Origin of the sequence: Odoribacter sp. AF15-53, assembly GCF_003479425.1 — a bacterium.
Classification (GTDB): domain Bacteria; phylum Bacteroidota; class Bacteroidia; order Bacteroidales; family Marinifilaceae; genus Butyricimonas.
The window spans coordinates 1-57,671 of sequence record NZ_QUHC01000014.1; the positions used below are offsets into that span (position 1 = coordinate 1).

Sequence of the window (57,671 nt, forward strand, 5' to 3'; positions counted from 1 at the left end):
TTTCAACTTTCAATTTTCAATTGTTTTGTTTTATATTTGTGCAATGGCAGATAACGTGTGTGAAATAGAAGTTGATAAAAGAATATTTACGGCAGTTGTACAAGGAGACCAGGATGCTTTTGGTGATTTGTTCCAGAAGTATTATCAGGTATTGTGTAATTACGCCTTGACTTATTTGGATGATGTGAGTGAGGTTGAGGATGCCGTGCAGGATGTATTCGTATACGTATGGAATAATCGAGATGCGATTGTTGTAGATACTTCTGTGAGGTCTTATTTGTTTACTTCTGTAAAACATAGGGCTTTGAATATTTTGAAACATAGAGCGGTGGAACGTAGTCATGGCCGTTTGTTGGTTGAATTTTTAGAAGATTTGTCCCAAGAAGAATATTCGGAGGAGGAAGCTGTTCAGTTGGAAAAAATTCGTCAGGCTCTCAAAATTTTACCGTTACAATGTCGTACCGTATTTATGATGAGCAGTTTAGATGGAAAGAAATATAAGGAAATAGCGGAGGAACTTCATATATCTATTAATACAGTCAAATCGCATGTATTAAAGGCTTATCGTACTATTCGAGAGTATGTAGGGGTTACTACATCTCCTTCTTTTTTATTTTTTGTGGCCTATAAAGTCTATTCTCTGGAGAGTAATCAAGATGCTAGAGAATAAATTTTATAAAAAAAATTATTTTTGACTCACCCTTTTTTGATTTCCGGTTGCCTTTAGAGAAAATTTAAAGTAATACGGAGATGAAGTTTCGATTTTCAGAGGATATATGGGAGAAGATTTCTTTATTATGGGATAAGGAAAGACGACAGGAAACAGAAGAGCCTGATTATTCCGACGAGCAGGTGAAAGAGTTGATGAAAACGTTGTTTCTGGTTAGGAGAGCTTGTAAACCGGGAAAAAAACAAACGTATGATATGAGACAGGCCTGGTCGAATGTTGTATCCAGAACAAAGCAACGAAATACCCGGAAGTTGGTAACTTGGGTGTTCAAATATGCGGCGGTGTTGACTGTGGTAATATGTTGTGCTGTGTTGTGGATGAATCAAGGGGGTAAGAATGATTATTCTGTAATAGCCGAGACAGATTCTATTGCGTCGGGAACCCGGAAAGCAGAATTAATATTGGCTAACGGGAAGAGTGTGATTCTGGATTCGGACATGAATGTACATGAAGTGGAAATTTCCGGAATGAAGTTCGTGAATGATGATAAAAATGGAGAATTAAGATATGACGGATCCTTTGTTGCGGAGGATTCGAGTAAAATGTCTTATAATACTTTGTATATTCCCAAAGGTGGTGAGTACTCGTTGCAATTGCCTGATGGTTCCAGGGTGTGGTTGAATTCGGAGACATCAATACGTTTCCCGGTTTGTTTTATGAAAGACAGGAGGGACGTTTACCTGAGTGGAGAGGCTTATTTTGAAGTGGCGAAGGATGTTTTAGCCCCATTTCATGTACACGTGGAAGGAGGAGAGGTTACCGTGTTGGGGACGAGTTTTAACGTTTCAGCTTACAAGGAAGATATTACTTGGCAAACTACTTTAGTTAGTGGACGAGTGCAAGTGGTGGCTGATGACAGTAAGGTTGTTATGAAGCCGGCAGAGCTGTATTCGGTGGACCGGCAAACGGGAAAAGGCGTGTTGAGGGAGGTTGATACAGAATTGTATACTTCGTGGGTAGATGGAAAATTCTATTTTAGTGCTTATACTTTCGAGGAGATTGTCAGGAAATTGGAGCGTTGGTATGATTTCACGATGAATTATCAGGACGAGGAGATCAAACAGATGCGTTTTTCCGGAACAATTAATAAACATCGGCCTTTGAACGAGGTTTTACAATTCTTGGAGAAAACGACAGATATTCATTTTGAAATTTCTGGAAAGAATATAACTGTGAGTAAAATAAAAAAGGGATAAGAGGTTGCGACTCCTATCCCGATTGATTGATAACGTCTTTAACTATTCATGGGTATGGCAGTTAAAGACAATTACAAACTTCAATGATCAAATGTATGAAAAAAAATGATTACAAGAAATTTTTTTGCCCGTTGGGTAAAATAAAAAAATGGTTGTTTCTTATGAAATTGATTACTTTTTTTCTTTTTCTGGGCCTGTTCCAGGTTAGTGCCGTGACTTTCGGACAACGGGAAACGGTAATGTTTTCACGTGATGCAATGACTTTGGAAGAGGTCTTTGCAACGATTAGAAAACAATTACAGTATGATATTTTTTATAGTAACGAGGAATTGGATACGCAGCAGAAGATTCATTTGTCTTCTAAAAAAATGGATGTTGAAGGAGTGTTAAAAGAGATTCTTAAAGGGAAGTATTCCTATGAATTTATCGAGAAGACTATTGTGATTCGTCCTTTAAAAAAGATAGGAGTAGAACAAGAGCAGGAGAATGTAATTAAAGGGAAAGTTGTGGATATTCATGGGAAACCGCTTCCTGGTGTGACGATTCGAGTGGATAGTACGAGTTTTGGCTGTTCTTCTAATGTGGATGGTGAGTTTGAATTAATCTTGAAATTGGATAAAGGTCATTTGGTTTTTAGTTTTATCGGGTTTAAAACCAAACGGGTGGCTTTTACACGAGGAAAATTTCTTTCGGTGACATTGGAAGAGGAAGTGACGGAGATGGATGAAGTAATTGTGAATGGAATGTTTACCCAAAATAGAAATAGTTATACCGGATCGGTGACAACGATGAAAGGGGAAGATATATTGGCCGTGTCCAATACAAATTTATTGAAGGCAATTTCTGTGCTTTCTCCCGGTTTGCGACTTGTAGAAAATAATGAAATGGGATCGAATCCGAATTATATTCCGGAAATTATTATTCGAGGTACGACCTCTATTGCTAGTCAGGGAGAATACGGGTTGAATACTCCATTAATTATTCTGGATGGTGTGGAAATTTCTATTACGCAGTTGTACGATTTGGACATTTATGAGATTGAGCGGGTGGATGTTTTGAAAGATGCTTCAGCTACTTCAATATATGGAGAAAAGGCAGCTAATGGGGTTATTGTTATAGAGCGGAAAAAAGTTACGGATAAAAACATTCGGGTTCGTTATAATTTTGTTCCCGGTTTTGAGTTTCCAGATGTTGATTCTTATGATTATTGTAATGCGATTCAAAAGTTGGAATTGGAGCGTTTGGCAGGTTTATATAACACGGCTGATGGTAGTCTGGATGAAAGTTATAATGAAAAATTTAAGCGTATAAAAAAAGGAGCTGATACGGATTGGATGGCAAAGCCTTTGAGAAACTCGACTTCTTTTAGCCATTCGTTGAGTATGACAGGACGAGGTGCGGGAATGGATTATGGGGTAACGGCTAATTTTTCAGATAAACGAGGAGTAATGAAAGGGGATTACCGGAATAATTATGGTTTGTCTTTTTATTTTTCTTACCGATTGGTGGATCGCCTTACGATTACCTATCGTGCTGATATTAACAAGACTGATACGAAAGCTTCGCCTTATGGCAGTTTTTCAGAATTTGTGAAAATTAATCCTTATGATACTCCATTTAATGCTTATGGAGAGTGGAATAAGATTCTTTCTTATGATTTCAGGAATCCGTTATATGATGCCACGACAAGTAGTTTTGATAAATCGGAGAGTAAGACGATCACGAATAATCTGACATTACGTTGGGATATCTGGAAAGGTTTTTATTTGACAGGAGCTTTCAGTTACTCGTTATCAGATTCGCAATCAGATAAATTCGTGTCACCCGATCATAGTTCCTTCGAGACGGAAACAGATCCGGGTAAACGGGGAAGTTATTATATCTCCAACATGAGAGGGAAAAGCTGGCAGGCACGTGTTGGGTTAACATACAGTAAAAATTTGAGTGATAACGGTTCTATATTGACATTGAATGTGGGTGCTAATGCTAATAGGAGTAATAGTAGTAATAATAGTTTTTCCGGGATTGGTTTTTTGAAAGGAAATTTGACAGATATGGCTTTTGCCAATAGTTACCCGACCAATGGGCATCCGAGTGGGAGTGAATCCTTGAGTTCTTCTGTTGGTGTATATGGTAATTTAAATATAATTTTCCTGAATCGTTATTTTGTAGATGGAGCTTACCGTGTTTCCGGTTCTTCGAAATTTGGAAAAGATCGAAGATTTGCTCCTTTTTGGTCTGTTGGGATAGGGTGGAATGCACACAATGAATCGTTTTTGTCTGACTTGGGGTGGTTTAATATTTTTAGGATTCGAGGTAGTGTGGGATATACCGGTAGTGTGAATTTTTCCGATTACCAGGCGATCACGACTTATCGGTATAAACAGGATAATAATTATCTAATTAGTATGGGAGCTTTACCGATTGCCATGGGGAATGATCGTTTGAAATGGCAGACAACGGTAAAATATAATGTAGGGGCAACATTGGAAATGTGGGAGGGACGGTTAAGTGCTAATTTTGATATTTACAAAGAGGACACGAAGGATTTGTTGCTTTCGATTTCAACGCCTCCTTCTATGGGAGTGACAAACGTGATGGATAATTTGGGTGAGACAGGAAACTGGGGATATGAGTGGTCATTATCGGGTTTATTGATAAAATCTAATCAATTATATTGGCGTATGGGACTTTCCGGGCATCATACAGAGAATAAATTGAAAAAAATCAGTAATTCTATGAAACGTCAGAATGACAGTGCAATGCAGGAGACTGGGGTTGCCGCGCCTAAAGTGCAGTTGGAGGAGGGTGAATCATCAACGGCAATTTATGCCGTGCCTTCATTGGGAATAGATCCCGCGACAGGGCAGGAGATTTTTATTAAAAAGGATGGTTCATACACGTTCTCCTATGACGTAAAGGATAAAGTGGCTTTGGGAAATACTGTTCCTTCTCTGGAGGGAGCTTTAACCACGTCATTAGGATATAAGGGATTTAGTATTTCGGCGGCAATGACGTTTACCTTCGGTGGAGATATTTATAATACAACCCGGGCTAGTAAAGTGGAGCGGATTAATCCTCAGGAAAATGTGGATGTACGTGCTTTTACCGAGAGATGGAAAAATCCGGGTGATGTTGTTCATTATACCGCACTTACGGATGCAAAGAGTTACGTTCATTCTGAACGATTTATAGAACGGAAAAATGAGGTCTTTCTTTCTTCGTTGAATTTCTCGTATGAATTTAAACGGGAATGGGTGAAGAAAATTGGGTTGAATAAATTAAGTATCGGGGTTGGATTTTCGGATGTGCTAAGAATATCAACCGTGAAGTATGAGCGAGGTACGGCTTATCCTTATAGTAAAGGGTACAATTTTACGATTAGTCCAACTTTTTAATCATCATTTATCATGAGAAAATATTGTATATTATTTTTATTCCTGTGCTTTTTGGCGGCTTGTGATGACTTTTTGAGTGTCAAGCCAAAGGCTGAGATCGTGGAACACGTGTATTTTGATACTCCGGAAGGATTTGAAGATGCATTGTACGGGGCGTATTCGACCTTAAGTGCTTCTGCACTGTATGGTGAATATTTAAGTTGGGGGTTATTGGATGTTTTTGCCCAGTATTATAAGAAAAGTTCGATCAATGATAATGTGAAGTCGATGTTGATCTTAGAGCATGAGAAGTTGAGGAGTTATTATAATTCAATATGGAATAAGGGATACGAGTCTATCGGTTATGTGAATAATGTATTGCGTAATTTGGAACGAAAGAGTGAAAATTCGATGCACTATTATAAACTTTATAAAGGGGAAGCGTTAGGTTTGCGGGCTAATTTGCACTTTGATCTATTGCGTCTGTTTGCTCCTCATGTGGGGTCAAAGCCCAATGCACAAGGGATTCCTTACGTGACGATTTACGAGGTTGCGGTGTCTCCTTTCAGAACCGTATCAGAAGTTTATGATTTGGTAATAAAGGATTTAAAGGAGGCAGAATTATTATTGCAAGAGGATGAGACATTGCTTGTTTACCCCAGAAAATTTGTGCTAAATGACGGCTTCGCCACCTGTCGGGAGATTCATTTTAATTTGTATGCCGCACAGGCTCTTTTGGCAAGAGTTTATTGGATGAAAGGTGATTTGGAAAATGCTTTAATATATGCCAGAAAGGTGATTGATTCAGGTAAATTTCCATTGGAGGATAAATTGAATATACGGAGTTTTGTGGCCGGGACGATAACGGAAAAGGAGGCTATTTGGGGTGTTTATACAACTCAGATATTGGATAATATAAAAAAGAATTTTTACACGTATGATATGACATTCACTTGGTTACCGGCTGATGATAATACGGCTCTTTATTCTGTGGCCCAAGAGGATGGGAATGATATGCGTGGGAATGATTGGTTTCGTATTTTGATCGGGGAAGATGAGTCGGACAGGATTGTGCGGTGTATGAAAATTGTGAATGAGACGAAAATAAGTGATCCGGGCGCATATACTTCCAAAAGGATTGAAGGGATTAATATGATTCGGATTCCTGAAATGTATTTAATTGCAGCAGAGGCATTATTGGAGAGTGATCCGGACGAGGCTCAAAAATATTTTGATACTTTTATCGTGTCTCGGGGATTATTTAAATACAAGGATCGACCGGGATCTCCCCAAGTGACACTTGAAGATATCGTAAAAGAACGTCGTAAAGAGTTTGTACAGGAAGGTCAGTATTTTTACACGTTGAAGCGGGATAATATGAATATTTACGTGGATGCATTGAAAACGACTTTACAAGGGACGGATGAGTTGTACACGTTTATTATTCCTGATGAAGAATTTGAGTATAGGTATACGGAAGCCGATGAACAATAAAAATGAAAGCGATGAAAGTATTAGCACAGAATTATATAAAGTTTGTGATTGTGTTGATGTGCATGACGGGATTATATTCATGTAGCACAGACTATATGGCTTATGATGTAGAGTTAAAGGATGGTATTTATTTTACATCAGATTCTTTGAATTATCAATTTGGTATGCAAAAGGGAGAAGATTTTGTTTATGATATAACGGTGAGAGTATTGGGAACTCCTAAGGACCATGACCGAGTATTTGAGGTAGAGTTGGTTGCTGATGAGACAACGGCAAAAGAAGGATTACATTACGAGTTATCCAAAAGTTTTGTAATCCCGGCAGAGGGGGTTGTCGGTAAAATTTCTTTTGTATTGCATCGTTATCTTGATCCGGAAATAACACAGCGACCTTTTGTGATTAAAATGAGGTTGGTTGAGAATGATGATTTTCGATTAGTAATGGAGAGTGAATGTAAGCTTGAGTTTTCTGATACGGAATTGCCGCGTCCGAGATGGTGGAGTGAAAGACATTTTGGTCCATATTCCCAGATGTTGATGATGGATGTTTATAATTATTACTGGGATTTAGAAACGACTCACCCTTTGTTGTTTGAACGGATTGTGGAGGAATACGGGCGTAATTTGGAAAAGGCATATAGTTTTCCCTATCAACAGGAAATAGCGTTTATTAAATACGTGATTACGCCGGCTTATGAATATTATCAAGCCTATCCGCATCCGAAAGTTGATATTCCTGATCCGTCAACTTTGCTTTAATTGCAGTTGGTAAAACAATTAATATGAATGATTATGATGAAAAATATATGGTTTATTAGTTTGTGTGCGGTCATCTTATTTCATGCATGTATTGATGACGATTCTACATTACCGGTTAAGTCAATATCGGAGATTTCTATTCACGCTCCCTCAGACACGATTAATCTTGATTTTGGTTTTGAATTGGTTTACGAGCCAGAGATTGAGCAGACGATGGAAGATATGGAGTTGAGTTACGAATGGAGCTATCACGGTTACACGAAAACTTCAATAGGCGGGATAGTCAAAGATTCATTGAAGTTCTTGTCTAATGAGCGGATATTGAGACATTCATTTAAAAAGTTGGGAGAATACCAGTTACGACTGAAAGTAACGAATGAGCATGGTAGTACATTTAAATATTTTGCATTGTTTGTTAAAGCGGCTTTTGATCAGGGAATTTTTGTGTTGAGTTCCGATGAAAATAAAAAAGGACGTGTGTCTTTTATGCGTCCTTTAAGTCGGGAAGAGGTTGAAGCTGGTAAGGAAGAATCTTTTTATACTTCTGCATTTGTTTCTGTTAATCCGGAGTATGCATTAAATGATCCGACTGATGCAGAGAAAATAGGACCGGATATATTTATTGCTTCGAGGGGAGACAAGTTAGTTTACCGGATGAATGCACAGACTTTTGAGTTATATAACGTGACGGATTTTAAGACGGATTTCCCGTGGGTGAAGCCGATCGGTATTTGCAGTAAGGACCGTTCGATTACGAATTATGTCGTGTTGTCGGAGGATGGGGGATTTGCAACAGTGAATTATAAATCGGATATTGCTTTTTACGAAGGAGAGTTCTTTGAAGGGAATCCTAAGATGGATAAAATGTACGTGAAAATAACAGGAGCCCCAATTCCTCCGTCAACGAGTGTGTCAAAAATGAGAAGTTATCACTTTTTCTTGAATTACGAGAGATCGACACTTTATTATTTTTATGATTTGTATTCATATTATGCGAGTCAGCAAGAGTTTCCCGAAGAAGAATTGATTAATGTCGTGATGGATAAGGATATGATGTCATGTTTGGTAAGTCGCTCTAAAAGTAATCCGAAGGAGATTATTATTACCCGGGGATATGCAAGTAACAGGGGGCCGTTGGTGAGTTCCTGGCAGTATACTTATTTGGCAGATGAAATAACACTTACCCGAGAATCTTTGATGCAGAGTAATGATACTTATAATTCGATATTTTACACGAACGGGAATAAATTGTATCGTTGGTATAATTGGAATGCGGAACCGAAGTTACCCAAGACTCCCGTAGTTACGACGGGGAGTAATTGCGAAATTACTTGTTTTGATTTTTCTCAGAATGGGAAAGAATTATATGTAGGTGTTTATGACCCGGGGTTAAGTGGATTAAAAGGCTGCGTGTATGTTTATGATGCGGATGCACTTGATCCGGTTACCAATGAGTTGAAATTGTTGAAAAAGTATGAAGGGATTGCAGATCGGCCGATAAAAGTTTTTTGGAAAAATAATAGAAAATGAGAGCATACAAATATTTACTGGCGTTTTTTTCATTTATATTCTTGACGGTGAATGTACAGGCTATGATGAAGCGAGATTCGATCCAACGCGTGAAGGATATGAGTCTGTATGTATTCCGGGATACATTGGATAGAGAGTGGAAATTCGGAGATTTGAAAGGGAATTATATCTTTTTGGAAATATGGTCTATGAGTTGTGTCCCTTGTTTGCGGCAAATGCCTTATTTTGAAGAATTGTCCCGGGAATATAAGGATCGGCCAATACGTTTTATCTCTATTTGTGTTGAGAATAATGTCCTGTTATGGAAGAATTTTCTGAAACAGAAGAAGATGAACGGAATTCATTGGGTAACTCCTATTTTATCGCCTTTTTTGAGAGAAAATGGTTTTATGGCAGTACCTCGATTTGTTCTTTTGGATAAAAAAGGGCAAATTTTGTGGAGTAAAGCGAAACAACCTTCAGATCCGGAATTAAAGAAAGATTTGGATCAATTGTTTGACTAAAGAAAAATCCCCCGAAAGTATCTTTCGGGGGATTTTCGTGAACTCGGCGGGAGTCGAACCCACAACCTCTTGGGCCGTAACCAAGTGCTCTATCCATTAAGCTACGAGTCCTTCTTGATTTGCGTTGCAAAGATAGGGAATGTTCTCTTTTTCTGCAAGAGTTCGTGATATTTTTTCAAATACTTTTTTTTATGTTTGAAAAATAACAAAATGGAGCGTGTATAGTTTTTATTACTACATTTGTGAGTATGAACAGAAAATAAGTGTAAAAACGCTTATTTCCTGTTCTGTTATAGGTTGTGTCTTTGACACTTCAGCTTACGAGTTTATGAATATTCTAAAGTGTTGATTAATTTGTATGTTTAAATATATTGCCGAAGAATTGAAAAAAAGCCATATAAAGGGTATGGCGGTGAAGGATGAGCGGATTTTGGCGTTCCATAATTTAGAGACGGCAAAGAAATGTTTGTTATTCTGGGTTGCGGATGATGTTCCGGTGTCTTCCGTGAGCAAGATTCGTGAAGCGTTGTCTAAATATATGGAGGTAAGTCTGCTTGCTTTTATCCGGCGACCGAAATTGAATCCGGAGCGAATTCCAGAAGCACTTTATCTGGAAAGTTCGGGTATTTCTTACAAGGGGAAATTTAATGATCTGAAAGTGCAGGAGATGTTGGATAAAAAGGACGATTTATTTATAGACTTGTCGTTGAAGCCGGATGTTTTAGGTGATTATATCGTGAAGAATGCTAAATCTGCTTGTAAAATTGGTTTTAATCGGTACGGTGCGGAACATGATGTTGATTTTGAACCGATCCGGGATGTCGATGATTTTATCAGGTGTTTGTTGAAATTATTAACTAAGATAAATACGTATTGAAATGAAAAAGTTTTCGGGAGTAGGGGTTGCTCTGGTGACTCCGTTTGACGAAACGGGACGTATAGACGAGAATTCTCTACGAAATTTGGTGAATTACGTGATTGATGGGGGTGTCGATTACTTGGTGGCTTTGGGAACGACTTCCGAAGCCGCGACAATGACAGCAGAGGAGAGGGCTTTTGTCGTGAACGTGATTGCCGAAGAGAATGCCGGACGTTTACCGATCGTGTTAGGGGTTGGTGGAAATAATACGGCTCAAGTGATTGAAGATCTTGCCACCTTATCTTATTTGCGGCAGGGAGATGCGATATTGAGTGTAACCCCGTATTATAACAAGCCTTCCCAGCAAGGGTTGTATAATCATTTTAGGGCGATAGCGGAGCGTACGCCACTTCCCGTAATTTTGTATAACGTGCCGGGACGTACCTCCGTGAATATGACGGCAGCAATTACATTGAAGCTGGCCCGTGATTTTGAGAATATTATCGCTATTAAGGAGGCTTCCGGAAATTTCGAGCAGGCAACTGCTATCATTGCCGGGATGCCAGAGAATTTTATTTTCTTGTCAGGGGATGATGGAATCGCCTTGCCGTTGGTTTCAATTGGTAGTAGTGGTGTCATTTCCGTGATTGCTAACGTGATGCCGAATGAATTTTCGACCATGGTACATTTAGCCTTGGAAGGCGAGTACGGGGAAGCCAGACGAATTCATTTGCAGTTGGGAGAGATGTTTAAAGCATTGTTTGAAGAGGGAAATCCTGCCGGAGTAAAAGCTGCATTGCACGCTAAAGGAGTTATTGCCAGCCAGAAGTTAAGATCACCTTTGTGTGAAGTCAGTGAATCTTTGTATCAGAAAATAAAACGATTAGGTGAATAAATTCACCTAATCGATGCAACCTGGTTGAGAACGTCTCAACCTTTTCATCTTGTACTGCCGGTACTGATACAAACCAATCAATAGGACCAACAATATGGGCAAGAAGAAGTTCGAGTATTTTAAAAATCTTCGGTACGAGTCGCTCACAACCTCTAGGGTCTGATTGACAATATATTTATTTCTGAGTTTTATCAATCCGGAATCATCTGCGAGCCATTCGATAGAATTTACGGCAAAATTGGTATTGCTCAGGAAGAACGAATCAAATGATCTGTCTTCCATGAAATCGGCGTCCGTGATGACCACGATAGCGCTGTTATTATCCTCGTTACTAAGCAAGGCGGCTACCGTGTTGTTCGGGCGATTGAAATCGTGTTTAGGTGTCCACGTCTTGTTTATATTGAAGAATACGGGCACGTTTTGGATTCCCGAAACCGACGATGATTTAGCTAGTGGCGTGTACGTGTAAGCAGATGTCGTTTTCACGTTCGTGATACTGCTGGCAAATTGTAATGAAATTGCATTTAATCCTTTGGTAATCACGTGTGAACTAAAATTTCGAATAATCGGGATATACGGAAAAGGGATATCTGTTTGGAATTGAACGAATCCTTGATCTTGTGTTACCCGGATACGTCCGCAATCACTGTCCACGACAAAGTCGTAATTGATTTTCAACCCGAAATCCTCCAGCATGTCTTCTATTCCGACCCGGTTGATAAAACCGTTATTCTGGTTGAAGCTCATTTGTCCGACGGCATGGTTAAGTGCGATATAAAGTCTTCCGCCTTGTTCCAGGTATTGATTCAAACGGATGATTTCCTCTTGGCTGAATGGTTCTTTCGGTCCAACGAGGCAAATAACTTTATACTCGTTCAGATCGGTAAACTGGTCGATGTACAGCGATTCTATGTTGGCACTATGAGATAACTCGCCTGTAATTTGTTGCATCTTTTTGCGGGATATTTCATGATGTCCTAGTAGGAAACCGATGGTTGGTTTCGTGGTGTCACATGCTTCTTTTAACCGGCGGGTAACTTCGTATTCCAATGCCGTGTTGGGAAATATGTTGATCGCTTCCTTTTTATTATCAATTTGGATGACTGCCCCGAAGTACACGTTTTGGATTTTTACGATATTTCTTTCAGTAAATTCTTGTGCGATCGGGTTTATCCCGTATTGTATTGCAAGTGCTTCTTTCTCTTCATTGTTTGGAATGACTGTATTAATCGAGAATGACTTACTGCTGAGTGTTTTATATTCTTTCAACAGGTGTTTGAATTCTCGTCCTAATTTCACTTTATCAGGGGCAAGGCCCTCGGACATGAATAGGGTGACCGAAATGTCTTTGTCGATTTTTTTAATGATGGTTTTACTCACGGGACTTAATGAATATTTTTTGTTGCCCGTGAGGTCAATCCTGATAAAAAGAAAACAGGAGATAATATTTACCGCTATCAGTGATAAGATCAAGTAAGTCGGGTTATATGTGAATTTCTTTTTCATCACTCAGGTATTGTATTAAAACCGGTTTTTACTGATATAATGTCTTGTTAACGATAAGAATATAGTTGTCAAAGTAATGAAATATACCAAATCTTTCGTGTCAATAATTCCCCTGGAGATAGCATCAAAATGTTCACCCATGGATAGATATGTAAATAAAGCTGCCATAAAACCCGCACCCCAGAGTTCGGCGATGAATTCAAACAAGAATTGGAACCAGATCAGGAGGGCAAACGTAACGAAAAAGGCAACGATCGTGTTGGACGTAAGGGAAGAAGCGAACATCCCGATGCTGATATAACACCCGCTGACTAGAAGTAATCCCAGGTAACCGCAGAATCCGACAGCGTGGTCCACGTGTCCTAGTGACGCTATCGTGATGTAATAGGGGAATGTTAATGCCAGGCATATTGCAATTTGTATAAGAATTGCGAAGTATTTTCCCGCGATAAGTTGCCACGTTTTTATCGGTTTTGAGAATAGAAGTTCGAAGATACCATCTTTCCGTTCTTCCGAGATACTTTTCATCGTGAGGGCTGGGATCAGGAAGAAAAGGGTCCAGTAAAACACGCTAAACAAGTAACTTAAAGAGGCTTGCCCGCTATAAAATACATTTTTCCCGGAAAACCAGCAAGTAAATCCTGTTACGCAAAAAAAGGCTACATAAGCGATATATATCAATAATGAATTGAATGTAACCTTTAACTCCTTTTCTATAATAACTTTTACTACATCCATGAGTTAATTATTTTGTGTAACTTTACGAAATATGTCTTCTAGTCTGGTTTGAACGGGGGTTAACTCGCTGATATACCAGTCATGTTCCTTGCAAAGATTAAAAATGGATTTTTCAATCTCCACGCCTGGATTATATTGCAATTCGAAATCCTGTTTGTGCATGATTTCGATATGCAGGATATCGGGTAAGGTGCACAAGGCTTCGTAAATCACGGGCGTCTCGTCTCCTTTGATCGCGACTTTCAGGCAAAATTCGGCATCCGATTTCCGCCGGAGTTCTGATGTCGTGCCGTTGGCAACGATTCTTCCATTGCTCATGATCATTACCTGATCACAAGTCGTTTCAATTTCCGAGAGAATGTGAGAACTTAAAATAACCGTTTTTTCTTGCCCGATTTCCTTGATAATTTTGCGAATTCCGAAGATTTGGTTCGGGTCGAGTCCGGTCGTGGGTTCATCCAGAATCACGACTTCGGGATCGTGGATGAGTGCCTGGGCTATTCCAACACGTTGGCGATAACCTTTGGACAACTCGCCAATAGCTTTGTGTTTTTCGTTATCCAGTCCGCACAAACGAATCATGTCGAGTACCCGTGAAGTGACCTTGTATTTGGGAATATTTTGGAGTTTTGAAATAAAAAATAAGAAATCAATGACATTCATTTCATTGTACAAGGGATTGTGTTCTGGCAGGTAGCCGATAAATCTTTTGATTTTACTGGACTGTTTCCATAAAGAATAATCGTCGAATGTAATGTTTCCGAAATCAGGAGACAGAAGCCCTGCCATAATTTTCATCGTGGTTGTTTTACCCGCACCGTTCGGTCCCAAGAAGCCTAGAATCTCACCTCTTTTAGCTTTAAAAGAAATGGAATCCACGGCTTTTTGATTCTCGAAAGATTTCGTCAGATTTTCCACAATTACATCCATGGGCACTGTTATTAGTTTTTACAAAAATAGTTATTCAAACTATTGATTTTTGGCTTTAATAATCTTTAACCGAGTAATTAACAAGGTTTTAATCTATAATGTTAAGATTTTATCAATTATGTTAGCAATTCTCGTATTTATGATGTTTATCCGAGGATTCCCGGATGATCAATTCGCAATTAATGATTTCTTTTTTTATCTGGGCGTGCTTGCTGTTCGTGATTTGTTCAAACAGAAGTTCGGCGGCCGCTTTCCCGATTTTTTCAGGGAACTGGTTGATAGAACTAACCGTGGGATTCATGTAACGGGAACGCTTCGTGTTGGAGAAACCTACCACGGCAATTTCTTCGGGTATATTGAGTCCTTTTTCTTTAATGGCCTCGATTGCCCCGATCGCCAAGTCATCCGTGAGGCCGAATATGGCATCCGGTCTCTCACCGAGAGAAAGTAAACGAAGGGTTGCTTCTTTTCCCGCGTTTACCGTGAAATCGGTACAATGGTAAATAGAATTGGAATTTACCGGAAGGTGATTGGCTTCCATGGCTTTTTTATAACCTTCCATGCGATTGCCCCCGATCGCGATGTTTTCAGGCCCGCACAATAAGGTTATCTTCTTGCATCCTTCGGACACGAGATGCTGAACGGCTTGAAAAGCGGCGGTTACCCCGTCTGTTACAACTCTCGAAGCGTTGACTTCATTGGTGGTACGGTCAAACAATACTACCGGGATTCCTGAGTCCTGGATCATTTTAATGTGATCGTAATTTTTTGTCTCGTGTGATAACGCGAGAATAATGCCATCTGCCCGGTTTGCCATAAGTACATCAACGCTTTTCTGTTCTTTCTGGAAACTTTCATTAGATGAAATGACCAAAACGTTGTAACCGTAGTTGTCAGCGACTTCCTCAATCGTTTTCACAACCGTGGCGAAAAAAGTACTCACGATCTGTGGAACAATAACCCCGATCGAGTGGCTCTTGTGTGTTTTTAAGGCCACGGCTATGGGATTCGGTTTGTAGCCGAGTTGTTTCGCGAGGTCTTGTACGGTTTTGCGGGTTTGTGCACTAATCTCATGGTTGTCTTTCAACGCGCGGGAAACTGTTGACACGGATATATTTAGTTTCTCTGCAATGTCCTTGATTGTTACTGGTCGTTGTGTCATGTTTAGGTATATTGAAGTTTATGACTTGGTTTGTAATTTCGGGTACGCGATGCGGGCATGGTACACGTTTATCAACATTTCCGAGAACACGCGTTTCACCGTGGAAATATCTTTGAACGTTAAATCCGCGTTGGCGAATCTTCCTTCGTTGAGGAGTCCGTTAATCAAGTCGTTCACGAGTTTTGTCAAATTTTCCTCATCTTTGATTTCCAAGGCTCTGGAAGCGGCCTCTACCCCGTCAGCCATCATGACTACGGCGCATTCCTTTCTTACCGGATCGGGACCGGGATAGGTAAATAAAGCTTCATTAATTTCTTTATCCGGGTATTTATTTTTGAACGAGTAGTAAAAATATTTCACTTTACTCTTTCCGTGATGTGTGCGGATAAAATCTTTAAGAGCTTCTGGTAGTTTGTATTTATTGGCTAACTCTAATCCTTGGGTTACATGCCCGATGATGATTTGTGCGCTTTCATCGAAATCCAGTGAGCTATGCGGGTTTAACCCTCCTGTTTGATTTTCGATAAACATGATCGGGTTGTATGATTTGCCGATATCGTGGTATAATGCTCCCGTGCGCGCAAGAAGAGGACTTCCCCCGATATGGTAAATGGCTTCTTCGGCCAAGTTGGCCACCATAAGCGAATGTTGGAAAGTGCCCGGGGCTTTTTTAGTCAGGTTGCGTAATGCCGGGTGATTTGGGTTAGAATATTCCAGCAAGCTGATCTCCGACGTGTACCCGAAGAGACGTTCCACTAGGTAGAGGGCCGGGTAAATCAGGCTTAAAAGTACGGTGTTTATCATGAGGAGCAAGATGGCCAGAAGATGTTTGGGCTCGAAAGTCCCTTCTTGTATCAGCGTGAATGCCCCGTATACCAGTATGTAGGTCAAGAATACCAATCCGAGTGCGATGAAAAGCTGTGATCTGCGTTGCAAGTGTGACAGGCTGAACATGGCAACGATTCCGGCGGATATCTGCATGAAAAAATACATGTAATTGTTGGGGGCGTAATAGGATATCAACATGGTCGTGCCCAGTAAAAGATAGAGTGCCGGCCTTGTCCCGAATAGAATATTCACGATAATCGGGAAAAACAAGACGGGGATCGTCAGGATGTTGATATGCTGGAAGTAACTGATGCTACCCAGGGCAATTGTCAGTAAAAACATGCTGTACAAGAAAAAGAAGTCCTTGTTGTTGTAGAATAACCTTTTTCTTGAAACATAAAGAAATATGGAAAAACTCATAATTGCGATCAGGGTCAACACGGTTTGTGCAACCGTGATTCTGATCCGGTCAATGGTTGATCCCAGACTCTGTTCATGTTCGATACGAAAAGATTCGAGGACCTTGTATTTTTCAGGTGTTACCAGATCATTTTTAGATATGATGATATCTCCCCGGTTGACCATTCCTTGCGTTGGGGTGATACTTTTTATGTTGGTTTCGATAGCGAGCCCGGTTTTGACGGCATCATATTCCAGGTTTGGGTTGATATAATTGTTTAATCCCATGCTGAGAATCCCTTCTTCGGTGGCCTTGGGAAGCTGTAAATCCTTGATGTATTTTACCAGTGTCTCGTACGCCTGTTTTAAGGTAAACACGTTTGAAAATTTCTCGTCAATAGCGATATTATCTTTCACTACCAGGATATTTTTGACCTTGTTGACGTCGAGCTTTTCTGGCATCAAAAGGATCCCTTTGGAATAAATTTCTCGTAGTTTATTCACGATACGATCCATTTCCCGCTCGTTAGAATGAGTGCGATAGGGATTAAGTTTCTCTGAAAATTTACTTATCTGTCCTTCAATATTTGTTTCTTTGAAGTTAAAAATGGGAGCTTGTTCATCCCTGATTTTCTCGATGTCAGCGGTTATTTCTTCCGAACTTTTATGCAAGGGAAAATCCAGCGGGGCGATTAAGGTTTCGTATTTCCATGGCATGCCTTTCTGGTAGGAATATTTAAACCCTTCAATTTTAGGGAGTAATAATACGATAAGGCCGCAGATAATGATGATCGTACTGATTTTAAACACGTATTGAATCGTACGGTGCTTTTTATTTTTGTTGTTTGGCATATCCCGATTTTATCTTGAATTATCTTTGTTCAAAGATATAATAAAATTTTAAAGCCTCCTATTGGGAGGCTTTAAAATTGTTACAAGTTACAGGTTGAACCTTCGGTCCTGCAGGTTACAAGTTAATTAACACGAGAAAATAAGCTTGTAACCTGCAAATTTGTAACGTTTGTCAAAGGTAAATACTATTGCAATCCGGTGGTTTCAACTTCCGTGCTTACTTTTTTAATTAAGCCTTGAAGTACGCTTCCGGGACCGATTTCCAGGAAAGAAGAAGCACCGTCGGACAGCATGTTTTGTACGGTTTGAGTCCAACGTACGGAAGCTGTCAACTGATCAATAAGATTCTTTTTGATTTCTTCCGGATCAGATACCGGTTGAGCGTTCACGTTCTGGTAAACCGGGCAGGATGGTTTGGAAAAATGAGTGTTCATGATCGCATCAGCCAATTCCTTACGGGCGGGTTCCATGAGCGGGGAGTGGAATGCACCTCCAACTTTTAACGGGAGAGCACGTTTGGCTCCAGCAGCTTTTAGTTTTTCGCAAGCGGTAGCGATACCCTGCATTGTTCCGGAAATAACAATTTGTCCCGGGCAATTATAGTTTGCGGTAACAACAACGTCGTTGATGTCAGCTAGAATATTTTCAACCGTTTCATCGGGTAATCCTAGGATCGCTGCCATGGTTGAGGGATTTGCCTCACATGCTTTTTGCATGGCGAGAGCTCTGGCGTGAACTAAACGTAAGCCGTCCTCGAAAGAAAGCGTCCCGTTGGCAACCAATGCTGAAAATTCACCTAAAGAGTGTCCGGCAACCATGTCCGGCTTCTCGTTTAACGATTTGGCAAGAATTACCGAGTGAAGGAATATCGCCGGTTGGGTAACCTTTGTTTGTTTTAAATCTTCGTCAGTACCTTCGAACATCAGGTCTGTGATACGGAATCCCAGAATCTCATTTGCTTTTTCAAACAGTTCTTTTGCTTCGGGGGAATTCTCGTACAAATCCTTACCCATGCCTACGAATTGGGCTCCTTGGCCCGGGAAAACAAATGCTTTTTTCATACTCGTCATGTTTATTTCTTAATGAAATTTGTTACTAATTAGTCGGATAAACTCTTCACGAGTAGCGAGTTTTTCGAATGCCCCGCTAAAATCGGAAGTCGTTGTTACCGAATTTTGTTTTTGCACGCCCCGCATCATCATGCACATGTGCTGAGCTTCAATAACCACGGCTACACCGAGGGGATTGAGCGTATTTTGTATACAATTCTTTATGTCGTTTGTCAGTCTCTCCTGCACTTGGAGTCTCCTGGCGAAAGCCTCGACCACGCGGGCGATCTTGCTAAGCCCGGTGATGTATCCGTTCGGGATATAAGCCACGTGAGCCCGTCCGATAAACGGGAGCATGTGGTGCTCGCACAATGAATATATTTCAATATCCTTGACGATAACCATCTGGCGATAGTCTTCTTTGAACAGGGCGGAGCGTAGTATTTCTTCGGGGTTCTCCGAGTAACCGTTTGTCATAAACTGCATGGCTTTGGCAACGCGGTAAGGAGTTTTCAACAGTCCTTCTCTCTCCGGGTCTTCTCCCAGTAACTTGAGAATTTCTTTATAATGATAGCTTAATTTTTCAGTTCTTGCCTTGTTATAATATTCTATCTTGCGGTAGAATTCTTCATTATCATCCAATTCAGTGTATTTCATGCGTCCTCTCTTTTATATACTTAACTCATTGCCGACATGGGTAATGAAAAATTGGATACAAAGTAAAAGATAATAATTGAGAATTGAAAATCGAATGTTGAAAATTAGGATAAAGGTGATGGATTCTAAATTTTGTACTGTAATTATACTGTTTTAAATAAAAAAATGTACCTTTAGCAAATAAAAAATGTTGTATATGGAGTGGCTTGTTTTGATCATGCTGATATTAATAGGTTTTACACTGTTAATTCTTGAATTTCTTGTTTTCCCGGGAGTTAATGTTGCCGGAATCTTAGGTTTTGCTTGTGTGGGAGGTGCCATTTATATCGCTTACTCGACGATGGGGACCACCGTAGGGCATTTTACCTTGTTGGGTACGGCTGTCAGTGGTTTCGGGGTGACTTATTACGCGTTGCGATCGAAAACGTGGAAGCGTATGCAATTGAATAGCCAGATTGATAGTACGGTGGAAGGTGTTGACGAGTCCATTCGGGAAGGTGATATCGGGATGACGCAAGGGCGTTTGGCTCCGATGGGAAAAGTCCGGGTGGGAGATCATGTTGCGGAGGCGGAGTCTCGTTCGGGATTCATCGACGAGAACCGGGAAGTAATTGTATTGAAGGTGTTTAAAAATAAGATAATTGTTAAATTAAAAACAGAATAGAAGATGGATAGTAGTTTAGTTTTCTTGGTAGCGGTAATTGCAGGAGGTCTCTTCTTGCTATGGATAATCCTCTACTTTATTCCGATCGGCTTGTGGTTTCAGGCATTGGTGTCTGATGTGAAAGTATCGTTATTGCAATTAGTTTTAATGCGCTGGAGAAAAGTACCTCCTACTATCATCGTGCGTGCTATGATCGAGGGGAAGAAAGCGGGGTTGGAATTGTATCGTGATTTGTTGGAAGCACATTACTTGGCCGGAGGGCACGTTGCCCAAGTGGTGCATGCGTTGGTATCGGCTTCCAAGGCGAATATTGATCTGACGTTTCAAATTGCTACTGCCGTAGATTTGGCAGGACGTGATGTATTCGAGGCTGTTCAGATGAGCGTGAACCCTAAAGTGATTAACACGCCTCCCGTTGCTGCCGTGGCAAAGGATGGTATCCAGTTGATAGCAAAAGCTCGTGTTACAGTGCGAGCTAATATCCGTCAACTAGTGGGAGGCGCCGGGGAGGAAACAATTCTGGCTCGTGTAGGTGAAGGTATCGTGTCTTCTATTGGCTCGGCCGGTTCTCACAAGGAGGTTTTGGAGAATCCGGATTCTATTTCGAAGGTAGTGTTGAACAAGGGATTGGATTCCGGTACCGCTTTTGAGATTCTATCTATTGATATCGCGGATATTGACATCGGTAAGAACATCGGGGCCGAATTGCAAACCGACCAAGCCGAGGCTGATCTGAAGATTGCGCAGGCCAAGGCGGAAGAACGGCGTGCTATGGCAGTTGCAACCGAACATGAGATGAAAGCTCTTGCCCAAGAGATGCGTGCTAAAGTGATCGAGGCGGAAGCAGATGTTCCTCGTGCTATGGCAGAGGCTTTCCGGAACGGTAATTTGGGAATCATGGATTACTATAAAATGAAGAATATAGAAGCGGATACCAATATGCGCGAATCTATTGCCAAACCGGGAGATAAAAAGAATCCACAGAAATAATTTTAAAAAGTGTGAACAACTTGCGGTAGCATCAAAATCTTGTGGTAAAATGAAATCGTATTTGGGATGATTGCAGGTTGAATTCGTGGATTAAAGACGAGACAAAGACGAGACAAAGCCGAGTCACGAACGAGTTGACCTGGCTTTGTCTTTTTTTTATATTCGGGATGTTTATTCAAAAGTGCCTGAACACGGCCTTATCTTATCCTGATCACGGGTGGAAATCTAGCACGGCTACTCTTTATATATTTTTGTGGGAGTGGAAGTGAGTTTGTGATTTTTTTTATCTATCTGTTTATGAGATTATTGAAGGGGAGTCGTTGTTTGAACTACCCCTTCTGTCCCTCCTTACACGGGCGGGGAAACCGTTTGGTAATTAGCTCTCCCCCTGTGTAGGGGGGAGCCGGGGGGGTAGTTGTTTCTCATAAAACCGATTCCGAGAAATAGTTGCCCGGAAGATTGCGGAGATTGTATTGTGAAGCCATGACTTCCCCGTAAGCACCACAGGAGCGGATGGCTATCAGGTCTCCCCGGTTGGTTGCTGGTAACTCACGGTCTTTGCCGAAGCAATCGGATGATTCACAGATCGGTCCCACGATGTCATATTTTTCATGTGTACCCACGGAGGTTAGGTTCTCTATCCGGTGGAATGCCTGATAGAGAGCCGGGCGCAACAAGTCGTTCATGCCTGCGTCCAGGATCACGAATTTCTTGTGCTTTCCTTCCTTCACGTATAATACCCTGGAGATTAGGGAACCGCATTGGCCGACAAGTGATCGACCCAGTTCGAAATGTAATTGTTGCCCCGGCAGGACTTCGAATAAATCCTCGAAGATTTGGAAATAGGAGGCGAAGTCGGGTATTAATCCGCAAGTCGGACAGTCGTAATTAATCCCCAGCCCCCCGCCGAAGTTGATGTGAGGAAGAATAACACCGTGTTCTTTCAGGCGAGTTTGAATCTCGTTAACCCTCAGGCAGAGGCCGCGGAAAACGGTCAAATCGGTAATCTGGGAACCGATATGGAAATGTAGCCCGATCAGTTGGATGTGTTCCAGTTCTTTGCAGGCCGCGATAGCTCGATCGAGGTCATAGAGATAAAAACCGAATTTGTTTTCCTCGATGCCCGTGGTGATGTAATGATGCGTGTGTGCATCCACGTTCGGGTTGATACGCAGGGCGATAGCGGCCTTTTTGCCGAGTGATCCGGCGATCGTGTTGATCACTTCGATTTCTGGTAATGATTCACAGTTGAAGCAAAAAATCTCTTTTTCAAGAGCGATTCGAATCTCTTCGTCACTTTTTCCGACTCCGGCGTAAACAATTCGGTCTGCCGGAAAACCGCATGTCGAGGCACGGGCAACTTCATTGCCACTCACGCAATCGGCCCCGATCCCGTAACTCTGGATAATGTCGAGAATTTTTGGATTGGCGTTTGCCTTGATTGCGTAATGTAAATGAAATCCATGCTGTCCTGCGGCTTGGGAGGCTGCTTGGAGGGTTGCTCGTAAGAGAGTCGTATCGTAGTAATAGAAGGGGGTCTTTAAGGATTGAAATATTTTAATTGTATCTATGTTCATAGTCCGTTTGTAAAGTTTGTAAAGTTTATAATGTTTGTAAAGTTTGTAAGGTTTATAAGGTGTTCGTGTGTAAATCATACTTTATGAACTTTATAAACCTTATGAACCTTATAAACTCATTTCAGTAACTTCTCGCTAAGTGCTTCCAGGGCTTTTTGCTTGTCGGTTTGTTTCACGAGCAAGGAAATGCTATGTTCGCTGGCTCCATACGAGATCATGTGTAACGGTACATCTTGTAGGGCCGTGAGCGCTTGGGCCGCGAGTCCGTGATTATTGATAGAACAATCCCCGACAATACAAATAATGGAAAGAGATTCTTCAACTTCGATCGTGCCGTATTTGGTAAGATCTTTTTTGATGTCTTCCAGGTGACACGTGTTGTCGATCGTGAGGGATATGGCAACTTCGGAAGTAGCGATCATGTCGATCGGGGTTTTCCACGATTCAAAAATTTCGAATACTTTGCGCACGAAACCGTATGCCAGTAGCATGTTGCTGGATTTGACTTTTATCGCCGTGATCCCGTCTTTGGCGGCAACCGCTTTGAAGTTTTGAACCGGGCTTTCTTTGGTGATTAACGTTCCCTCGTCACTTGGGTTCATCGTGTTTTTCATGCGAACGGGAATATTGGCTTTTTTCGCGGGCTGAATGCTTGACGGGTGGAGAATTTTCGCACCGAAATAGGCGAGCTCGGCGGCCTCGTCAAAGGAAAGGCTGCGAATGGCTTTCGTGTTTTTCACGTAGCGCGGGTCGCTATTGTGCACGCCGTCGATGTCAGTCCATATCTGGATTTCATCCACATTGAGGGCTGCACCGATGAGAGCTGCGGAGTAGTCACTACCTCCTCTTTTCAGGTTGTCGATTTCACCGTACGCGTTCCGGCAGATAAATCCTTGTGTGATGATAATCCGCTCCGTGGCCGGGTTGGATAACAGGCGTTTCAGGTTTTGTTCGATATAAAAATAGTCGGGTTCACAATCTTTGTCAATGCGCATGAAATCCAGGGCAGAGAGTAACGTGGAACGGATTCCTTGTTCCTGCAAGTAATAGTACATCAGGGTTGTCGAGATGATTTCTCCTTGAGCGACAACGGCTTTCTCTTGTAACGGGTAGAAATCTTTGTTGATGAATGAACGGAGGTAAGTGAAGATCGTTTGCACGAATTCTTGTCCCCGGTGCTTGTATTCTTCGGTGCTATATAGATCGCTGATAGTCATCAGATAGTCCAGTTCAAGATTTTGAATGGCCGTCAAGGCTTCTTGCCGATCATTGTGATACAGGTAGTTCGTGATGTCGACCAACGTGTTTGTCGTGCCGGACATAGCCGAGAGGACCACGATTTTGGGTTGATCATCCGAGATTAATTTTGCTACTTCCTGTATTCGTGGTGCGTTACCCACGGAGGTTCCTCCAAATTTTAATACGTTCATAAGTTTATTGTTCTTAATCATTTAGTTTCTTTACATGAAAAAAGCCCGTGTATTCACACAGGCTTTTTCGACAGTTTTTTTATAACAGTACGCTAGCCTGCAAAGAGCCTTTGCATGCACATCATCTGTTTATAGTTATTTGTATATCTTGTTGTCATACTTCTTGTGTGTTTTTCATGATGCAAATATTGCACATTGAAATTTAAAAAACAAGAGGTTGTTAAATATTTAACAAATATATGGCTGCGCCACGTTACACGTTACAAGTTGATGGGTTACAAGTTCTTTTTTAACAACCTGTAACTTTCCACGAAAATTATTTTTGGTGGAAAATCACTGCCGTCCAGTTGTCTTTTACCTTATTTGATTGATAAGTGAGGCCTAGTTGTTCGGCTTTTTCCCGGATGATTGGGATGTCTTCCGTGTAGAAACCACTCATGATGAGATAGCCGTTTGTGTTGAGTACATTTACATAGCTATGCATATCATTTAATAATATGTTGCGGTTGATGTTTGCCAGGATGATATCGTAATGGTCTTGCCCGTTCAGGAGGGAGGCGTCCCCGATGAGTATACGGATGTTGTCAATGTGGTTCGTGGCGATGTTTTCCATGGCGTTGTTGTAGGCCCACTCGTCGATGTCGATCCCCGTGATTTCCTTTGCCCCAGCCTGGGCAGCCATGATAGACAGGATTCCGGTACCACAGCCCATATCCAGAATTTGCTTGCCGGAGAATTCGGGTTTCATGTCCAAGATGGTTTCCAGCATCAGGGCGGTTGTTGCGTGATGACCGGTACCGAAGCTCATTTTCGGGTCAATGATAATCTCGTGTTCGATGTTTTCAATCGTGGGGTGGAACCCGGCTCTCACTAGAATGCAGTCCCGTACGAGGATTGGGGTGAAGTTTTCTTCCCAGATTTTGTTCCAGTCCTGGTTTTCTATCTCTGCTTTTTCCCAGGTAATCGTGTACATGGATTGAAAAAACGAGAGAATTTCCATTTTTTCTATATGTTCTTCGTTGAAATTTTTACTTGGGATATAGGCTTTGAAACCGTCGTGCGTGTATGAAAAACTGTCGTAACCGAGATCGCCAAGTTCAGCGATGATCGCATCCGCGATGTCCTCCACGTAGGGAGTGATATGAAAGGTAAGTTCTGTATAAAACATGCTATCTGATTTTTTTGCAAATGTAGCAAAAAATCAGATAGCTATGCTCTTCACATAAGTTTCTCTAGTTTATCGAGAGAACGAGCGATCTCTTGGTCGGAAAGCTCGAAGTTTTGTAAATTTCCTCCGAGGTATTGCTCGTAAGCGTATAGGTCAATCATGCCGTGTCCGGATAAGTTAAACAGGATGGTTTTTGCTTTTCCTTCGATTTTGGCGATCCGTGCCTCCCGGATGGCTTGTGCGATAGCGTGTGTGGATTCCGGTGCGGGAATGATACCTTCGGTTTTGGCAAATAGGATCCCGGCCTCGAAAGTTTCCAGTTGAGGGATTGCGACAGCCTCCATGAGTTTGTCTTTTAATAGTTGACTGACGATCACTCCGGCCCCGTGGTAACGTAGTCCTCCGGCATGGATACTTGCAGGTTGAAAGTCATGTCCCAGCGTGTACATGGGCAACAATGGGGTCAGACCGACAGAATCCCCGAAATCGTATTGGAATTGACCGCGGGTCAGTTTCGGACAGGATTGTGGTTCCACGGCGATAACCCGGGTATGTTTGCCTTCTTTCAGGTTTCTACGGATAAACGGAAAACTGATCCCGGCAAAGTTCGAGCCCCCGCCAAAACAACCGATCACGATATCCGGTTCATCTCCCGCTTTTTCCATTTGAAGGAGTGCTTCTTCGCCGATGATTGTCTGGTGAAGTAACACGTGGTTCAGTACGCTTCCTAGGGAATAATTCGTTAAAGGATCTTGTGCTGCTAGTTCCACAGCCTCGGAAATGGCGATACCCAAGCTTCCCGCTGAATCCGGGAATTCTTTCAGGATTTTTCTTCCCGCTTCTGTCAGGTTGCTGGGAGAAGGGATCACGTCGGAACCCCAGGTGTTCATCATGAGTTTGCGATAGGGTTTCTGGTTGTAGCTTACTTTTACCATGAATACTTTGAGGTCTAACCCGAAATGTTGACAAGCGAAACTCAATGCTGTACCCCATTGTCCTCCTCCGGTTTCGGTTGTGATGCGTTTGATTCCTTGCTTGTAATTGTAGTAAGCTTGGGCAATGGCCGTGTTGGGTTTGTGAGAACCTGCCGGACTCGTCCCCTCGTTTTTGAAGTATATCTTTGCCGGGGTATCAAGCGCTTTTTCCAAGGCGTATGCCCGTACAAGCGGGGTGGATCTCCAGATTTTGTACAAATCCTGAACTTCATCGGGGATTTCAATATAGCGTTCGGTTGAAAACTCTTGTCGGGCAAGCTCTTCCGCGAATAACGGGTAGAGGTCTTCCGGTTTTAATGCCTGCTTGGTTCCCGGATGGAGAGGGGGGAGGGGTTTGTTGGTCATGTCGGCCACGATGTTATACCATTGAGTTGGCATTTCCTGCTCTGTGAGCATAAACTTTTTAATTTGTTTCATGATGTTTGATTTTGAAAAGTGAATAAAAAAATGAGAGCCTACTGTTCGTAAACAATAGGCTCTCTCTATATCGAATTATGCAATACAATTACATAACCTCATTGTTTACTATGAAGTTTGAAGAGGTGCCACCACCAACTAAGGGCTATGTATTGATTGTATATCATACTTTTTTCTCTTTTATCGTGGACAAAGCTAGAGATTGATTTTCTTTTTTCCAAATTCTGCGACAAAAATAATGTTGTTAAATGAAATTAAATGCGTACATTTGCACTATCCCACTCGAATTAAATTTATGACGTGTATTGCACGGGAAGATATTGCCTCCGGTGTGCATTGCACGTCGTTTTTATTAAATTCAGAGTGGGATCTAATTTAATGAAGAACCGGAGGCATTTCTTTTTTAAGATAATTAAACGTTGTTTGAAAGATATTGTTGTGTTTTTGCATGACAATTTTCGAAAATTCTAAATTTGTCTTTGGTGGGGCCGTGATGGTGACCCACCTTTTTGTAACCTATTGTTTTTTAAGAGCGTATAATCGGCATTTAAATTCTAGCTAAACTAAAATTGAATAAGATGAAAACTTTTGGAAGAATTGGATGGGTTTATATGATGACGATAGTGGCAGCCTTGGCGCTTGCTTCTTGTGGAAATAGTCAGAAAAGTAAAGTACAATCGGGAAAGCAAGTACAGGAGCCGGTAGGAACCGTTATTCAGGAGTCAGAGGTTATCGTGGAGGTGGATAGTATCACTCCGGATTCGACGGTGACGAAGTAATGGGTCGAAAGTCCATAAAGTCCGTAAGGTCTATAAAGTTCATGGCCCCCTGCGGGGCGCTTTGTCTACGGCAGCTTGAGCTGCCGTTAAACTTGTCCGAAGGACACCAAGACTTTATAGACCTTATGGACTTTCGACTTTTTGGACTCATAATATCATCTGCGGCATGAATTCAAAGCTATTGTACTGTGGACGTAGTCTTTCCGTGTTGTAGAATTTGGGAACATCCACGATCTTTTTACTACTGGTTACGATTTCGATAGGTGCGTTATCGTAACGTCCGTTTCTTAAAATAACCAATCTACCGTGTAATCCTTTATTGATCAGATCTAAAGCCAGGTTCCCGTATGCCATGGGCACGATGGAGTCTAGTGCGTCCGGATCACCGCAACGAACCAGATAACCTAGTCTTTGCGTGATCGTGTTGATAACTTGCCCGTGGTTGAACTGGGGAGTAAGTTCTTTCAGTTGCTGGGAAATCATGTTGCCGATTCCTCCAAGTTTTTTATGTCCGAACATGTCTGTCTCCTCGCTTTGGAAGATCATGTTGCCTCCGCAGAATGTGGCACCTTCCGACACGAGAACGACAGAATATTTGCTGGGATTTGTAAATCTGTCTTCACAGAGTAATTCGGTTAATCGCTCTATGTTGAACTCGTATTCGGGAATCACGCAACGGTTGGCTGCTCCGGCCAGGGTGGGGAGCATGGCGGTAAATCCGGCATACCGGCCGAAAACTTCGAGAACCAGAATCCGTTCGTGCGACCCGGCTGATGTTCTCAGGTCATGTGTGAGGGCAATCGTGCGGGTGATGCAGGTGCTGAAACCGATGCAATAGTCTGTTCCGGGAACGTCGTTATCCATTGTTTTTGGGATGGCCACGACTTTCACGCTTTCCTTACTCAGGCGCACGGCGTAACTTAACGTGTCGTCCCCCCCGATAGGGATCAGGTAGTCAATTCCCATGAATTCTAAATTCTTCAAGACTTCCGGGGTCAGGTCATTGATATCGTCCGAGTACTGGTCTTGTAAATGTTTCGGAACGTTTGCCTTGGGCACGTGTGAGGCTCTGGTGCGTGACGTGTGAAGGAAAGTTCCTCCGGTACGTCCCGCTTTATTCACGATCTCTTCTGTTAATTCGAAGAAATTGCCGGAATTGTCGTATTGCGGGTCTCGTACGATGTCAATCAAGCCGCCCCAACCTCTTCTGATGCCGATCACTTTGTAACCTTCGCGCAAGGCCCTGATGGTTACCGCCCGAATAGCCGGATTCAGGCCGGGAACATCACCTCCACCGGTGAGTATTCCTATTATTCCTCTTACTTTTTGTTGTCCCATGATATAGTAGCTTTATGTTAGTAAAATCGAACTAATGTACACAAAATTGTTCAATTAATACGATAAAATCGTCATTAAGTAAGTATATTTGTCCGTTTTTTATTGAGAAAAGAACATTAATATAATAGTAATGGAGAGTTTGCAGATCTTTTGGGAGGAATTAGGGGTATTTAAATACGGGGTGATCGTTCTGTTCGTGTTATCACTCATCTATATCTACCAAATCATTCGTCGGTGCGTGATCGTGTCGCGTAAGGTCAAGCCGGTTGACAAACAAGAGCATGAGGGGGTATCGGTTATTATTACTTCTCACAATAACGCTGAGTGTTTGAAAAAGAATCTTCCGAGTTTCCTGATGCAGGCGTGTGATAAATTTGAGGTGATCGTGGTTGACGAGTGTTCGGAGGATGACACGCAGGATGTCCTGACCGAAATACAAAAGGATTACCCGCAATTGCGAAGCACACGTATATTCCCGGATACCAAGTTCCGCTTCACGAAGAAGTTGGCGATAAATATAGGTGTGCTAGCTGCGAAATATGATATACTGTTGTTCTCGGAGATTAATTGTCGTCCGGCCTCGATACATTGGGTGAAGACGATGGAGTCTTGTTTTGATAAAAACACGGCTACGGTAGTAGGTTTCGCGAATTATGATTTTTCGGAACAAAATGTCAGTAATTTGCGCATGTTTCGCTTTCTCCGCTTCCTGAAAATGATGGTCATGTCGAAAAATAAAAAATATATTTTCGGGGATGGATGTAACATGGCTTATCGAAAATCGAATTACATACAAAACCGTGGATTCGCGAAAAATTCACAATCGTATTTGGGATACGATAACGATATGGTTAGAGAATTATCAAAGTTTGGGACAATAAGGGTAACAAAAGATCCAGACACGTATGTGATAATTGATAAAAGTAACAAAAAAGGAGATATAAACGAAGTATCGTATTATTATGCTAGCAAGATGAGATTGGCAATGACGGAAAGATTAAAGATAGACAGTGATATGATCGTGCGCTTGTTATTCTACATAACAGCTATTTGTTTGATAATCTTCGGATTTTATCCATTCTACGTGCTTTTGGTTACTTTCGTGATATTTTTAACAGATGTAATTTTGTTAAATATTTGCGCTATTTGTCTGAAACAAAAAAAATTATTCCTAACTTCGTTTATTATTAGTACTATCGGTTTTGTTTATCGAGTGTACTGGAATGGATATTCATTTTTTAACAAAAGGAAATGGAGTTAACAAACAACTTGTCAGAGAAAGCTCTTTATGATTATAAGGTCGTGAAGAGGGCTATAACGGGAGATGAAAAGGCCTATGCCGAGTTATTTAAAAGGTATAAGGATTCAGTGTATTTTATGATACTGAAAATGGTGAATAACAGGACGGATGCGGAAGATTTGATGTTCGAGGCTTTTGAGAAGGCTTTTAGTAGTTTGAATTACTACTCGCCTCAGTTTGCGTTTAGTACGTGGCTGTTTAAGATTGCTTCCAATAACACGATTGATTTTATCCGGAAAAAGAAAGTGAAGATCGTTTCTTTGGATAAAGATGATATTAACCCGGATGATCGCGGGTATATCAATAGCATTCCGGCAGACGTGTTAACCCCGGAAGAGGAGACGATCCGTAAGCAACGGGCTGAATTCATGCGAGAGAAAGTTGCCATGTTGAAGGGGCGCTATCGCAAATTGATCGAATTGCGTTATTTTGACGAATATTCCTACGAGGAGATTGCCCAGGAGTTGGCGATCCCGCTGGGAACGGTAAAGGCTCAATTATTCCGGGCGAGGGAATTACTATTGAACATTTTGCAAAATAGTGAAATAGCCCGCGAAAATGAAAGAGCTTAGCCTTGTACTTCTTTTGATATTCTTTTGTCTGGGAGTACGCGGGCAGCGTACGAATGAAAACAACGTGTTTGTGACAGGGGTTGTTTGTGACCGGGATAGTTTACAAACGTTGCCGGAAGCTATCTTCCGTTTGGGGAAAGAGGTTCGAGGAGTTGATAAGCAAGGACGATTTTCTTTAAATGTACACGTGGGTGATACTTTGCGATTTTCGCATATCGGTTATTCACCTTTGGAGGTCATCATTTCGGACAGTCTGAAAGGCAACGATTTCTTACTGGGGGTTTTTATGGTACGAGATACTGTTTTACTGTCGGAAGTTTTGATTTTACCTCGTTTTTTCACGGGGAAATACCAGCCTAATGCCATGTTGTTGAATGCCCGGAATAATTTCAATCAGGCTTTGCATGCCGCATCGCGGCCCGTGGAGAAGATGGACCAGGAAATGAACCGGAGTATGATGTTGGAGGATTTTGCCCGCAAGGTAGAGATGAAAGGACTGGTTGACGTGAAATTGGGTGTGGGAACCCAGTCGCTTTCAGCATTGAAGGGATTGAAGCGGGCTCGTCGTCAGGCGGAACGAGGTAAAGTGATTGAGGTTAAGGAAATAGACTTGTTAAAGAAAATTTTTTATATAGAAAAAAGAGAAAAATCGGATAACTAAAAGAAGAAAGATTATCTTTGTATTCGAAACAAGCCTCGTGTGGGCAAAAGATTTCAATGAATCGATTTATTAATAACAAAGTTACATTTTATGAAGAATTTGTCGATAGGATTAAATGTGTTATTGTTGATTGCTGTGATAGTTTTGTACATATTACATTTCAGTGGAAATGGCAAGAGTACTGGCAGTCAAGGCTCGGTTGCAACTGTGAATGCGGATGCAAAGATTGTCTACATTAACATGGATACATTGCTAAACAATTATACACAATCGCGGGAGTTAAACGAGGCGTTTTTGAAAAAATTGGAAGCAAACCGGACAGAGCTGAACATAAAAGTGAAGAACTTTGACCGTGAGGCAGCCGAGTTCCGGACTAAAGTTGAAAATGGTGGTTTCATAACTCGTGAAAGAGCCGAACAAGCCCAGATGGATCTGATGATCAAACAACAAAACTTGCAGAAATTACAACAGGAGATGACCGAGAATGCTCAACGCGAGCAAATGGAAATCAATCGGAAGTTGTATGATGCGATCACGAATTTCCTTACCGAGTATAACAAGGAGAAAGGCTACCAGTTGATCCTCAGTACGACGTTAGGCGGTAACGTGCTTTTCGCACAACAGGGATTTGATATTACCAATGACGTGGTAAATCAATTGAACGAGCAATACAAGAAAAAATAAGCAATGACAAGAATAGACGAGAAGGCTGAGCGATCAGCCTTTTCTTTTATCTACTAAAAAATAGGAAAAATGGATTTTAAATATACAGTTGACATAACGGCTGATCCGGAAGAGGTTTTCACGGCATTAACCAATCCTTTCCAAATCGCTATTTGGAGTGGTTATCCTGCCGAGATGAAAGCCGAGGAAGGGTTCGTGTTCTCTTTGTGGGAGGGTGATATCTGTGGCGTGAATCTGGAGGTGAAACCGAATCGATTGCTTGTACAGGAATGGTTTTTCGGGGAGACGGATCAACGTTCTATCGTGACAATCAAACTGAAGAAAGAGGGTATGCGAACCCGAGTCGAGTTGGAGCACACTCATATCCCGGATGAGGTCTTCGAGGAGATCGTGGAAGGGTGGAAGGAGTTTTATCTAGGCTCTATCAAGGGGATGTTGGAAATGTACTGATTCATAATCAGTAAAAATACGGATTATTTTTTTATCATCCGGTATTAACTTTGCCGCAGAGATTATTCACTAAATTAATGAATTTCCAGATGAGCAAGTTAAAGATTTCCGAAGATTGGACCTCTACTATCGTGGGGTGGTTTATAATTCTTTTAGTAGTATTTCAGTTAAAACCGCACTGGCCCTCGTTCAGTTGGCCGGATGCCGATGCCTTGATGAATAAAGTGTTCACGTTGGATAACGTGGGGCACGCTTTGATCGTGTTCTGTTTCATGTTCCTCATGGCCTTGATTGCCGGGGTGTTGACCGGTAAAAAATTGAAAATGATTGCGGCGAGTTTTCCGGTCGTGTTCTTTCTCACGCTTTTAGCCATGGTTGTCAGTGGTAATAAGTTCCTGAAGGAGTGGGGATTTGAAACCGTGATTTTCAGTTTGTTAATAGGTCTTTTTATCAGTAATATATTTTCTATACCCAGGTGGTTGAAAGAATCGCTTTCTTCCGAGTTATTCGTGAAGATTGGTCTGGTGTTGCTCGGAACTTCCGTGCTTTTCGATGATTTGTTGAAAGCCGGGTCGTTGGGACTAATCCAGTCCTGCGTGGTTGTGTTCACGGTGTGGAATTTCTGTTTTTGGTTATGTCGTAAGATGAAGATCGACAAAGAGATGTCACTGATGCTCTCTAGTGCGGTTTCGATCTGTGGTGTGTCGGCAGCCGTGGCCACGGCAGGAGCGATCAAGGGAGATAAGACGAAACTCTCTTACGTCGTATCGTTGGTGCTGGTGGTAGCCGTTCCGATGATTCTTATCATGCCGGGGTTGGCAAAATTAATGGGATTACCGGAAGATATGGCGGGAGCCTGGATCGGGGGAACGATTGATACTACCGGGGCTGTTGCCGCAACGGGTGCGATCTACGGGGAAGTTGCTTTACAAACGAGTACTATCGTGAAGTTTTCGCAAAACGTGTTGCTGGGAATTGCCGCATTTTTGATTAGTATTTATTGGTCTTATTCGAAAAAAGAAGTAACAGAAGAGAAGCCGACGTTAAAAGTGATTTGGTTACGTTTTCCTAAATTTGTCCTTGGATTCGTGGCCGCCTCGCTTGTATTTTCTTTCTTTGTCGGGCCGGAAATCGTGGCGGATGCAAAACCCATATTGAAGCATATCCAGGGTATGTGGTTTGCCTTAGCCTTCATGTCTATCGGGCTGGAGACGGATTTCAAGAGTCTCATCACTTCCGAGAATCGTCGCTCCACTTATGCGTTCTTGGGTGCGCAGGCGTTTAACGTGGTGTTTACTTTGCTGGTAGCTTGGGTTCTTTTCGGGTTGATAGCCCCGAAATGATTCTAGATTTTAGATTTCCACCGCATGAGGCCGGAGGAATTTTATAGTTGCTGAATAATAAATCATTCTAAATTCTGAATTCTAAATTATAAATTCTAATTTTGTCAGAGATTTTGAAATTAAACAATAAAACCGATAGGATATGAAATTTTTTCTTGATACGGCAAATCTTGAACAGATTCGGGAGGCAAATGACCTCGGAGTGTTGGATGGAGTAACGACAAACCCTTCTTTAATGGCAAAAGAGGGCATTAAAGGAGATGAGAATTGTAAGAAACATTACGTTGAGATTTGTAATATTGTTGACGGTGATGTAAGTGCCGAGGTAATCGCTACGGATTACGAGGGGATGATCAAAGAAGGCGAGGAGTTAGCAGCTTTGCACCCGAATATCGTGGTGAAAATTCCTTGTATTGCTGATGGTATCAAGGCAATCAAGTATTTCACGAACAAGGGAATCCGCACGAACTGTACGTTGGTGTTCTCCCCGGGGCAAGCTCTGTTGGCTGCTAAGGCCGGTGCTACTTACGTATCCCCGTTCGTTGGACGTTTGGATGATATCTGTAGTGACGGTATCGAGTTAGTAGAGAAAATCGTGGATATGTATGCGTATTATGGTTTCAACACGCAGGTATTAGCTGCTTCAATTCGCCACACGCAACATATTATCCAATGTCTTGAGGCTGGTGCGGACGTGGCAACTTGTCCGTTGAGTGCGATCAAAGGTTTGTTGAAACACCCGTTAACAGATTCTGGTCTGGCAACATTCTTGGCTGATCACAAGAAAGTAAACTCGTAAATTCACGACTATGCTTGTACGTTTATTCGAGGATAACCCTAATGATCGGGAAATTCGAAAGATCGTTGAGCTCTTGCGTAATGGTGGCGTGATTATTTACCCGACCGACACGATTTACGCGATCGGGTGTGATATTAATAGCGTGAAGGCTGTTCAACGTGTGTCGGCTATCCGGGGCGTGAAAGCTGAAAAAGCGAATTTCTCGATGATCTGTAAGGATTTGGGGAATATAGCTGCTTACGCCAAGGTGAGTAACGAGGAATTCCGGTTAATGAAGCAATGTTTGCCGGGTCCCTTTACTTTCGTGCTACCGGCTACCACGAAGTTGCCCAATGTATTGATGAATAGACGTAAGACAATAGGAATCCGTATCCCGAAGAACTTTATCGTGCAAGCGATTGTTGACGAATTAGGTGGCCCTTTATTGACGACTTCCGTGAAATCTGATGAGGGAGAGGTGGAGTATATCACTGATCCGGAGTTGATTCACGAGAAATACGGTCGCTTGGTTGACCTGGTGATTGACGGAGGTTATGGAAATAACATTCCTTCTACCGTGGTGGATTGTACTGGCGACGAGATCGTGGTTACCAGGCAGGGGTTGGGAGTGTTCTAGCCCGCGCCGCAGGCTAGAAAGATAAAAGTTAAAAGATAAAAGATAAAAATTCTCTCCCGCTTCGGGCTTACTTGCTTGAAGCGGGAGAATTCTAAAATCTAAAATTGAAAGGGGTTTGCCCTTGTGCGGGCGGAATCTAAAATCTAAAATTTAAAATCTAAAATTGAATGGCGAGGTATCCCGGAATCGTAACTCCGGAAATACCTCTCTTTGGGTGAGATCCAAATTATAAGTTTATTTTTTCCAGAAAGTCTTGCTGAATAACACGAGTACTGTAAAGATTTCCAAACGACCTACCATCATTAGAATAGATAAGAAGATTTTGGCAAAATCGTGTAAATTGGCAAAATTGTTCATGGGGCCTATTTCACCAAATCCCGGTCCCACGTTGCTCATGCTGGTGATAACCGCACTACAGGCCGTGGAAATGTCCTGTGTGAACAAGGACATGATCAAGCTTGAGATGGCAAATATGAACATGTATAAAATGAAGAAACCCATGACTCCGGTCATGATGTTCGGGTGAACGCTTTTCCCGTTGTATTTGACGTTGATGATTCCGTTGGGGTGGATGATTCGTTTCATCTCGATAAACGAATTTTTGAATAGTAAGTTAAGCCGGATACATTTTAATCCCCCGGAGGTTGAACCGGCTGATGCGCCTATAAATAATAGGGCAAAGATGATGGCTCCCGTGAGTGCCGGCCATAGTAGGTAATCGGCGGTGGCGTATCCGGTTGTCGTCAGGATCGTGACGACTTGGAACAAGGATTCACGGATGCTTAATTCGAGATTGGCATAACCATTCAGGAATAAAACGACCGCGATTATCGCACTGGCCCCAAGCGTGATATAAAGGTATAACTTGAATTCTTCATCGTGGAATAATTTGCGGAATTTACCGTGTATCATCACGTAGAGTAACCCGAAGTTTGTCCCGGCTATGAACATGAATACGATAAATACATATTGGATATAAGCTGAATCCCAATAGGCAACACTGGCCTGTTTGGTAGAGTATCCCCCTGTTGCCATCGTCGTGAATGCATGGCAGATGGCATCGAACAGGTCCATGTCTCCTAGAAGAAGAAATATCATCTGAGCTGCTGTTAGCGAAATGTAGAGGTACCACATGCGCCGGGCTGTGGACCTGAATGTGGCCGTGAATTTGTCATGAGTCGGACCGGGAACTTCTGCAACGAACAGGTCACGTCCCTCTATTCCTAATCCCGGTATGATGGCCAAAAGTAGCACGATAATACCCATACCTCCCATCCATTGCGTTAGGGAACGCCAGAACAGGGTGGCGTGCGGTAAGGCTTCAACATTACTTAAAATGGAAGAACCTGTTGTCGTAAACCCGGACATGGTCTCGAAGATTGCGTCAACGATCGAAGGGATCGTTCCGCCGAACAAGTAGGGCAGGCAGCCGAAGATTGTGAATATGACCCAGGTGCAGGTTACGATGAAATAACCGTCCTTCTTGGCAAGTACTCGGTCTTTTACCTTCACGCTAAAGGCCATAAGGCTTCCCACGGTCAACGTGATAATGGATGAATAGACGAAAGCCATGACATCGCTTTCTCCGTATATTAAAGCTACGATAATACACAGGATCAGGAAAGCGCTTTCGACAAACAGTAGTTTTCCTATAATATTGGTAATGAACCTGAAGTTAATCATTTCTGGAACAATTTGATTACTTTCTTCACTGCGCTGGGTAGGGCGAAAATAACGACCTTGTCTCCAGCCTCAATTTGTACGTCTCCTTTTGCGATAATGGCGTCCCCGTTACGGATAACTCCTCCTACCGTGGCGTTATCCGGGAAACTCATATCCGCTAATGTCTTGCGTGTGATTTTTGAGCCGGGTTCTGCCGTGACTTCAAATACTTCCGCTTCCGAGAACGTGAGGAATTTTAAGTGTTTGACGTCCACGTTCATGGTGTAACGATAAATATGTGAAGCTGCAATCAATTTGGTGTTGACGAGAGTCCCGATACCGATGTTCTCGGCCAAATCGATGTAGTCGATGTTCTCAACCTCGGCAACACTTTTTTTCACGCCCAGTTTTTTTGCAAGCAGACAAGACAGGATGTTTGTTTCAGAGGAATGGGTTACACTGATAAATGCATCCGTGTTTTTTATACCTTCTTCCCGTAGTAGGGCCAAATCTCTACCGTCACCGTTGATTACCAGTGTTGATTTTAATTTATCGGCGATGAGGATACACTTTTCCCGGTCTTTTTCGATAATCTTGACATTGTAATTTTTTTCGAGTAGGGAAGCTGTTTTGATCCCGATACGGGAACCTCCCACGATAACGACATTTTTTACCTCGTATTGTGATTTACCGCAAAGGGCGAATACATTGGGTACGTAAAAAGGTTTCGTCACGATAAATACCAGATCACCGTAACGGAAGGAGTCATTTCCTCGCGGGATAATTGTGTGTTCGGCTCTTTTGATGGCTACTACGCGGAAATGTTGGGCTCCGTACCTTTCTGCCATTTTGATCAGGGTCAGGTTTAATACCGGGGCATTTTCCCATAGTTTGATTCCAAGAAGTTGCAATCGACCATCCGAGAACTCGTGTAACTGTCGAGAACCGCTTTGTTTCAATGAAGCCACGATCTCTTCGGCTGCAAGTCGTTCCGGGTAGATCAACGAATCGATACCGATCATTTTCAGGTATTCTTTGTTTTCATCTTCCAGATACTCGCTATTGTTAACTCTGGCAATCGTTTGTTTGGCTCCCAGTTTTTTGGCCAAAATCGCTGAGTTTATATTTTGGTCTTCCTGGTGATTGACAGCAATAAACAAATCACACTTGTGCACTCCTGCATCTTTCAATGCACCAATTGAGGTACAAGATCCCACGATAGACATGACGTCAAGTTGACTTCCAAGCAATTCAAGTTTTTCTTCATCGCTGTCAATCAACATGATATTATGTTCTTGCTTACTAAGCATTTTCGCGAGATGTGTTCCTACTTCTCCTGCTCCCGCTATGACAATGTCCATTTTTGTTATGGTGTTATTTAACGAGCAAAATAAAGCATTATAATTTGAATTCCATAGAATCCCATGAGTTTTTTTAGTTTATGAAGTCCATAAGGTTTGTGGACCCCCGCGGGGCGCTTTACCACGGCAGCTTGAGCTGCCGGATCTCTCAATTTAGAGTTTCTCAATCTAAAATACAAAGGATGTCTTAAGTCATGAGGGGTCTTCGAATCCTACCTATTGACAGCTCAAGTTGCCGGAAATAAAGCGCCCCGCAGGGGTCCATGAACTTTATAAACCTTATAAACTTTTACCCTCTTTCAGTGGAATAACAATTGTTCCCAGTTCGTTTGTTTTGAAAATGGGAATCTGGTGCTTGAAACAGAATTCCTCCCAGGCTTTGGTACATCCGTGTGAATTTGAATTATCCAGGATAAGTTGGAGAAGATGGGGATGCGGGGAGATCGGGGGATAGGTGTTCTCTGTCACGATAAGGATATCGCTGTTCGGATGAGTAGGGTGTGTTTGATCAAGAATAGCAACGGTATATCTGGATGAATGAAACTGATTGTCGGCATATTTAATTTGTTCCCCGCTAAATGCGTCATGCGGGGGCAATGCTTGTAATTGATTGGCGGAAATGTAGGAAGATAGACGGGGAAGGGTATCCGTATTTTTCAAATAGGTGTAATAGCCTTTGTAATTCAACAAGATTGTGGAGTGTTTGTAGGTGTTGCAGATGACGATTTCTTGTCCGGTTTGCCTGTAATAAGTATAACTACACGTGAAGATAACGAGTATGCCGACAGTTGTACAAAGAAGTTTTAAGATTTGTCGAGTCCTTGTGATCAGATAAATAATGGTAAATATAATGATGGTATAAACCAGAATGATATGCGTGCTTGTCGGGTATAAGTCCGGGAGATTAATGACGATACGGGAGAATAGTTCCAAGCTAAAAATAAAGATGTGGGTGAGACCTGAAACAATGTATGCTAGGTAGATACTGATGAATCCCGGTAAAGACAGTAGGATGATACCCCCGTATAAAAGAAGCGTGGCGACCGGAACAGCGATAATGTTAATCAGGATACTATTCAGGCTGATTGAATGAAAATAATAAGCCATGATCGGGAGTGTCAGAATTTGTGCCGAGAAACTGGCACAGAAAAGAGAGTAGGTTTTTCGGAGTAATTCGGGGAGTTCTTTTTTTATTTTCATTAGCGGGTAGATAAGTATGATTCCGGTATAAGCGGCATACGACATCTGAAAACTGACCGAGTAGAGTAGTTCCGGTTTCACGAGTAACGAGAAGAATGCGGCTGCAGCAATGGCGTTTAGTGAGATCGTTTCCTGTCGAAAAGCCTGACCAATCGTTATAAAACTCAATATGGCAGCAGCCCGGCAAGCGGAAGGGGAAAAACCGGTGATACCCGTGGCGATCCATATCAACGGGATAAGGATTAGTCTGAACTTTTTGTTTTTGAGGCGGAATAATTTTAACAGATAGGAAAGTAATATAAAGATAGCTCCCATGTGTAATCCTGAAATCGCGAGTAGATGAATCGTTCCCGTTTCTTGGAAAAGTTGTTTCATGGAGGGAGGCACATCCTGACGATTTCCTAGGCAAAGGGCGGCGAGTAAACGGTACGTGGTGCTGTCCGGTACAACCCGCTGTAACTTGGATAATAAGTAGACCTGTGCGGAATGACTGATGGAATAGAGATTGTGGGAATGTCCTGTTTTTTGTATGGCACTTATGGGAAACCCCCGAACATTGATCCCTTGATTGTGCAAGTAGTTGTTGTAATTGAAATCATGTTGGTTTTGCGAGATCACCAACGGGTACAAACGGGCGGAACATGAAAGCGAGTCGCCAATCGAAACTTTCATGGAATCCGGGATTTGTAAGTACGTGTATATCTGGTGACCGGAAACGATGATCTTTCCGGGAGACAGTATCCGATCACATCTTCCTTCCAGTATGTAGGTGTTACCGGGAATGATCGGGGGGAGCCTTGTTTCAGTTAGATACACTCCTGTCGAAAAAAGTCCGATAAAAGTAAAGATAACGAATGAGGCCCCGGAACGTAATCTTTGAATGCTTAAAAGTAACGTGAAAGATACGATGATAGAGCAAAGAATAGCGATAGAAGGGAGATGAGCTAGATACCGACTGGCGATATTACCTGAGATTAATGGAATCACGAGGAAGAGGAAAGGATATCGATGCCAGTGGATGGGACGCAAATTAATTTTAGATTTTGAATTTTAAATTTTAGATTTTAGATTGAAAAATCATAAATCTAAAATTTAAAATTAAAGGATTTCATGAGGTCTATTTCGGAAGAATAACCCTGTAACTCTGTTTAAATTTCCCGGCACTGATGTTGCTCAGTTTACCTTTTAATAAACGTTTCTTCAAGGCTGACAGGTGATCGGTGAACATGATTCCGTCTAGATGATCGTATTCGTGTTGAACAATACGAGCACGCGTTCCGGTAAATTCTTCCACGTGTTCCACCCAGTTCTCATCCCGGTATGCGATTTTGATCCGGTCCTTTCGCATGACATCTTCATGAATGCCGGGAATGCTCAGACATCCTTCGTTAAAGGGGACATCTTCTCCCGTGCGCTCTAGGATATGTGCGTTGATAAAAGCTTTTTTGAAATCCTTGCATGCCGGGTCCAGTTCTTCGAACGGGCTGCCGTCAATCACGAAAATACGAATGTTTTTTCCGATTTGCGGGGCTGCCAGACCCACTCCGTCTGATTCGTACATGGTTTGCCACATATCATCAAGTAGCTTACTTAATCCCTCGTATTCGGGGGTAATGTCTTCGGAAACTTTCCGAAGAATCGGGTGTCCGTAAATGTAAATAGGTAAAAGCATCTTCTAAATATTCAAATTTCTTTGTGATTCCATATAAGACTGCAAAATAATTGTCGCGCTGATGGCGTCGATGATTTCTTTGTCCTGTCGTTGTTTCTTTTTCGCCCCCCCCTCGATCAGGGCCTTGTGGGCCAGAACCGACGTGAAGCGTTCGTCATACATAACGACGGGAATGTTCGGGAGTTTACGCCCGAGGGCGACTAGGAACGGCTTGATATAGGTCATGCTTTCCGAATCCGAGTTATCCATTTGCTTGGGATGGCCCACGACAATGATATCTACCTTTTCTTTCGAGCAATAGTCCTGCAGAAATTGTAATACTTCGTGAGATCTGACAGTGGTTAGACTGTTTGCGATAATCCGGCATGGATCAGTGACGGCAATACCCACTCTTTTCTTTCCGTAATCAATAGCAATAATTCTTCCCAATAGATTATTCCTTTACAATGATGAAAATATCCTCGTTTTCTTTCTTCATTAAATACTGTTCCCTTGCAAATTTCTCCAGGTTATCCCGATTTCCCAACAACTCTTCCTTCTTCCGTTTGTCCTCTTCAATTTTTTCCCGATAATACTCTTTCTCGCTTTCCAGTTGGTTGATTTTCGTGTACAACTGAAACCGATCGATAAAGCTGTATTTATCGAATAAAGCGATCCATATAACAAATAGTAGTCCCACGAACGTGTATTTGTTTGCAAATCGCTGGAACAAATTTCTCGATGGTTGTTTGTTTTCGTTTTGCATATCGCAAAGGTACAAAAAAAGAGATGGTTAAGAATAATAAATGCTTAAATTTTTTCCGGGGAGGCAAAAGTTGCTTTTTTGCGCTGCATATTTATAAAAATGGGAAGAATATTTATACAAGATATTGAATTTTAGGGTATTATATTTTTATAAAAATGAATTTTACCTATTTTTTGTATAACTAATTTCGCTAGCTTTGTGAACGCAGAATTTTTAGACGAAAAGGAATATAATAAATTAAAATACGAGTAATGGAGAAAAAGTTAGCAGTTATCGCGTTAGGAGGTAATGCTCTTCTGAGAGGAAATCAAAAAGGAACGATTGAAGAGCAAAATGCCAATACGATTGACACGTTAGAAAATTTAGTCTATTTAATAAAGGAAGGGTACGACCTGATCATTTCTCATGGAAACGGTCCACAAGTTGGAAACGTTTTGATGGATAACGCTGCCGGTGTTGAGCAATATGGTAATGCGGCCATGCCATTGGATGTATGTGTGGCTTTCACGCAAGGACAAATCGGATACATGATAGAGCGTAACTTGCGCAATATTTTGAAAGAACACGGGCTACAACGGAACGTGATCTCGATGGTGTCTCAGGTGATCGTGGATAAGAATGACCCGGCATTGCAGAACCCGACCAAACGTGTAGGTAAGATTTACATGAAAGATGAGGCAGATAAGTTGGCACGGGAAAAAGGTTGGGTTTTCAAAGAAGAGATTAAAGTGGAAGGCGGTTGGCGTCGCGTGGTTCCTTCTCCGGATCCGAAAGACTTTATGAATGCCGACTTAGTGGAACGTCTGGCTCGCGAGGGAAATATCGTGATCACGACCGGAGGTGGTGGTATCCCGGTATATATCGACGAAAAAGGGGATATCCAACCGATTGAAGGTGTGATCGACAAGGATTTGGCTTCTGCCATGGTGGGAACCCGCGTGAAAGCGGATGAATTCTATATCTTGACGGATGTACCTTATATCTATAAGGATTACAAGAAGCCGACTCAGAAAGTGTTGGAATTCCTTGACTATGCCGACACGATGAAATACCTGGAAGAGGGTGTTTTCGCGGAAGGTAGTATGGCTCCGAAAATCCGGGCATGCTTGCGTTTTGTTAAAAATGGCGGTCAGAAATCTGTTATCACGGAAGCAACTAAACTGGAAGATCGGAAATACGGTTCCAAGATTACGATGGAATACGAGGACGATAGAAGATAATTGAAAATTGAGAATTGAAAATTGAGAATGGGTTTTTAATTCTCGATAGGATATATTACTTTTGACAAATTTTAAAAGAGGTGTTATGCACTTCCAATTTGAAGTTTAAAACATAAATCTAAAATAATAAAGTTATGGCTTTTAATTTGAGAAACAGAAACTTTTTGAAGTTGTTGGACTTCACTCCGAAAGAGATCAAATACATGTTGGATTTGGCTGCTGATTTAAAGAAAGCAAAATATGCCGGAACCGAGCAACCTCGTTTGAAAGGTAAAAATATTGCTTTGATATTCGAGAAAACTTCAACTCGTACCCGTTGCGCTTTTGAAGTAGCTGCTTATGATCAAGGTGCTCATGTAACTTATCTTGGTCCTTCCGGATCTCAAATTGGCGTAAAAGAATCTATGGCTGATACGGCCCGCGTGTTGGGACGTATGTATGATGGTATTGAATACCGCGGATTCGGTCAAGATATCGTTGAAGAGTTAGCTCGTTATGCTGGGGTACCGGTATGGAACGGTCTGACCAATGAATTCCACCCGACTCAGATCCTAGCAGACTTCCTGACTATGATGGAGCACACGGATAAACCGCTGAATAAAGTGACTTTCGCTTATCTTGGGGATGCTCGTTTCAACATGGGTAACTCTTTGATGGTTGGTGGTGCTAAGATGGGTATGGATGTTCGCATTGTTGCCCCGAAAGAATTGCAACCGAATGCAGAGTTGGTGGCAACTTGCAAGGCTATTGCAGAAGAGACCGGAGCTACTGTAACCGTAACTGATAACGTGGAAGAAGGAGTGAAAGGTTGTGACTTCTTGTATACTGACGTTTGGGTATCTATGGGTGAGCCTGCTGAAGTATGGGCAGAACGTATTAAATTGTTAACCCCGTATCAAGTTAACGCTAAAGTTATGGAATTGACGGGAAACAAGAATTGCAAATTCATGCACTGCTTGCCGGCATACCACAACTTGGAAACTCAGGTAGGTCGTGACGTTTACAAGCAATTCGGCATGAACGGATTGGAAGTAACCGAGGATGTTTTCGAATCTGCAAACTCAATCGTGTTTGACGAGGCAGAAAACCGTATGCACACGATCAAAGCCGTGATGGTTGCTACTTTAGGTGACTAATATCGAGTTTTTCGAGCTATATATAAGCCGTCCTTTACTGGGCGGCTTTTTTATTTCTTATATACCCAAAATCTATTTGAAGAGCTGTGAGGTGATTGTAAACGAATTTTGAATATGTTGTTTGAGAGTCTCTAGTCCGTCGTCGGGGCATTTAGATTTGTTGGAATTTGGAAGATAAAAAGAAAGCCTCCCGGTAGGGAGGCTTGTTCATTTACGCGTAAGCTTTCATGCAACTCTCACGGGTACCTGTGATGTCGAAGATCACTTGAAGGTGTAAGAGTTCAAATATTTTCAATACTTCCGGGGAAAGGTTGCAAAGTTTCAGGTTAGAACCGACACTTTTCGCAGTTTTGAAAAGAGCGATGATACAACCGATAGCGCTACTGTCCACGAATTCAATATCATGAAAATCAAAAAGCATTTTACAATCTTTGTTATTTAATAAGGGCCGGAGCTCTGTTTTTACGTCATCAGCCAACGCTAACGTGAAACGATTCACATTCGCGAATTCGACAATGGTGATACCATTTTGTTCTGTTACTTTTAGAATCATTGCTTTATAATTTCTAATGATTAATATGTAGTAAAGTTATATTACACTTGATTAGAACAAAAGTAATCATTTTTACCGAGATTACAAATTAGTTGACGGGCGGATTGTTTCTGATTTCGAAGATTTGTTTTCCTCGCTAATATTTTTAAAGAAAGGGTAGGCGGGAAAGATAAAAGTTTTAACTTTGCGGAGTGTTATAGTAATACTTTATAATATAATGAATATTTAAACGATATAAAAATGAAGACAACTCCATTTACGCATTTCCATGAGGAGCTAGGAGCAAGAATGGCTCCTTTTGCTGGCTACAACATGCCGATCGAATACACGGGAATTAAAGACGAACACAATACTGTTCGTGAAAAAGTCGGTGTATTTGACGTTTCTCACATGGGTGAATTCTGGATTAAGGGCCCGAAAGCTTTCGAGTTGGTGCAGAAGATTACTTCTAACGATGTGGCTGCCCTTACGGATGGTAAAATCCAATATAGCTGTTTCCCGAACGAGACGGGAGGTATCGTGGATGACCTTTTGGTGTATCGTTTCAGTGCTGAAAAGTATTTGTTGGTTGTAAATGCTGCTAATATCGAGAAGGACTGGGCTTGGTGCACGAAATGGGCGAAAGAGTTGGGGATGAACGTGGATACCGATTTGGAAAATGCTTCTGACAATATTTGTCAGCTTGCCGTTCAAGGACCTTTGGCATTGAAGGCTATGCAGAAATTGACAACGGCTAACGTGGTAGACATGGAATATTACACGTTCCAAGAGATCCCGTTTGCTGGAATAGATAAGGTGATCTTCTCTACTACCGGGTATACCGGAGCGGGTGGATGTGAGATTTACGCTTACGTGAAAGATGCTGAAAAACTTTGGCATGCCGTGTTTGAAGCAGGAGCTGAATTCGGAATCAAACCTGCCGGATTAGGAGCTCGCGACACTTTGCGTCTGGAAGCCGGATTCTGTTTGTACGGTCATGAAATTGATGATGATCACTCTCCGATTGAAGCCGGTTTGGGATGGATCACGAAGTTTGTTCCGGGAAATGATTTCATTAATCGTGCTTACCATGAAAAACTGAAAGCTGACAAGCCTACCCGTTATATGAAACCGTTTGAACTTCAAGATAAAGGTATTGCTCGTCAGGGATACGTGATCGAGGATGCTGAAGGAAACGAGATCGGGGTAGTTTGTTCGGGAACTGTTTCTCCGTGGACCGGAAAATCTATTGGTACGGGATACGTGAAGAGCGGCTTCCACAAGTTAGATTCTGAAATTTTTATTCGTGTAAGAAATAAAGCATTGAAAGCCAAAATTGTCAAAACCCCGTTCTTTTAGTCGGGTGCTTTTGAGCTGAACGATAATGAAGCACCCGGAAACGGGTGCTTCATCTTTTTTAGGAATAAAAACGTTTGCGTTTGTGTGGAAATGCTTGATAACTAGTGTGTAATAAAAACGAATAAAAATTACGGAAAAAAGTCTTTTATACCGACTTATTTTGCATCTTTGTAACGCGATTGTGAACAAGATTTTAATATTAATTATCTATTAAATATTTTAGAGATGAGAAAACACATTTTTAATGCCGGACCATGTAAATTGCCGGATTCTACATTGGAAAATGTATCAAAAGCAGTTATCGAGTTCGGAAACACGGGACAATCTATCTTGGAAGTGTCTCACCGTTCTGCTGATTTTCAAGCTGTTTATGAAGAAGCAGTTGCTTTGTTCAAAGAAGTATTGAACATCCCGGAAGGATATTCAGTTCTTTTCTTAGGTGGTGGTGCCAGCATGCAATTCTGCATGATTCCCTTCAACTTCTTGAAAAAGAAAGCTGCCTATGTTAATACCGGAACCTGGTCTACAGCTGCTATTAAAGAGGCTAAAATGTGGGGAGAGGTAGAGATCGTTGCTTCTTCTGAGGCTGACGGGTTTACCTATTATCCTGAATTCACGATTCCTTCAGACGTGGATTACATGCACATCACTTCAAACAATACGATCCGCGGTACGGAGATTTTCTACGATCCGACTTCTCCGGTGCCCTTGATCTGTGATATGTCTTCTGATATTTGCAGCCGTCCGGTTGACGTTTCCAAATATGCCATGATCTATGGTGGTTGCCAAAAGAACCTCGGACCTGCCGGTGTTACTTTCGTGATTATTAAGAATGACTTCTTGAATAACGTGGTAGCTGACAGAATGATCCCGACCATGTTGAGATACAAAACTCACGTGGATAAAGAATCTATGTATAACACTCCTCCATGCGTGAACATCTTCGGTGTGAAAGAAACATTGAAATGGGTGAAAGCTATGGGTGGCGTAGAAGCTATGGAAAAATTGGCTATCGAAAGAGCTGACATGCTTTACGCAGAGTTGGAAAGAAGCAAGGTATTCCGTCCGGTTGTGAAAGAAGGTTCTCGTTCAAGAATGAACATTCCTTTCTTGTTGAGAGAAGGATATGAATCATTGGAGAAAGAATTCCTTGATTTCGCCAAGACCAAGAATTTGGTAGGATTGAAGGGACACCGTTCAGTAGGTGGATTCCGCGCTTCTACTTACAATGCTTGTACTATTGAAGACGTGAAAGCTTTGGTTGCTGCAATGCAGGAATTTGAAGCAAAACATATCTAATAATTTACAATTTACGATTTCGGATTTTTAACTGGTTTTCATTTCGGTGAAGACAGTTATGGTTTGAAATCGTAAATCTTTTTTACTTGAATTGCGTGATTACATGCAATTCAAACTTAAAATTTCAAGAATCATGACTAAAGTATTAATTGCAACAGATAAACCGTTTGCTCCGGTTGCCGTTCAAGGAATCAGAGAAATCGTAGAAGCTCAAGGATATGAGTTAGTATTATTGGAAAAATATACGTCACAAGATGAATTAATCGCTGCCGTGGCTGACGTTGACGCTATGATCATCCGTTCTGACAAAGCTACGAAAGAAGTGATCGAAGCTGCAAAGAAATTGAAAGTAATCGTTCGTGCGGGTGCAGGATACGATAACATTGATTTGGCAGCTTGTACCGCTCATAACGTGGTTGCCATGAATACCCCGGGACAAAACTCAAATGCTGTGGCAGAGTTGGCCTTCGGTATGATGGTTTACATGGCTCGTAACTTCTTCAACGGAAAATCAGGTTCTGAGTTGAAAGGTAAGAAAATCGGTATCCACGCTTACGGAAACGTTGGACAAAACGTTGGACGTATCGCTCGTGGATTCGGAATGGAAGTTTACGCTTTCGACCCGTTCATGACTGACGAACAAATCAAGAATGCCGGAGCTACTCCGTTACATTCAGCAGAGGAAATGTACAAGATGTGTCAATACATTTCTTTGCATATTCCGGCAACAGAACAAACCAAGAAATCTATCAACTACAACTTGTTGAAAGATATGCCGAAAGGTGCCGTGTTGGTAAACACCGCCCGCAAGGAAGTTATCGACGAGGAAGGTTTGGCTAAATTAATGGAAGAAAGAGCAGATTTCCACTATATCACGGATATCGCTCCGGATTGCGATTGTTTCAGCAAATTCGAAGGCCGTTTCTTCGCAACCCCGAAAAAGATGGGTGCTCAAACCGAAGAGGCTAACGTTAACGCCGGATTGGCTGCCGCTCACCAGATCGTGAACTTCATTGAAAAAGGTGATCAGAAATTTAGAGTAAACAAATAGAATTGTAAATTGTAAATTTTAGATTTTAAATTGGGGATATCCTAATCTAAAATCTAAAATCTAAAATCTAAAATCTAAAATTATATATGGCAATAGTAAAACCATTTAAAGGATTACGTCCCCCAACCCAAGAGGTTTGCGAAGAGTTGGCGTGTCTGCCTTATGATGTGATGAACTCCGAGGAAGCTGCTCAAATGGCAGCCGGAAAACCTTGTTCGTTATTACATGTTACCAGAGCTGAAATTGACTGTCCTGCAGGAACTGATATTCACTCCGAGACGGTTTATAACAAGAGCGTGGAGAATTTCAACATGTTTCAGGATAAAGGTTGGTTAGTTCAGGATAAGGAAGCTAAATTCTATATTTACGCCCAGACTATGGACGGTAGAACTCAATATGGTATCGTGGGTTGTGCTGCTTGTGAGGACTACATGAACGGTATTATCAAGAAACACGAGTTGACTCGTCCGGACAAGGAAGAGGATCGTATGATCTTGACCCGTTACGTGAAAGCTAACTTGGAACCTGTATTCTTTGCTTATAAAGCTGTACCGGAAATTGATGCTATCGTTGAAGATATCGTGAAGAACCGGAAAGCTGATTACGATTTCGTTGCTGAAGACGGATTCGGACATCATTTCTGGGCTATCAACTGCCCGGATACAAACAAACGTCTGGAAGAATTGTTCGCGACGAAAGTTCCTTTCACGTATGTTGCCGACGGACATCACAGAACGGCTGCTGCCGCTCGTATCGGTGCCGAGTTCAAATCAAAGAACCCGAATCATAACGGAACCGAGGAATATAACTTCTTCATGGCTGTTCACTTCCCGGATCATCAATTGAAGATCATTGATTATAATCGTGTTGTAAAAGACTTGAACGGTTTAACCGAGGCTCAATTGTTGGCTAAATTAGGCGAACACTTCACGGTTGAAGATATGGGTACGGAAATTTATCATCCGGCTAAATTACATGAATTCAGCATGTATTTAGGTGGAAGATGGTATAAACTAACCGCTAAAGCCGGAAGTTACGATGATAATGACCCGATCGGGGTATTGGACGTAACAATCCTTTCTAACCATGTATTGGCTGATATTTTGGACATTCAGGATTTGCGTACTTCCAAACGGATTGATTTCGTTGGCGGTATCCGCGGATTGGGTGAGCTGAAACGTCGTGTTGACAATGGCGAGATGAAAGTTGCTTTCGCTTTGTATCCTGTTTCTATGGAGCAATTGATTAACATTGCCGATACCGGTAATATCATGCCTCCGAAGACAACTTGGTTCGAACCGAAGCTTCGTTCAGGAATGGTGATCCATAAGATCTAAATATAAAAAAGCGACTCGAAAAGAGTCGCTTTTTTTTATGCTTTATATTTAAGCCATTTGTAAAGTTCTTTCCAGGTAACTTTTTTGCCATACATCAAGATGCCTACCCGATAGATCTTACCGGATAACCAGGTGAAGAAAAGGAATGATCCCACTAGTAAAGCCATGGATGTGATAATTTCCCACGCCGGGACGCCGAATGGTATGCGCACGAGCATCACTACTGGCGAGGTGAACGGGATAAGGGAACTCCAGAAAACCATGGGGGATTCGGGGCTTTTCATGGCGGCAATACCGATATATAAAGCGACAACCAGTATAATCGAAAGTGGGGTCATGAATTGCTGAGAATCGGTTTCGTTATCCACGGCAGCGCCGATAGCTGCGAATAGAGAGGCGTATAACAAATAACCTCCGATAAAATAAAACAGGAATGCAGCCACGAATTTCAGTATAAACATCGGTTCAATGGTTTTTACCAGGTTTTGGATAACGGCAAGTTGCTCGGTGTTAATTTCCGTGTTCTGGGCGAACATGCTTAAATCATTGGCATTCTTCAGGGCTTCTAGGTCAAGATTAGGCATGAAAAGGGCTTGTGAGATCAAGATGATGATTCCCCCCAAGACAATCCATATCAAGAATTGTACAAGACCAACGGCCGCCACCCCGATAATTTTTCCCAGTAGAAATTGAAAAGGTTTAACCGAAGAGACAAGTACTTCAATAATACGGTTGGTCTTTTCTTCAATAACCCCTTTCATCACTTGCGAGGCATACATGAAGATAAAGAAATAGATGATCAATCCAGCTACGAGGCCGATGATAGAAGTAATTTCGGATGAACTTTCTTTGGTGTCACCGTTGTCCGTGACAAGTAAGGTTCTTACCATCACGGGTGTTTTAGTCGCATCCAATTCCTTTTCAAGATCGGGAACCTGACTTTTAGCGATAACCTCGGTCCGTTTGACATTCTCTATTTTTTGCCGTAGTTGGGAGGCGATCTCGTTTTTTAGTTCCATGGGAACCTGAGAGGTCGAGAATACCGGAATTTCGGCATGGGTCATCACGTTATCGGGAATTCGGGTGATGGCATAGTAGTTATTTTTTTTCAGGAATTCGGCATAATCGGATTCCGGTACGTTTTGATCAAGGTAATTGAAACTCGTGTTGTTGATTTGTTGGAACGGGGTTTCCAATGTCGACTCGTTAATGACGGCAATCGTCCGTTGCTGGCTGTCGTCCCGTAGCAACATCCACATGAGGAAAGCGTAGAAAAGGGCGAACAGGATCGGGACGAAGATCGTTACGACAAGAAAGGTTTTCTTGCGAACTCTGGTGGAAAATTCCCGGTTTATGATGATTAATATCTTGTTCATAATAATTGAAAGTTGAAAATTGAAAATTGAAAATGAAATCTTTGGAGGATTTGCATGACGATTTTCAGTTTGGGATTATGATATTGTTGAGTATTTAATTTAAAATCTAAAATTTAAAATTATTTCATGCTTGTTCTTTTACAAGTTTGATAAAAATGTCATTCATACTGGGAATGATCTTTTGATAAGAGATGATGTCCGCTTGGGGCAGGACTCTTGACAGAAGGGTGTTTGCCGGGCAATACGTGTTTTGTTGCAGGATAATATCTTGACGGTCACCTTCGACACGTTGGGATACTATCTCGAATTCTGATCCAACGGTTTGCTCGGGGGAAAATTCCGGGTTGTAACGGCAACTGAGTTGATAAGTGTTGCTCGCGTATTTCTCGCGAATCTGGTTGATCGGTCCCTCGATGATCTTTTGTGATTTGTTGATCAGGGCAATGTGGCTACAGATTTCTTCCACTGAACCCATGTTGTGGGTGGAAAAGATGATGGTAGTCCCTTTTTTGCGGAGTTCGAGAATTTCTTTTTTTAGTAATTCGACATTGATCGGGTCGAAACCGCTGAAAGGTTCGTCGAAAATCAACATTTCGGGTTCATGAAGTACGGTCGTGATGAATTGTACTTTCTGGGCCATACCTTTCGATAGTTCTTCTACTTTTTTATCCCACCAGGCCTCGATACCAAATTTTTCAAACCACATTTTGAGACGGATAATTGCCTCGTTTTTGCTGATACCTTTCAGGCGGGCGAGGTAAACGGCTTGTTCGCCGACTTTCATTTTCTTGTAAAGTCCCCGTTCTTCCGGCAGGTAACCGATCCGGTCAACATCGGAAGGCTTCAGGTGTTCGTTCCGAAAGAATATTTCGCCCGAGTCAGGAGCGGTAATTTGGTTGATAATACGGATTAAGGAGGTTTTGCCGGCTCCATTCGGGCCGAGTAGCCCGTAGATAGCCCCCTCCGGGATATTGATTGACACGTCATCCAACGCCTTGTGATTGGCGTAGGTTTTGACGATATTCAAAGCTTTGAAGAAACTCATAATTGAATATTTGTCAAAGGCTGCCTGTTAAGGCAGCCTTTGAAGTTATTTTATTTCAAACATTAAAGCGTCTTTGGGGAGTTTATCTCCTTTGTTGACATGGATTTTAGTTACGGTACCGCTTATGGGAGCCAGAATTTTATTGTGCATTTTCATGGCTTCCAGGAGGCATAACAGATCTCCGGCTTTAACTTCTTGGCCTTCTTGCACGTATAGATCTAGGATAGATCCCGGTATGTACGTGATAACGGCACCCGGATCGGGTTTTTCCCATTGTTTACGGTTGATGAATTTTTCCGTGAACTGGGTTTTATACTTCAATCCGTCGATTTCTAATAAATCATATTTTGGTGTACTCATCGTGGTATAATTTTAGATTAAAATGGAGGAATTCCATGTTTCTTGGCCGGGGTTAATACCGACTTGTTGCTGGATACCTCGATGGAGTGTTTCAGTATCTTCCGGGTCTCTTCGGGTTCGATAACTGAGTCGATATAGCCTTTAGAGGCGGCTACATAAGGATTGGCGAATTTCTCACGATATTCGGCAACCTTAATCTTACGCATTTCATCCGGGTTCTCGGCAGCCATGATCTCTTTCTTGAAGATGATGTTAGCAGCTCCTTCCGGTCCCATAACTGCGATTTCGGCCGTCGGCCATGCGAACATGAAGTCAGCTTTCAAGTGACGGGAGTTCATGGCAATATAACCTCCACCGTACGCTTTTCTAAGAATAACGGTGATCTTGGGCACGGTAGCCTCGCTATAAGCGTAAAGAACTTTTGCCCCGTGGCGGATAACGCCCATGTGCTCTTGTTCAACACCCGGCAAGTAACCCGGCATATCCTCGAAGGTCACGATTGGAATGTTGAATGCATCGCAGAAACGGATGAAACGTCCGGCTTTGTCGGATGAGTCGCAGTCCAAAACTCCGGCAAGAACCGAGGGTTGATTTGCCACGAATCCGATAGTTTCTCCGTCAATACGTCCGAATCCGACAACGATATTCTTGGCGAATTCTTGTTGTACTTCCAGGAAGTCCGAATCATCGGCAACAGCCCGGATAATATCGCGAACGTCATAAGGTTGAGTCGGGTCGGAAGGAATGATCTTTTCGATCTTGTACTCCGGTTTAGGCGGTTTGGAGGGGAACGGTTTAGCTTTTGCCTCGTTGCTCCACGGGATAAATGTCAGCAACTTTTTGATTTGCTCGAAACATTCATTTTCAGAGTGAGCGAAGAAGTGAGCGTTACCGCTGATCTCGCTGTGTACTCTGGCACCTCCGAGTTCTTCCATGGTTACCACTTCACCCAGTACGGTTTTCACAACCTCGGGTCCGGTAATAAACATTTTGGAAATGTTGTCAACTACGAAAACGAAGTCAGTCAAAGCAGGAGAGTACACGGCACCTCCGGCGCAAGGACCGAGAATTACCGATAATTGAGGGATAACCCCAGAAGCCTGAGTATTACGGAAGAAAATTTCTCCGTATCCGGCCAAAGAGTCAACGCCTTCTTGTATACGGGCACCACCCGAATCGTTGATACCGATCAAGGGTACGCGCATCTTTAAGGCGTGGTCCATAATTTTCGTGATTTTGCGAGCGTGCATCAAACCAAGAGAACCACCGGCCACGGTGAAGTCTTGTGCGTAAATACATACGGGTTCTCCATAGATTGTTCCGGTACCGATAATGACACCGTCACCATGGAGGACTTTTTTATCCATGTCAAAATCTTTTGACTGATGCTCAACGAACATGTCGTACTCATGGAAAGAATCTTTGTCAAGAATTGCTTCAATACGCTCCCGGGCTGTCAATTTTCCCATTGCAGCTTGCTTTTTAATCGCTTCCTCGCCACCTCCTTGAAGAACAATTTCTTTTCTCTTTCTTAAATCAAGAACATTTCTTTTAAGTGACATAAGTATTATTTTTTATTTGTAAATGATAGGGCCTATTTCAAGATAGGACCCTACCTACCAAGATGCAAGATTACGAAAAAAAAATGAAGAAAAAAACACTCCCACGTGGGTGTAATGGTAATGTATTGTGAAATAGTTTGTTATATTTTATTGTTTTTGTATGTTTAAAAGCATGCGAATCGAAACACTCCTATGGCTTTGTTCGTTAAATTAACAGTTCCGAATATGAGTTAGGAAGAGACAGGGGAAGGTGTGGGTGAGGTAAAAGCGTTGTCCCCGATAGTCGGATTTGGAGAAATAATTGTAGTTTTGCAGTCAGATATAATCTTTGATAAAGAGAAAAAGATGAGATTTTTGCGTAAGCTTTTTATATATATATTGAGAACTATCCTGACAATTTTTTCTTTGATAGTTCTTGTGATGATTCTTTTGTATATTCCTGCTGTTCAGGATTTCGTGAAGGATAAGGCCGAGCAGTACGTGGAACGGAACATGAATATGAGGTTGTCCGTGGGACGAATTTTGTTGAAATTCCCGCTTGATCTTGCTGTCGAGAAAATTTATTTCGGACAGACAGAGCGGGATACCATGTTATATGCTGATGCGATTCAGGTGAATGTGGCATTGTCAAAACTTTTATATAAAGAGATAGAAGTCCGGCGTTTGATCGTGGAGAACGCGGCGATTCATTTCGGGGACTCGCTTTCCGGGTTAGATATGAATGTCGCGGTAAAGGAGTTGAATCTTCGGGTCGATCGGTTAAATCTGGCACGTCAGGAGGCGGAGATCCCCTACGTGTCACTACGGGGTGGAAGCGTGCGGATGAAATTGGGAACGAGCGAATCAGCGGATACAACCGGGAGCGGGGATCCTGCCCGTTGGCGGTTTAAGGTCGGGGAGATCACGTTGGATAGTATTGATTATCGTTTGCAGGGCTTGCCTATGGGTGAATTTTATGCCGGAGTGGGTGAGGCGCTATTGAAAGGAACCGATGTTCAGTTGGAAGAACAGACGGTTGATTTGGAAAGCGTGAAATTGCTCCGGGGGTTTTGTGATTTACTCATGACCGAGCAACAAGCTGACGAGGGGAAAATTGAAGAATCTGACGGGGAAACTAAACCTTGGAGAGTCCGGGTGGGGAGTGTCGAGCTGGCAGATAGTCGGTTTTTAATGAAACCGGAAAATGTTCCTGTTCAAGCGGAACAATTCCCGGAGGTTATCCGGATTTCAGCACTTTCGTTAAAAGTGGATAGCGTGTTCAACCGGGGAACCGAGGTGGCCGCGATTATCCAGAATTTGGCGTTTAAGGAGGGGAATGGCCTGGATTTGCGTGATTTATCCTGTCGGGTGAATTTGGAAAACGAACAGGTAAACGTGGCGAATCTGGTTTTAAAGACAAAATACAGTCAGTTGAAAATGAATGTCCGGGCCGAGGATGGTATTAGTGGTTTTGGCATGGATACGCCATTCCGGTTATCCTTGGATGGAAATATTGCCGGGAAAGACGTGTTGTTGTTTATGCCCGATTCGAACGCTTCATTGGATAATTGGTTGACGGATAAATTATTTACATTATCAGGTTCCGTCAATGGGAAGGTTAACCAGTTGAATATAGCTCGTTTTGACGTGGGGGCTGATGGTGGTTTTTCATTGAAGAGTGGGGGAAATATTTCTTTCGTGACGGATATGGAACGCGTGGCCGGGAAATTGAATGTCTCGCTTGTTATTGACGAGGGAAAGTATTTCGCACCGTTATTATCGGGAGAGGAAGAAACTGGATTCGTGATTCCGGACAATCTTTCATTGACAGCGGGAATTGATGTCGCGGATCAAGCGGCAAAGGTGGATTTGGAAATGAAACCGGGACAAGGGAATTTACGGGTATTCGCGGGTTACGGGTGGAAAAACGATACTTATCGGGCAGAGGTGTATTTACGGGATTTCGCTTTGGATAAGTTCATGCCGAAGGATTCGTTAGGAGCTGTAACTGCTAGTGTGTTGGCTTCGGGAAGAGGTCTTGATTGGGAAAAAGCCATCGCGAAATTAGATATGAAATTGGATTCTCTTTTATACAGGGGATATGATTATAAAAACATCGCTTTGGACGCCTCCTTGAAAGAGAAAATTTTACAGGGCGAATTATTGAGTGATAATCCGGAATTGGATTTGGGAATGAAATTCCGCTTGTGGTCGGACGAGAAAGGTTACAAAGCCAATCTGGACGGGGACATCAGAAACGTGGATCTGAAAGGGCTGCATTTTATGCCGGAAGACCTGGCTTTTTCTTTAGGACTGAATATTAACGCCGAGCTGAATGCGGATAGTACTTCTTCTTTGAAGGCCGGATTCTCGGATATTGTATTGCGTGATCTGGCTACCCGTAAATTGGGAAATCTGAATATCGGATTTGCCAGTTTTAGTGACAGAACCCGGTTGGATGTTGATGCGGGGGATTTAGGATTAAAATTTCAAGGTGTCGGAGGCGGGTATGCCTTGGTTGACCGCTTTAGTGCCGCGAGTGCATTGTTGACCGAACAGATCGGGATGCACGAGTTTAACATGGAAAAATTGAATGAACTGTTTCCGGATTTCCAATTATCCATAGAGGCAGGGCAAGAGAATTTATTGAATGCCTATCTGAAGAGTAACGGTATCCGGTTCAAGCGTCTGGATATAGGCATGGGATCGGGAAACACGGATCATTTCGAGTTGAAGTCCATGATATACGGGTTGGATATCGAAGGTATTATTATTGATAGTTTATCAATAAATGCCACGCAAAAAGGGGTTGCCTTACGTTACGGGATGGATGTCTGGGGAGCTAAGGATCAGTTGGAAGGATTGGCACAGTTGACCGTGGAGGGAAGTGTAGAGTATGATCAGGTCAACGTGCGGGTGCGGGAACATGAAACCCAAGAAGGGGAAATATTTAATATCGGGGCGAATATCGCTATTCAGGATAGTTCATTCAGAGTGAGTATTTCTCCCGATCCGCTTATTCTGGGATACAAGTCGTGGCAGGTAAATAGGGGTAATTTCGTCCTGTTGAAACAGGGCGAAATCCCGGCGGCTAATTTGTCATTACTGAACGGTGACAGGCGGATTCGTCTGGTTTCGGAAGAGGGAGCCAATCATGAACCGGAATCTTTAATCGTGGATATCAAAGGCATTGACCTGGGGGGAATCTCGAAAGCCCTTTCCTTTATCCCGGATATGTCCGGGATATTGGGGATCGACATACAGATGTATAGTAAGAATAACGTGATTGATGTTGACGGGAAAATTGGGGTGGACGAATTTTATTACGGGAAAGAACGCGTGGGTGATCTGGGATTGGGTATCAAGTATAAGTTATCTCAACAAACAGAGCATGACGTGGATTTTACCTTATCTGTTGACGGGGAGCGGGCTATGTTGACAAAAGGGAAATTAATGACGGGAACGGAGGATGAAAATATTGCTTTGGATATTGATATCCCGAATTTACCGTTACGTGTGGCCAATGCCT

50 protein-coding genes and 1 tRNA gene (1 of these 51 running past the window's edge) are annotated in these 57,671 nt (G+C 42.2%); 27 read left to right on the top strand and 24 right to left on the bottom strand.

Features of this window, described 5'->3' with window-relative positions; all coding sequences use genetic code 11:
- The 7 genes from DWW52_RS18465 to DWW52_RS18495 all read left to right on the top strand — a co-directional run.
- Positions 1-670, top strand: a 670-nt coding sequence (locus DWW52_RS18465) for an RNA polymerase sigma-70 factor (protein WP_233556982.1), incomplete at its 5' end; no start/stop codon positions are given.
- Between the two features lie 80 nt (positions 671-750).
- The gene (locus tag DWW52_RS18470; protein WP_118717152.1) at positions 751-1,926 is read left to right on the top strand and encodes a FecR family protein; all 1,176 of its coding nucleotides are present in this window, start codon (positions 751-753) and stop codon (positions 1,924-1,926) included.
- 95 nt (positions 1,927-2,021) lie between these two features.
- On the top strand, positions 2,022-5,324 hold the full coding sequence (locus DWW52_RS18475) for a SusC/RagA family TonB-linked outer membrane protein (RefSeq protein WP_158582665.1): 3,303 nt from the start codon (positions 2,022-2,024) through the stop codon (positions 5,322-5,324).
- A gap of 12 nt (positions 5,325-5,336) precedes the next feature.
- Positions 5,337-6,797 (top strand): RagB/SusD family nutrient uptake outer membrane protein, encoded by a 1,461-nt coding sequence (locus DWW52_RS18480; protein ID WP_118717156.1) that lies wholly within the window; start codon positions 5,337-5,339, stop codon positions 6,795-6,797.
- Between the two features lie 11 nt (positions 6,798-6,808).
- The gene (locus tag DWW52_RS18485) at positions 6,809-7,555 is read left to right on the top strand and encodes a DUF4843 domain-containing protein (RefSeq protein WP_158582666.1); all 747 of its coding nucleotides are present in this window, start codon (positions 6,809-6,811) and stop codon (positions 7,553-7,555) included.
- Positions 7,556-7,588: 33 nt separating this feature from the next.
- Positions 7,589-9,085 carry a hypothetical protein gene (locus tag DWW52_RS18490; RefSeq protein ID WP_148315407.1) on the top strand — a complete coding sequence of 499 codons (1,497 nt, stop codon included), beginning with the start codon at positions 7,589-7,591 and terminating at the stop codon, positions 9,083-9,085.
- On the top strand, positions 9,082-9,588 hold the full coding sequence (locus tag DWW52_RS18495) for a TlpA disulfide reductase family protein (protein ID WP_118717162.1): 507 nt from the start codon (positions 9,082-9,084) through the stop codon (positions 9,586-9,588). The genes DWW52_RS18490 and DWW52_RS18495 overlap by 4 nt, the downstream gene beginning before the upstream one ends.
- Positions 9,589-9,626: 38 nt before the next feature.
- On the opposite strand, the gene DWW52_RS18500 is transcribed toward DWW52_RS18495, so the two are convergent.
- Positions 9,627-9,699 (bottom strand) — tRNA-Arg (locus DWW52_RS18500).
- Positions 9,700-9,946: 247 nt separating this feature from the next.
- On the opposite strand from DWW52_RS18500, the gene DWW52_RS18505 reads away from it, so the two are divergent.
- Positions 9,947-10,465, top strand: coding sequence for a hypothetical protein (locus DWW52_RS18505; protein ID WP_118717164.1), 519 nt, complete (start codon positions 9,947-9,949; stop codon positions 10,463-10,465).
- Position 10,466: 1 nt separating this feature from the next.
- A complete protein-coding gene (dapA, locus tag DWW52_RS18510) occupies positions 10,467-11,342 on the top strand; it encodes a 4-hydroxy-tetrahydrodipicolinate synthase (protein ID WP_118717166.1) in 876 nt (291 codons plus the stop codon).
- Positions 11,343-11,348: 6 nt separating this feature from the next.
- Here dapA and DWW52_RS18515 read toward each other — a convergent pair whose 3' ends face one another.
- From DWW52_RS18515 to folE, 7 genes are all read right to left on the bottom strand, one after another.
- Positions 11,349-12,848 (bottom strand): GldG family protein, encoded by a 1,500-nt coding sequence (locus DWW52_RS18515; protein WP_118717168.1) that lies wholly within the window; start codon positions 12,846-12,848, stop codon positions 11,349-11,351.
- Positions 12,849-12,863: 15 nt separating this feature from the next.
- Entirely contained in the window at positions 12,864-13,586 is a 723-nt protein-coding gene (locus DWW52_RS18520) for an ABC transporter permease subunit (protein WP_118717170.1), read from the bottom strand.
- A 3-nt stretch (positions 13,587-13,589) separates the two neighbouring features.
- Positions 13,590-14,516, bottom strand: a complete 927-nt coding sequence (locus DWW52_RS18525; RefSeq protein ID WP_118717172.1) for an ATP-binding cassette domain-containing protein — start codon at positions 14,514-14,516, stop codon at positions 13,590-13,592.
- Between the two features lie 121 nt (positions 14,517-14,637).
- Positions 14,638-15,678, bottom strand: a complete 1,041-nt coding sequence (locus DWW52_RS18530) for a LacI family DNA-binding transcriptional regulator (RefSeq protein WP_118717174.1) — start codon at positions 15,676-15,678, stop codon at positions 14,638-14,640.
- Positions 15,679-15,696: 18 nt separating this feature from the next.
- Positions 15,697-17,757: an HD family phosphohydrolase gene (locus DWW52_RS18535; RefSeq protein ID WP_233556983.1), complete on the bottom strand. Its 2,061-nt coding sequence runs from the start codon at positions 17,755-17,757 to the stop codon at positions 15,697-15,699.
- 185 nt (positions 17,758-17,942) lie between these two features.
- The gene (fabD, locus tag DWW52_RS18540) at positions 17,943-18,818 is read right to left on the bottom strand and encodes an ACP S-malonyltransferase (RefSeq protein ID WP_118717242.1); all 876 of its coding nucleotides are present in this window, start codon (positions 18,816-18,818) and stop codon (positions 17,943-17,945) included.
- An 18-nt stretch (positions 18,819-18,836) separates the two neighbouring features.
- Positions 18,837-19,463, bottom strand: a complete 627-nt coding sequence (gene folE / locus DWW52_RS18545; RefSeq protein WP_118717176.1) for a GTP cyclohydrolase I FolE — start codon at positions 19,461-19,463, stop codon at positions 18,837-18,839.
- Positions 19,464-19,659: 196 nt separating this feature from the next.
- Here folE and DWW52_RS18550 point away from each other — a divergent pair, with 196 nt between their 5' ends.
- Positions 19,660-20,127 (top strand): hypothetical protein, encoded by a 468-nt coding sequence (locus DWW52_RS18550; RefSeq protein ID WP_118717244.1) that lies wholly within the window; start codon positions 19,660-19,662, stop codon positions 20,125-20,127.
- A gap of 3 nt (positions 20,128-20,130) precedes the next feature.
- On the top strand, positions 20,131-21,117 hold the full coding sequence (floA, locus tag DWW52_RS18555) for a flotillin-like protein FloA (protein ID WP_118717178.1): 987 nt from the start codon (positions 20,131-20,133) through the stop codon (positions 21,115-21,117).
- A 422-nt stretch (positions 21,118-21,539) separates the two neighbouring features.
- Here floA and lysA read toward each other — a convergent pair whose 3' ends face one another.
- The 4 genes from lysA to DWW52_RS18575 all read right to left on the bottom strand — a co-directional run bounded on the left by lysA (position 21,540) and on the right by DWW52_RS18575 (position 26,704).
- A complete protein-coding gene (lysA, locus tag DWW52_RS18560; protein WP_118717246.1) occupies positions 21,540-22,694 on the bottom strand; it encodes a diaminopimelate decarboxylase in 1,155 nt (384 codons plus the stop codon).
- A 116-nt stretch (positions 22,695-22,810) separates the two neighbouring features.
- Positions 22,811-24,124, bottom strand: a complete 1,314-nt coding sequence (locus DWW52_RS18565) for an aspartate kinase (protein ID WP_118717248.1) — start codon at positions 24,122-24,124, stop codon at positions 22,811-22,813.
- Positions 24,125-24,440: 316 nt separating this feature from the next.
- Positions 24,441-25,292 (bottom strand): 50S ribosomal protein L11 methyltransferase, encoded by an 852-nt coding sequence (gene prmA / locus DWW52_RS18570; RefSeq protein ID WP_118717180.1) that lies wholly within the window; start codon positions 25,290-25,292, stop codon positions 24,441-24,443.
- Positions 25,293-25,342: 50 nt separating this feature from the next.
- Positions 25,343-26,704 (bottom strand): TrpB-like pyridoxal phosphate-dependent enzyme, encoded by a 1,362-nt coding sequence (locus DWW52_RS18575; protein ID WP_118717182.1) that lies wholly within the window; start codon positions 26,702-26,704, stop codon positions 25,343-25,345.
- 578 nt (positions 26,705-27,282) lie between these two features.
- On the opposite strand from DWW52_RS18575, the gene DWW52_RS18580 reads away from it, so the two are divergent.
- Positions 27,283-27,483, top strand: coding sequence for a hypothetical protein (locus tag DWW52_RS18580; RefSeq protein WP_118717185.1), 201 nt, complete (start codon positions 27,283-27,285; stop codon positions 27,481-27,483).
- A 147-nt stretch (positions 27,484-27,630) separates the two neighbouring features.
- On the opposite strand, the gene DWW52_RS18585 is transcribed toward DWW52_RS18580, so the two are convergent.
- Positions 27,631-28,821 carry a 6-phosphofructokinase gene (locus tag DWW52_RS18585; protein ID WP_118717187.1) on the bottom strand — a complete coding sequence of 397 codons (1,191 nt, stop codon included), beginning with the start codon at positions 28,819-28,821 and terminating at the stop codon, positions 27,631-27,633.
- A gap of 130 nt (positions 28,822-28,951) precedes the next feature.
- Between DWW52_RS18585 and DWW52_RS18590 the strand changes: the two genes are divergently transcribed.
- The 8 genes from DWW52_RS18590 to DWW52_RS18625 all read left to right on the top strand — a co-directional run bounded on the left by DWW52_RS18590 (position 28,952) and on the right by DWW52_RS18625 (position 35,246).
- Positions 28,952-30,082, top strand: coding sequence for a glycosyltransferase (locus DWW52_RS18590; RefSeq protein WP_118717189.1), 1,131 nt, complete (start codon positions 28,952-28,954; stop codon positions 30,080-30,082).
- On the top strand, positions 30,073-30,693 hold the full coding sequence (locus DWW52_RS18595) for an RNA polymerase sigma factor (protein WP_118717191.1): 621 nt from the start codon (positions 30,073-30,075) through the stop codon (positions 30,691-30,693). The genes DWW52_RS18590 and DWW52_RS18595 overlap by 10 nt, the downstream gene beginning before the upstream one ends.
- Positions 30,680-31,354 carry a hypothetical protein gene (locus DWW52_RS18600; RefSeq protein ID WP_118717193.1) on the top strand — a complete coding sequence of 225 codons (675 nt, stop codon included), beginning with the start codon at positions 30,680-30,682 and terminating at the stop codon, positions 31,352-31,354. Before DWW52_RS18595 ends, DWW52_RS18600 begins: the two co-directional genes overlap by 14 nt.
- Positions 31,355-31,444: 90 nt before the next feature.
- Entirely contained in the window at positions 31,445-32,038 is a 594-nt protein-coding gene (locus tag DWW52_RS18605; RefSeq protein WP_118717195.1) for an OmpH family outer membrane protein, read from the top strand.
- Positions 32,039-32,107: 69 nt separating this feature from the next.
- Positions 32,108-32,488, top strand: coding sequence for an SRPBCC domain-containing protein (locus DWW52_RS18610; RefSeq protein ID WP_118717197.1), 381 nt, complete (start codon positions 32,108-32,110; stop codon positions 32,486-32,488).
- 89 nt (positions 32,489-32,577) lie between these two features.
- Positions 32,578-33,831 (top strand): YeiH family protein, encoded by a 1,254-nt coding sequence (locus DWW52_RS18615; protein WP_118717250.1) that lies wholly within the window; start codon positions 32,578-32,580, stop codon positions 33,829-33,831.
- A 142-nt stretch (positions 33,832-33,973) separates the two neighbouring features.
- The gene (fsa, locus tag DWW52_RS18620) at positions 33,974-34,630 is read left to right on the top strand and encodes a fructose-6-phosphate aldolase (RefSeq protein WP_118717199.1); all 657 of its coding nucleotides are present in this window, start codon (positions 33,974-33,976) and stop codon (positions 34,628-34,630) included.
- Between the two features lie 10 nt (positions 34,631-34,640).
- A complete protein-coding gene (locus DWW52_RS18625) occupies positions 34,641-35,246 on the top strand; it encodes an L-threonylcarbamoyladenylate synthase (RefSeq protein WP_118717201.1) in 606 nt (201 codons plus the stop codon).
- A 234-nt stretch (positions 35,247-35,480) separates the two neighbouring features.
- Here DWW52_RS18625 and DWW52_RS18630 read toward each other — a convergent pair whose 3' ends face one another.
- The 6 genes from DWW52_RS18630 to DWW52_RS18655 form a co-directional block, all read right to left on the bottom strand.
- Complete coding sequence (locus DWW52_RS18630; RefSeq protein ID WP_118717203.1) at positions 35,481-36,929, bottom strand: TrkH family potassium uptake protein; 1,449 nt, start codon at positions 36,927-36,929, stop codon at positions 35,481-35,483.
- Complete coding sequence (gene trkA / locus DWW52_RS18635) at positions 36,926-38,269, bottom strand: Trk system potassium transporter TrkA (protein WP_118717205.1); 1,344 nt, start codon at positions 38,267-38,269, stop codon at positions 36,926-36,928. The genes DWW52_RS18630 and trkA overlap by 4 nt, the downstream gene beginning before the upstream one ends.
- 279 nt (positions 38,270-38,548) lie before the next feature.
- Positions 38,549-40,456, bottom strand: coding sequence for a ComEC/Rec2 family competence protein (locus DWW52_RS18640; protein WP_148315408.1), 1,908 nt, complete (start codon positions 40,454-40,456; stop codon positions 38,549-38,551).
- A 130-nt stretch (positions 40,457-40,586) separates the two neighbouring features.
- Positions 40,587-41,141, bottom strand: coding sequence for a peptide deformylase (def, locus tag DWW52_RS18645; protein WP_118717209.1), 555 nt, complete (start codon positions 41,139-41,141; stop codon positions 40,587-40,589).
- Between the two features lie 3 nt (positions 41,142-41,144).
- A complete protein-coding gene (gene ruvX / locus DWW52_RS18650) occupies positions 41,145-41,570 on the bottom strand; it encodes a Holliday junction resolvase RuvX (RefSeq protein ID WP_118717211.1) in 426 nt (141 codons plus the stop codon).
- A 4-nt stretch (positions 41,571-41,574) separates the two neighbouring features.
- Positions 41,575-41,886 carry a septum formation initiator family protein gene (locus DWW52_RS18655; RefSeq protein WP_233556984.1) on the bottom strand — a complete coding sequence of 104 codons (312 nt, stop codon included), beginning with the start codon at positions 41,884-41,886 and terminating at the stop codon, positions 41,575-41,577.
- A 251-nt stretch (positions 41,887-42,137) separates the two neighbouring features.
- On the opposite strand from DWW52_RS18655, the gene DWW52_RS18660 reads away from it, so the two are divergent.
- On the top strand, positions 42,138-43,106 hold the full coding sequence (locus DWW52_RS18660; RefSeq protein ID WP_118717215.1) for a carbamate kinase: 969 nt from the start codon (positions 42,138-42,140) through the stop codon (positions 43,104-43,106).
- A 134-nt stretch (positions 43,107-43,240) separates the two neighbouring features.
- A complete protein-coding gene (locus DWW52_RS18665; protein WP_118717217.1) occupies positions 43,241-44,242 on the top strand; it encodes an ornithine carbamoyltransferase in 1,002 nt (333 codons plus the stop codon).
- 211 nt (positions 44,243-44,453) lie between these two features.
- Here DWW52_RS18665 and DWW52_RS18670 read toward each other — a convergent pair whose 3' ends face one another.
- The gene (locus DWW52_RS18670) at positions 44,454-44,795 is read right to left on the bottom strand and encodes an STAS domain-containing protein (protein WP_118717219.1); all 342 of its coding nucleotides are present in this window, start codon (positions 44,793-44,795) and stop codon (positions 44,454-44,456) included.
- A 240-nt stretch (positions 44,796-45,035) separates the two neighbouring features.
- Between DWW52_RS18670 and gcvT the strand changes: the two genes are divergently transcribed.
- The 4 genes from gcvT (at position 45,036) to DWW52_RS18690 (ending at position 49,820) form a co-directional block, all read left to right on the top strand.
- On the top strand, positions 45,036-46,133 hold the full coding sequence (gene gcvT, locus DWW52_RS18675; RefSeq protein WP_118717221.1) for a glycine cleavage system aminomethyltransferase GcvT: 1,098 nt from the start codon (positions 45,036-45,038) through the stop codon (positions 46,131-46,133).
- Positions 46,134-46,358: 225 nt separating this feature from the next.
- The gene (serC, locus tag DWW52_RS18680; RefSeq protein WP_118717223.1) at positions 46,359-47,432 is read left to right on the top strand and encodes a 3-phosphoserine/phosphohydroxythreonine transaminase; all 1,074 of its coding nucleotides are present in this window, start codon (positions 46,359-46,361) and stop codon (positions 47,430-47,432) included.
- A gap of 133 nt (positions 47,433-47,565) precedes the next feature.
- Positions 47,566-48,483, top strand: a complete 918-nt coding sequence (locus tag DWW52_RS18685; protein WP_118717225.1) for a 3-phosphoglycerate dehydrogenase — start codon at positions 47,566-47,568, stop codon at positions 48,481-48,483.
- An 86-nt stretch (positions 48,484-48,569) separates the two neighbouring features.
- Entirely contained in the window at positions 48,570-49,820 is a 1,251-nt protein-coding gene (locus tag DWW52_RS18690; protein ID WP_118717227.1) for a DUF1015 domain-containing protein, read from the top strand.
- A 35-nt stretch (positions 49,821-49,855) separates the two neighbouring features.
- Here the strand turns inward: DWW52_RS18690 and DWW52_RS18695 are convergent, their stop codons facing one another.
- The 4 genes from DWW52_RS18695 to DWW52_RS18710 all read right to left on the bottom strand — a co-directional run bounded on the left by DWW52_RS18695 (position 49,856) and on the right by DWW52_RS18710 (position 54,163).
- The gene (locus DWW52_RS18695) at positions 49,856-51,196 is read right to left on the bottom strand and encodes an ABC transporter permease (protein ID WP_118717229.1); all 1,341 of its coding nucleotides are present in this window, start codon (positions 51,194-51,196) and stop codon (positions 49,856-49,858) included.
- Between the two features lie 124 nt (positions 51,197-51,320).
- A complete protein-coding gene (locus DWW52_RS18700; protein WP_118717231.1) occupies positions 51,321-52,241 on the bottom strand; it encodes an ABC transporter ATP-binding protein in 921 nt (306 codons plus the stop codon).
- 45 nt (positions 52,242-52,286) lie between these two features.
- Complete coding sequence (locus DWW52_RS18705; protein ID WP_118717233.1) at positions 52,287-52,601, bottom strand: biotin/lipoyl-containing protein; 315 nt, start codon at positions 52,599-52,601, stop codon at positions 52,287-52,289.
- 17 nt (positions 52,602-52,618) lie between these two features.
- Positions 52,619-54,163 carry an acyl-CoA carboxylase subunit beta gene (locus DWW52_RS18710; RefSeq protein WP_118717235.1) on the bottom strand — a complete coding sequence of 515 codons (1,545 nt, stop codon included), beginning with the start codon at positions 54,161-54,163 and terminating at the stop codon, positions 52,619-52,621.
- Between the two features lie 420 nt (positions 54,164-54,583).
- Between DWW52_RS18710 and DWW52_RS18715 the strand changes: the two genes are divergently transcribed.
- Positions 54,584-57,671 carry the 5' portion of a translocation/assembly module TamB domain-containing protein gene (locus DWW52_RS18715; protein WP_158582667.1) on the top strand. The gene runs 1,580 nt beyond the window's last position, so 3,088 of the gene's 4,668 nt are visible here — the first part of the coding sequence; its start codon is at positions 54,584-54,586; its stop codon lies beyond the right edge, outside the window.

Coding starts and splice junctions, on each gene's coding strand:
- DWW52_RS18470 (WP_118717152.1), top strand. CDS start 751: ATGAAGTTTCGATTTTCAGAGGATATATGGGAGAAGATTTCTTTATTA.
- DWW52_RS18475 (WP_158582665.1), top strand. CDS start 2,022: ATGAAAAAAAATGATTACAAGAAATTTTTTTGCCCGTTGGGTAAAATA.
- DWW52_RS18480 (WP_118717156.1), top strand. CDS start 5,337: ATGAGAAAATATTGTATATTATTTTTATTCCTGTGCTTTTTGGCGGCT.
- DWW52_RS18485 (WP_158582666.1), top strand. CDS start 6,809: ATGAAAGTATTAGCACAGAATTATATAAAGTTTGTGATTGTGTTGATG.
- DWW52_RS18490 (WP_148315407.1), top strand. CDS start 7,589: ATGATGAAAAATATATGGTTTATTAGTTTGTGTGCGGTCATCTTATTT.
- DWW52_RS18495 (WP_118717162.1), top strand. CDS start 9,082: ATGAGAGCATACAAATATTTACTGGCGTTTTTTTCATTTATATTCTTG.
- DWW52_RS18505 (WP_118717164.1), top strand. CDS start 9,947: ATGTTTAAATATATTGCCGAAGAATTGAAAAAAAGCCATATAAAGGGT.
- dapA (WP_118717166.1), top strand. CDS start 10,467: ATGAAAAAGTTTTCGGGAGTAGGGGTTGCTCTGGTGACTCCGTTTGAC.
- DWW52_RS18515 (WP_118717168.1), bottom strand. CDS start 12,848: ATGAAAAAGAAATTCACATATAACCCGACTTACTTGATCTTATCACTG.
- DWW52_RS18520 (WP_118717170.1), bottom strand. CDS start 13,586: ATGGATGTAGTAAAAGTTATTATAGAAAAGGAGTTAAAGGTTACATTC.
- DWW52_RS18525 (WP_118717172.1), bottom strand. CDS start 14,516: ATGGATGTAATTGTGGAAAATCTGACGAAATCTTTCGAGAATCAAAAA.
- DWW52_RS18530 (WP_118717174.1), bottom strand. CDS start 15,678: ATGACACAACGACCAGTAACAATCAAGGACATTGCAGAGAAACTAAAT.
- DWW52_RS18535 (WP_233556983.1), bottom strand. CDS start 17,757: ATGCCAAACAACAAAAATAAAAAGCACCGTACGATTCAATACGTGTTT.
- fabD (WP_118717242.1), bottom strand. CDS start 18,818: ATGAAAAAAGCATTTGTTTTCCCGGGCCAAGGAGCCCAATTCGTAGGC.
- folE (WP_118717176.1), bottom strand. CDS start 19,463: ATGAAATACACTGAATTGGATGATAATGAAGAATTCTACCGCAAGATA.
- DWW52_RS18550 (WP_118717244.1), top strand. CDS start 19,660: ATGGAGTGGCTTGTTTTGATCATGCTGATATTAATAGGTTTTACACTG.
- floA (WP_118717178.1), top strand. CDS start 20,131: ATGGATAGTAGTTTAGTTTTCTTGGTAGCGGTAATTGCAGGAGGTCTC.
- lysA (WP_118717246.1), bottom strand. CDS start 22,694: ATGAACATAGATACAATTAAAATATTTCAATCCTTAAAGACCCCCTTC.
- DWW52_RS18565 (WP_118717248.1), bottom strand. CDS start 24,124: ATGAACGTATTAAAATTTGGAGGAACCTCCGTGGGTAACGCACCACGA.
- prmA (WP_118717180.1), bottom strand. CDS start 25,292: ATGTTTTATACAGAACTTACCTTTCATATCACTCCCTACGTGGAGGAC.
- DWW52_RS18575 (WP_118717182.1), bottom strand. CDS start 26,704: ATGAAACAAATTAAAAAGTTTATGCTCACAGAGCAGGAAATGCCAACT.
- DWW52_RS18580 (WP_118717185.1), top strand. CDS start 27,283: ATGAAAACTTTTGGAAGAATTGGATGGGTTTATATGATGACGATAGTG.
- DWW52_RS18585 (WP_118717187.1), bottom strand. CDS start 28,821: ATGGGACAACAAAAAGTAAGAGGAATAATAGGAATACTCACCGGTGGA.
- DWW52_RS18590 (WP_118717189.1), top strand. CDS start 28,952: ATGGAGAGTTTGCAGATCTTTTGGGAGGAATTAGGGGTATTTAAATAC.
- DWW52_RS18595 (WP_118717191.1), top strand. CDS start 30,073: ATGGAGTTAACAAACAACTTGTCAGAGAAAGCTCTTTATGATTATAAG.
- DWW52_RS18600 (WP_118717193.1), top strand. CDS start 30,680: ATGAAAGAGCTTAGCCTTGTACTTCTTTTGATATTCTTTTGTCTGGGA.
- DWW52_RS18605 (WP_118717195.1), top strand. CDS start 31,445: ATGAAGAATTTGTCGATAGGATTAAATGTGTTATTGTTGATTGCTGTG.
- DWW52_RS18610 (WP_118717197.1), top strand. CDS start 32,108: ATGGATTTTAAATATACAGTTGACATAACGGCTGATCCGGAAGAGGTT.
- DWW52_RS18615 (WP_118717250.1), top strand. CDS start 32,578: ATGAGCAAGTTAAAGATTTCCGAAGATTGGACCTCTACTATCGTGGGG.
- fsa (WP_118717199.1), top strand. CDS start 33,974: ATGAAATTTTTTCTTGATACGGCAAATCTTGAACAGATTCGGGAGGCA.
- DWW52_RS18625 (WP_118717201.1), top strand. CDS start 34,641: ATGCTTGTACGTTTATTCGAGGATAACCCTAATGATCGGGAAATTCGA.
- DWW52_RS18630 (WP_118717203.1), bottom strand. CDS start 36,929: ATGATTAACTTCAGGTTCATTACCAATATTATAGGAAAACTACTGTTT.
- trkA (WP_118717205.1), bottom strand. CDS start 38,269: ATGGACATTGTCATAGCGGGAGCAGGAGAAGTAGGAACACATCTCGCG.
- def (WP_118717209.1), bottom strand. CDS start 41,141: ATGCTTTTACCTATTTACATTTACGGACACCCGATTCTTCGGAAAGTT.
- DWW52_RS18655 (WP_233556984.1), bottom strand. CDS start 41,886: ATGCAAAACGAAAACAAACAACCATCGAGAAATTTGTTCCAGCGATTT.
- DWW52_RS18660 (WP_118717215.1), top strand. CDS start 42,138: ATGGAGAAAAAGTTAGCAGTTATCGCGTTAGGAGGTAATGCTCTTCTG.
- DWW52_RS18665 (WP_118717217.1), top strand. CDS start 43,241: ATGGCTTTTAATTTGAGAAACAGAAACTTTTTGAAGTTGTTGGACTTC.
- DWW52_RS18670 (WP_118717219.1), bottom strand. CDS start 44,795: ATGATTCTAAAAGTAACAGAACAAAATGGTATCACCATTGTCGAATTC.
- gcvT (WP_118717221.1), top strand. CDS start 45,036: ATGAAGACAACTCCATTTACGCATTTCCATGAGGAGCTAGGAGCAAGA.
- serC (WP_118717223.1), top strand. CDS start 46,359: ATGAGAAAACACATTTTTAATGCCGGACCATGTAAATTGCCGGATTCT.
- DWW52_RS18685 (WP_118717225.1), top strand. CDS start 47,566: ATGACTAAAGTATTAATTGCAACAGATAAACCGTTTGCTCCGGTTGCC.
- DWW52_RS18690 (WP_118717227.1), top strand. CDS start 48,570: ATGGCAATAGTAAAACCATTTAAAGGATTACGTCCCCCAACCCAAGAG.
- DWW52_RS18695 (WP_118717229.1), bottom strand. CDS start 51,196: ATGAACAAGATATTAATCATCATAAACCGGGAATTTTCCACCAGAGTT.
- DWW52_RS18700 (WP_118717231.1), bottom strand. CDS start 52,241: ATGAGTTTCTTCAAAGCTTTGAATATCGTCAAAACCTACGCCAATCAC.
- DWW52_RS18705 (WP_118717233.1), bottom strand. CDS start 52,601: ATGAGTACACCAAAATATGATTTATTAGAAATCGACGGATTGAAGTAT.
- DWW52_RS18710 (WP_118717235.1), bottom strand. CDS start 54,163: ATGTCACTTAAAAGAAATGTTCTTGATTTAAGAAAGAGAAAAGAAATT.